Source organism: Brenneria izadpanahii, assembly GCF_017569925.1.
GTDB lineage: Bacteria > Pseudomonadota > Gammaproteobacteria > Enterobacterales > Enterobacteriaceae > Brenneria > Brenneria izadpanahii.
Genome location: NZ_CP050854.1, coordinates 3,743,212 through 3,800,882 on the forward strand (window position 1 = coordinate 3,743,212; position 57,671 = coordinate 3,800,882).

The following is a 57,671-nucleotide window of genomic DNA, read 5'->3' on the forward strand; positions in this document are numbered from 1 at the left end:
TGGCGCCGCAAGGTGTGCGAGTTCAAGTCTCGCCTCCCGCACCATACCTTCACGGCTTGAAATAGCTTTTTAAAGCTTGATAATGGTTTTATTTATTGGGGTATCGCCAAGCGGTAAGGCACCGGTTTTTGATACCGGCATTCCCTGGTTCGAATCCAGGTACCCCAGCCATATTTAAGCGGCGATACTGGAAAACATTCGTTGTAAAAGTATTGTTGCCCAGTTGGGGTATCGCCAAGCGGTAAGGCACTGGTTTTTGATACCAGCATTCCCTGGTTCGAATCCAGGTACCCCAGCCATCTATTTGATGATTAAAGATTTTTGTTGTAAGATCGCAAAATTAGCAGTAACATTCGGCTACGTAGCTCAGCTGGTTAGAGCACAGCACTCATAATGCTGGGGTCACAGGTTCGATTCCCGTCGTAGCCACCACATTTTTGGGGTATCGCCAAGCGGTAAGGCACCGGATTCTGATTCCGGCATTCCCAGGTTCGAATCCTGGTACCCCAGCCAAATAAAGCTGGTAAAACAGCAAGATATGGGGCGACAGTCGAAAGACGCCGCCCCGTTTCGTTATGCCTGTACATCGATAAACTTGCCATGGCATAAAAAGAAGAGACGACGCCCTCAGGCGACGTCTCTTCTTTATTTACCGCGCTGCGTGATAACGCCCCGCGCCGCCATCCTCTTGCGGCGTTTTTCTAATGTTTCGTCGTCAACCACAAGTAGGACGAACCTGACGGGAAGGCCAATACGCCATCAAACGCCGATGGCGTATTTCAGCGCCCGTCGTTTAAGCGCGCCGGCTCGCTGCGCGGCCATCAGCGCCAGATTGCGGGCGACGTTCAGCGGCGGCAACGAATTGCTGAATGCGCTATAGAACAGATCCATCCCGCCTTGCATCAGCAGATTGTCCGGCATACGGCGGCACTGGTAGCGACGTAATACCGCTTCCGAGCACCAATTCTCTCCGGCATCGCGGGCGCCAATCAGGATATCCAGCAAGGCGTCGACGTCCCGGTAGCCGAGGTTGACGCCCTGCCCCGCCAGCGGATTGATGGTATGCGCCGCATCCCCCAGCAGCGCCACCCCCGGTTGCACATACTGCTGAGCATGACGGCGCGCCAGCGGGAACGAGGCGGCAGCCAGCGACTTAACGTGTCCTAAGCGCTCAGGAAAGGCGGCGGCAATTTCGTTATCCAGTTGCGTTAACGGCATGGCCTGAAGCTGGCGGATCCGCCGAGGGCTGTCATACCACACCAGCGATCCCCAGCGGTCGAACAGCGGCAGGAAAGCGCGCGGGCCGTCAGGCGTAAACCACTGCCAGGTGACGTCTTGCTGCGGCGACGGCATCTCAACGCTTATCAACATGCAGGAGTGGCGGTACTGCCAACCGCTGATGCCGATGCCCGCCCACTGCCGTACCTGGGAGTTCGCGCCATCGGCGCCAACCACCAGCTTCGCCGTTAGGCTATGTCCATCATCCAGATGAAGAAGCCAGCCCTCTTCAATTCGCTGCATGCTTTTCATCCTGGCGGGGCAGTAGCAATGGCAGCGCTCAATCTCCCCCAGAGACTTCCATAACGCCAGTTGCAGCACCCGGTTTTCCACCATAAAGCCTAATTCCGGCAAATGGATATCCGCCGCATCGAATACCACGCGGGCATTATCCCATTCCCAGGTTTCCAGGCGACGATAGGGAGCGCTGCGCATCTGTTCAACCCACTGCCAGGCTCCCAGCTGTTTTAACAGCGCGACAGATGCATAGCCGATGGCCGAGATGCGCAGATCCGGCGGGTTGCCGGCGTCAAAAGGCGCCGGCTGTTCGTGTTCGACAACGGCGACCTGAAAACCGCTCCGGGCCAATCCCAATGCCGCGGCCGCCCCCACCATTCCGCCGCCGACGATGATCGCATCATAATGCATACTGGTTTCCCCCTACCCGTCTATGCTTAGCAACAGCAAAGAAATATTTAAAAGCAGTGTACTGGATTTCAAACGTTTTTTTCATAACAGCAGAAGTCTTATAGAAATGCGCCGTTGTTTTTTATCAAGGCGAGACTTTTCGGACTCTGGTCACAACGGCAGCAAAAGATTACAATACGCGCCCCAAATGAAGGGAAAGCTTTCTTACCCGCACTGAGTAATGGCAAGTCGATGACAAAAAAACTGCATATTAAAACCTGGGGCTGTCAGATGAACGAATACGATTCATCCAAGATAGCCGACTTACTAGGAAGTACGCACGGTTATGAACTAACCGAAGTCGCGGAAGAGGCCGATGTTCTGCTGCTGAACACCTGTTCCATCCGTGAAAAAGCGCAGGAAAAGGTCTTCCATCAACTTGGCCGCTGGAAAGCGCTGAAAGAGATCAACCCAAATCTGATTATTGGCGTTGGCGGCTGTGTGGCGTCGCAGGAAGGCGCGCACATCCGTGAACGCGCGCACTATGTTGATGTGATTTTCGGCCCCCAGACATTACACCGCCTGCCGGAAATGATTAATCACGTCCAGGGAACGCGCAGCCCGATAGTGGATATCAGTTTCCCTGAGATTGAAAAATTCGACCGTCTGCCGGAGCCGAAGGCGGAAGGCCCGACGGCATTCGTCTCCATCATGGAAGGCTGCAATAAATATTGCACTTACTGCGTCGTACCCTATACCCGCGGCGAAGAAGTCAGCCGTCCGTGTGACGACGTGCTGTTTGAAATCGCGCAACTGGCGGCGCAAGGCGTACGTGAAGTGAATCTGCTGGGGCAGAACGTTAACGCTTACCGCGGCGCGACCTATGATGGCGGGATCTGCTCTTTCGCGGAACTGCTGCGTCTGGTTGCGGCGATCGACGGTATCGACCGTATACGGTTCACCACCAGCCACCCCATTGAATTCACCGACGATATCATCAGCGTCTACGAAGATACGCCGGAACTGGTGAGTTTCCTTCATTTACCGGTGCAAAGCGGCTCCGACCGCGTGCTGACCATGATGAAGCGCAGTCACACGACGCTGGAGTATAAATCCATCATCCGTAAGCTGCGCAACGCGCGCCCGGGCATTCAGATCAGCTCCGACTTTATCGTCGGCTTCCCCGGCGAAACTCAGGCTGACTTTGAACAAACGATGAAGCTGATTGCCGATGTGAATTTCGACATGAGCTATAGCTTTATTTACTCCGCCAGACCGGGAACGCCGGCGGCCGACATGGTGGACGACGTTACCGAGGAAGAGAAAAAGCAGCGTCTCTACATTTTGCAGGATCGCATCAGCCAGCAGGCCATGCAATATAGCCGCCGGATGCAGGGAACCATCCAGCGTATTCTGGTGGAAGGCACATCGCGCAAGAGCGTAATGGAGCTGTCCGGACGCACGGAAAACAACCGCGTCGTCAACTTTGAAGGCACGCCGGATATGATCGGTAAATTCGTCGATGTGGAAATCGTGGATGTTTACCCCAACTCGCTACGCGGTATCGTGGTACGCACGGAAGATCAGATGGATCTGCGCGTGCATGAATCGCCGTCCGCGGTGATTGCCCGCACCCGTAAGGAAAATGAAATCGGCGTAGGCATCTATCAGCCCTGATCGCGGCCGCCGTCTGCGATATTTCCGCTATGGGTGGCATTGCCGCCCATTTTTTTTCGAAGAACTATCCCAATATAAATATTGCTACTTGCGCCATCCGACATTCGCGATAAATAATTCACGAATAGGCGCAGCGAAAACTGCGCAGTCCGACAACAGGTCTTCGACTTGTCCGATAAAGCCAAAGAGGAATAATTTGAACGTAACGACAAAAGAGATTGCCCTTGAACCCGCAGATAACCAACGCCTGCTTAGTCTCTGCGGACCGTTTGATGACAACGTTAAGCAGTTGGAACGCCGTTTAGGTATTGAGATTAATCGGCGGGACAACAAATTCAAGCTGGTAGGCAAAGCGATCTGCGTTGACGCTGCGGCTGATATCCTGAAGCATCTGTATGTCGATACCGCTCCGGTACGCGGCGTTGTCGGCGACATTGAACCTGAACAAATCCACCTCGCCATCAAAGAATCCCGAGCGCTGGAACAGTCGGCCGAAAGCGTTCCCGATTACGGTAAAGCGATTAACATCCAAACCAAACGCGGCGTAATCAAACCGCGCACGCCCAATCAGGCTCAGTATATTGCGCACGTACTCGACCACGACATCACCTTCGGCGTCGGTCCGGCGGGTACGGGGAAAACCTATCTGGCGGTCGCGGCCGCCGTTGATGCCCTGGAACGTCAAGAGATCCGCCGTATTCTGCTGACGCGCCCCGCGGTTGAAGCCGGTGAAAAACTGGGCTTCCTGCCCGGCGATTTGAGCCAAAAAGTCGATCCTTATCTGCGCCCGCTGTATGACGCGCTGTTTGAAATGCTGGGATTTGAAAAAGTCGAAAAGCTGATTGAACGCAATGTGATCGAAGTAGCGCCGCTGGCCTACATGCGCGGCCGTACATTGAACGATGCGTTCATCATTCTGGATGAAAGCCAGAACACCACCATTGAGCAGATGAAAATGTTCCTCACCCGTATTGGCTTTAACTCCAAGGCGGTGATCACCGGCGACGTCACGCAGATTGACTTACCGCGTAACCAGAAATCCGGCCTGCGTCATGCCATTGAAGTGCTGGCCGACGTTGAAGAAATCAGTTTTAACTTCTTTAGCAGCGAAGACGTAGTGCGTCATCCTGTCGTCGCCCGGATCGTTAATGCTTATGAAGCCTGGGAAACGGCTGAGCAAAAACGTAAAGACGCCCTGGCGGAACAACGTAAACGAGAGGCGCAGTCGGCTTCGGAACAGGAACGCAAATGAGCCGGGTTATCCTTGATTTGCAAATCGCCAGCGAACAGGTTCAGGGTCTACCTGACGAAAAGGATTTTCAGCGCTGGCTGGAAGGCGTGCTGCCTCAGTTTCAGGACGTTTCCGAAGTCACTATCCGTATCGTGGATGAAGCGGAAAGCCGGCACCTGAATCATACCTACCGGGATAAGGATAAGCCGACCAACGTACTTTCATTTCCGTTTGAAGCGCCGCCGGAAGTGGAGCTTCCTTTGCTGGGCGATCTGGTTATCTGCCGCCAGGTGGTTGAACGGGAAGCCGCCGAGCAGGAAAAGACGCCGGAGGAGCACTGGGCACATATGGTTGTCCATGGTAGTCTGCATCTGCTAGGGTATGACCATATTGAGGACGGCGAGGCCGAAGAGATGGAAGCGCTGGAAACGGAAATTATGCAAAAAATGGGGTATTCCGATCCCTATCTTGCAGAAAAAGACGGCTTTACTGAATAATATCCGCCCAGGCGATTTCAGAATTCGGGAAGCCGCGCGCCTGCGGCTTGCAAGACGGCGCACGCCGCAGGTTGCCGGATTCGTTTAATATCAAGGGAAACGCAGGGATAAAGCGCCGGCCAGAATATCTCTCGGCACCCCTTGATATTTCAATAGAACAACCGTTATTTTAGCCCCAACCGCAGTATTGAAATAATTCTGTTTTACAAAATTGAATTACATGATTTCCACGTCAGTCAGGCAGCATCACTTTTCTTCCCAACCTGCTGATAATTATCCATCAACATGAGAGATATTAATTAAAACGCCATGAGCGACGACCATTCTCAAAACAGCGATAGCCCCAGTCCCAAAAAGGGTTTCTTTTCTCTTATTCTCAATCAGCTTTTTCACGGTGAACCCAAAGATCGTAACGATCTGCTGACGCTGATCCGTGATTCCGAGCAGAATGATCTTATTGACCCGGAAACCCGCGATATGCTCGAAGGCGTAATGGATATCGCCGAACAACGCGTACGCGACATCATGATCCCCCGTTCGCAGATGATCACCCTGAAGCACAACCAAACGTTGGAAGAGTGCCTGGACGTTATCATTGAATCCGCCCACTCCCGCTTTCCGGTCATCAGCGAAGATAAAGATCATATCGAAGGTATTCTGATGGCCAAAGATTTGTTGCCTTTTATGCGCAGCAACTCCGAGCCTTTCAGCATGGATAAGGTATTGCGCTCCGCGGTAGTGGTGCCGGAAAGCAAACGCGTCGACCGGATGCTGAACGAATTCCGCTCCATGCGTTACCATATGGCTATCGTAATTGACGAATTTGGCGGTGTTTCCGGTCTGGTCACCATTGAAGACATCCTTGAGCTGATCGTCGGTGAGATTGAAGACGAGTACGACGACGAAGAAGACCGGGATATTCGTCAGCTCAATCGCCAGACTTACACGGTCCGCGCGCTCACCGACATTGAAGACTTCAATGAAGCGTTTGGTACGCAGTTCAGCGATGAAGAGGTCGATACCATCGGCGGTCTGATCATGCAGTCTTTCGGACACCTGCCAGCTCGTGGCGAAACCATTGAGATAGAAGGCTATCTGTTTAAAGTTGCGATGGCCGACAGCCGACGTATTATTCAGGTACACGTCAGAATTCCTGACAATGCGCCTCAACCTCAACTGGAAGACTAATTTAATAATGGCTCTAGCCTCTTTCCTTCAACGCCAGCAGGTTCGCGTCCTGCTGGCGCTTTTGTTCGGCGCCTGCGGCACATTGGCGTTTTCCCCCTTTGACTTCTGGCCTGCCGCGCTTATCGCCCTGATGGGATTACAGGCGCTGCTCCTGAATCGCACCGCACGCCAATCCGCCTGGATCGGCTTTTGCTGGGGCTTCGGACTGTTCGGCAGCGGCGTAAACTGGGTGTATGTCAGCATTTCCCAGTTTGGCGGCATGCCTGAACCGGTCAATATCGCGCTGGTGGTTTTATTGGCCGCCTATCTGGCGCTCTACCCCCTGCTCTTTTCCGCGTTACTGACACGCCTGTGGCCTAAAACCACCTGGTGGAGACTGGCTATCGCCGCGCCGGTGCTGTGGCAGTTGACGGAATTTCTGCGTGGCTGGGTGTTGACCGGCTTTCCGTGGCTACAGTTCGGCTACAGTCAGATTGACGGCCCGCTGAAAGGGATTGCGCCGCTACTGGGCGTTGATGCCATTACTTTCCTGCTGATGAGCATCAGCGGTTTGCTGATTTTCGCGCTGTGCCGGCGCCGCATCGGGCCGGCGCTTATCGCCATCGCGCTGCTGGCGCTGCCGTGGCCGTTGCGCAACATTCAGTGGTTCAACCTGCTGCCCGAACGCGCGGTAAACGTGGCGCTGGTGCAGGGGGATATTCCTCAAGAGCTGAAGTGGAATCCAGACCAGCTGTTGGATACGTTGCGAATTTATCTGGATAGCAGCCTGCCCTATATGGATAAAGCGCCGATTATCATCTGGCCGGAATCCGCCATTCCCGATATCGAAAGCCGCCAGAACGCTTACCTTACCGAGCTTGATGATATCCTGCGCGGGCACGATAGCAGTCTGATTACCGGCATCGTCGATTCGCGTCATAATGGGCCGCAATACGACGTTTACAACAGCATCATCGTGCTGGGCGATAAAACGCCCTACCACTACCCGACCAGCAACCGTTACAACAAGAACCACCTGGTTCCATTCGGCGAGTTCGTTCCTCTGGAAACCCTGTTGCGTCCGCTGGCGCCGTTATTCGATTTACCGATGTCCTCTTTCAGTCGCGGCAATTATCTTCAACCGCAGTTAAGCGTTAACGGCTATAAGCTGACCGCGGCTATCTGTTATGAGATCATTCTTGGGCATCAGATACGGGACAACTTCCGCGAAGACACCGATATGCTGTTGACCGTCTCGAACGATGCCTGGTTCGGCCACTCTATCGGGCCTTGGCAACACTTTCAGATGGCCCGGATGCGCGCGTTGGAGTTGGGGCGTCCGTTGGTTCGCGGCACCAACAACGGCGTGACCGCCGTCATTGCCCCCGACGGCGAAATCAGCGCCAGCCTGCCGCAGTTCACGCGAGCAGTGCTGGATACCCAGGTCGTTCCCGCTTCGGGACTCACGCCTTATGCCCGTTTCGGCTCCTGGCCGCTATGGATCATTACCCTGCTTTGCGGCTTCGCGGCCGTTATCTTTAGCCTGCGCCGCCGTTAATCCCCGCCCCTTCCGACTAAAGGCATGTTAACGCATGTCTTTAGTTATTTATGGCATGATCTTTGCCTGTTAAATATATTGTAAATGGTTATCTCAACGTTTTTTTATTGATTCACTCAAAGACGGCACAGATTCAGGGCAACAATTGCACTACTTTTGTGCATGATAATTTTATTGCTACCGAACGGTGCAGGGTGTCTCGCAAAAAATAAACATTTCTACATCAAACCATTTACAATAAGCTATTTTTAACAGTATACGTCGTTACTTCGCTCTTTGGCGGTGCATGATTTTCGTACCGAGGGAAGTACAGAACGTCATCATTATTTAGCGGCATAACTTTAGCGTCACAAACAACTACAGCGCCATAACTACAGCAAAGGAGTTCAAACATGCAGATGCGTAAACTGGCACTATCACTGCTTCTACTTAGTACCACAGCCAGCCTGGCCCAGGCGGAAGATCTGACTGGCACGCTGAAAAAAGTAAAAGATAATGGCGTTATCGTTATCGGCCATCGGGAATCATCCGTTCCTTTCTCTTATTACGATAACCAGCAAAAAGTCGTCGGTTACTCTCAGGCTTATGCAGATAAAATCGTAGAAGCCGTGAAGGAAAAACTGGGTGCGCCTAATCTGCAGGTCAAACTGCTGCCGATTACCGCTCAAAACCGAATTCCTCTGCTGCAAAACGGCACATACGACCTGGAATGCGGTTCGACGACCAACAATCTGGAACGTCAGAAACAGGTCGCTTTCTCTAACACCATCTTTGTTATCGGCACGCGCCTGTTAACGAAGAAAGGCTCCGGCATTCACGACTTCCCCGATCTGGCAGGAAAAACGGTGGTCGTGACCTCCGGCACCACATCCGAAATTCTTCTGAACAAGATGAATGAAGAAAAACAGATGAAATTACGCATCATCAGCGCTAAAGACCACGGCGATTCTTTCCGTACGCTGGAAAGCGGCCGTGCGGTAGCCTTTATGATGGATGACGCCCTGCTGGCCGGCGAACGCGCTAAAGCAAGAAATGCCGATCAGTGGGATATTGTCGGTACGCCGCAGTCAAGAGAGGCTTACGGCTGTATGCTGCGTAAAGACGATCCGCAGTTCAAGACGCTGGTTGATGACACTATCGCGCAAGTAGAAACCTCCGGCGAAGCGGAAAAATGGTTTGATCGCTGGTTCAAACAGCCGATCCCGCCAAGAGATCTCAATTTGAACTTTGAGCTTTCCGACGAAATGAAAGCCCTGTTCAAAGCGCCGAATGATACGGCTTTAGACTGATTAATAATGACAATAAAGGCAGTGTATCTGCCTTATGATTGCTGATTCGTGGCAGGACAGACGGGCATATGATGGTCGTTCCCCATCATGTGCCGGTACCCAATAGATTTCGGGATGCAGGAAGGCGGCAGCTTGAAAGATGGCGGGTACATCGCCACTCATCAATCTTCGGGGTAGCTTCGCTACCCTTTTTTACCGGAGTTTGTTATGTCAATAGATTGGAACTGGGGCATATTCCTGCAAAACGCCCCATTTGGTAACACCACCTATCTGGGGTGGTTGTTGTCCGGCCTGCAAGTCACAGTCACATTGTCCATCTGTGCCTGGATTATCGCGTTTTTACTTGGTTCTCTACTTGGGATTTTACGTACCGTCCCCAACCGTTTTATCGCGGGCATTGGTACTTGTTATGTTGAATTATTCCGCAACGTGCCGTTGATTGTGCAGTTTTTCACCTGGTATCTGGTGGTGCCGGAATTATTGCCGACCAATATCGGTATGTGGTTTAAAGCCGAACTCGATCCCAATATCCAGTTCTTCCTGTCTTCCACGATCTGTTTGGGCTTATTCACCGCGGCCCGCGTATGCGAGCAGGTTCGAGCCGGCATCCAGTCGCTGCCGCGCGGCCAGCTGGCGGCAGGGCTGGCTATGGGGTTGACGTTGCCTCAAACCTATCGCTACGTATTATTGCCCAATGCCTATCGCGTTATCGTTCCGCCGTTAACATCCGAGATGCTTAACCTGGTCAAAAACTCCTCCATCGCCTCAACCATCGGGCTGGTGGAGATGGCGGCGCAAGCTGGGAAACTGCTGGACTACTCTGCTCACGCGTATGAATCTTTCACCGCCATTACGCTGCTTTATATCGCTATTAACGCGGTTATTATGCTGGTCATGCAGGTAATCGAGCAGAAAACCCGTTTGCCGGGCAATATGGGGAGCAAATAAATCATGTACGAATTTGACTGGACCTCGATCGGACCGAGCCTGCCGTACCTGTTGCAGGGAATGATGATTACGCTGAAAATCACATTTACTGCGGTAATCGTCGGCATTATCTGGGGAACGATTCTGGCGGTTATGCGGCTTTCGTCGATAAAACCCATCAGTTGGTTCGCCAAGCTATACGTTAACCTGTTCCGCTCCGTGCCGTTGGTTATGGTGCTGCTGTGGTTCTATCTGGTCGTGCCTAGCTTATTGCAAAATGTGCTCGGCCTGTCGCCGAAAACCGATATTCGGTTAATTTCAGCGATGGTTGCCTTCTCATTATTCGAGGCGGCATATTATTCTGAAATTATCCGCGCGGGCATACTCAGCGTTTCTCGCGGGCAATCATCAGCGGCATTGGCCCTTGGCATGACGCACTGGCAGTCCATGAAGCTGGTGATCCTGCCGCAGGCATTCCGCGCCATGGTTCCTCTGCTTCTGACGCAGGGCATCGTCCTGTTTCAGGATACGTCGCTGGTTTATGTGCTCAGCCTGGCTGATTTCTTCCGTACCGCCTCCACCATCGGAGAACGTGACGGAACGCAAGTTGAAATGATCCTGTTTGCCGGATTTGTCTATTTTATTATCAGCATTAGCGCATCAATGCTGGTCAGTTACCTGAAAAAAAGGACGGTTTGATGATTTTCCTGAAAAATATTTCTAAATGGTATGGCCAATTTCAGGTGCTAACCGACTGCTCCACGGAAGTGAAGAAAGGTGAAGTAGTCGTGGTTTGCGGCCCTTCCGGCTCTGGTAAATCCACCTTAATCAAAACCGTTAATGGCCTGGAACCTATCCAAAAAGGCGAGATTGAAGTCAACGGCATCATTGTTAATGATAAAAAAACCAATCTGGCTCAGTTACGCTCAAAAGTTGGCATGGTATTCCAACACTTTGAACTGTTTCCGCATCTGTCCATCATCGACAACCTCACGCTGGCGCAGGTAAAAGTGCTGAAACGGAACCGCGAAGAATCGCGGGTCAAAGCGCAAAAACTGCTGGAGCGAGTCGGTCTGGCGGTGCAGGCGAATAAATATCCGGGTCAACTGTCCGGCGGTCAGCAGCAACGCGTCGCCATTGCCCGCGCGTTGTGCATGGATCCCATCGCAATGCTGTTCGACGAACCGACTTCCGCGCTTGATCCGGAAATGATCAACGAAGTGCTGGATGTTATGGTCGAACTGGCTCAGGAAGGGATGACCATGATGGTCGTGACGCACGAAATGGGCTTTGCCCGCAAGGTGGCGCACCGCGTTATTTTTATGGATGAAGGGAAAATTATTGAAGATACGCCGAAAGACGATTTCTTCAATAATCCACAGTCCGATCGCGCTAAAGACTTCCTGGCGAAGATCCTGCACTAATCCATTATCTTCCTAAGAATAAAGGCTGCCCGCGAGCAGCCTTTATTTATTATTTGAATAATATAGACTGGCTCGCGCATTTAAACTGTAGCTAAGCCATTCAGGAGAAATGTTTAAATTATATATTTTCATAAAGTAAATTTAATAAAAAATATAATGTTCATCGCTACGATAATTATTTATCTCTGAGAAAAGTAATGACCACCTTCATCATAAAATGACTTATCCTAATGATTATCATGCGATTACCTATGTAAAAGAAGTCCCGCCCCGATAAGAGAAAGCGGAAAGAACAGCGAAAATATATCATTTTTTCTGTGGCGGAATCGTTATCGTTCCGATTCTACTTTTAACGTCACTTTATCCGTTTATTTCACTAAAAATAGAAAAATTATCGCCAGGATGACGCTGAAACTTACGATTATTCTCATCAATATTACATGACCCCGAATTATCACAAGGCAAAGGTTTTATCGCGCCCTCACGGCTGAAACGGCTGCCGATGAAACATGTCATGCGAGCATTTCGGGCAAAGCGGCAGAATTTCCGGCGTATAAAACGCAATATGGTGATGACACTTCTCGCAAACCAGATTGCCTAGTCCCACGACTTCACCGCTGTGATAAACGCCGTGGCGGCTGACATCCTGAAAAACCTCGCGCCATTCCAACTGCGTTTTATCGGTAATATCCGCCAGTTCCTGCCAAAGACTTTCTTTAATCACCCTCATAAAGACGCCGTCGGTAAATTCACTCTGGCTTTCATCATAGCTGCGCGCGAACTCTTCCAGATCCCGCTGCACGGCCTGAATCACCTGCTCGCTCTCTTTTTGCGTCAGCTCCGAGCCTTGTTGCAACGTTTCCCAGGCGCGTTGCACCATCTCATTGATATCGCGTTCCCCCTTGTCCAGGCGGGCGGTCACCAAAGCCATCAACTCGCGGTAGTAGCGGGCTACTTTACTCATGCTTCCTCCTGGATATGCCGGTTGAAATAAGCTACGCAATCCCTTTCTGACGTTCGCCGTCCCTCGAAGCAATAAATATTCAATCTATCCTCTTCTATTTTAGACTATTTCATCTCTGCAATGGGGACGAAAGCCGGATTTGCACGATCTTTACCCGTTTTCATATTACAGATCAGAAATATCCCCCAGTCGGGTACAGAGTATTGTTGCCTCAGCCGCTTATCAGCTATGCTATGCGGATCATTTGTTATGAATCAGAACACGCTACTGGTGTAGCTATTCTTTACTAATAGGACCCCTGGCAGCCATGCAAGAGCAATACCGCCCAGAAGAGATAGAAGCGCACGTTCAACTTCACTGGCAAGAGAAACAGACATTCAAAGTGACCGAAGAGCCTGGCAAGGAAAAGTATTACTGCCTTTCCATGCTGCCTTACCCTTCTGGCCGTCTACATATGGGACACGTTCGTAACTACACTATCGGCGACGTGATCTCCCGCTATCAACGCATGCTGGGAAAAAATGTCCTGCAACCTATCGGTTGGGACGCATTCGGCCTGCCGGCTGAAGGGGCCGCCGTTAAAAACAACACCGCTCCGGCGCCCTGGACGTACGCCAATATCGAATACATGAAAAACCAGCTCAAGCTGCTGGGTTTTGGCTACGACTGGGACCGTGAGGTCGCCACCTGTAAACCTGATTACTATCGCTGGGAGCAGTGGTTCTTCACCAAGCTGTATGAAAAAGGTTTGGTCTACAAGAAAACCTCCGCGGTCAACTGGTGCCCGAACGACCAGACCGTGCTGGCTAACGAACAGGTGATTGACGGCTGCTGCTGGCGCTGCGATACCAAAGTCGAGCGTAAAGAAATCCCGCAGTGGTTTATCAAAATCACCGATTATGCCGATCAGTTGCTCAACGACCTGGACAAGCTGGAAAGCTGGCCGGAACAGGTTAAAACCATGCAGCGCAACTGGATTGGCCGTTCTGAAGGCGTTGAAATCACCTTTGGCGTCGATGGCAGCCAGGAAAAGCTGAGCGTTTATACCACCCGCCCGGATACCTTTATGGGCGTGACCTACGTCGCCGTCGCCGCGGGCCATCCTTTGTCGATTCAGGCCGCCGCCAATAACCCGGCGCTGGCTGACTTTATTGATGAATGCCGCAACACCAAAGTCGCCGAAGCCGACATGGCGACCATGGAGAAGAAAGGCATGGCCACCGGCCTGTACGCCATCCACCCGCTTAACGGTGAAAAAGTCGCTATCTGGGTCGCCAACTTTGTGCTGATGGATTACGGTACAGGCGCGGTGATGGCGGTACCGGGGCACGATCAGCGCGACTGGGAATTCGCCACCAAATATGGATTGACCATCAAGCCGGTTATCCTGAACAGCGACGGCAGCGAGCCCGACTTATCTACCCAGGCGATGACGGAAAAAGGCCGACTGTTCAACTCCGGAGAATTTGACGGCCTGGATTTTGAATCCGCCTTTAACGCCATCGCCGACAAACTGGTTGCGCTGGGTATCGGCGAGCGTAAAGTCAACTACCGCCTGCGCGATTGGGGGGTTTCCCGCCAGCGTTACTGGGGAGCGCCAATCCCGATGGTGACGCTGGAAGACGGCACCGTCATCCCGACGCCGGAAGATCAATTGCCGGTGATTCTGCCGGAAGATGTGGTGATGGACGGCATCACCAGCCCGCTGAAAGCCAATCCCGAATGGGCAAAAACCACCGTAAACGGTCGGCCGGCGTTGCGTGAAACGGATACCTTCGACACCTTTATGGAGTCTTCCTGGTATTACGCGCGCTACACCTGCCCACAGTACGACAAGGGAATGCTGGATCCGGCCGCGGCCAACTACTGGCTGCCGGTCGATCAATACGTCGGCGGCATTGAACACGCCATCATGCACCTGATGTATTTCCGCTTCTTCCACAAGCTGATGCGCGACGCCGGTTTAGTGACATCCGATGAGCCCGCCAAACGCCTGCTGTGTCAGGGTATGGTGCTGGCGGATGCATTCTATTATGTCGGCAATAACGGCGAACGCGTCTGGGTTTCCCCGGTAGACGTGACCGTTGAGCGCGATGACAAGGGCCGTATCGTCAAAGCCGTCGTTAAAGATGGCCGCGAAGTCATCTATGCGGGCATGAGCAAAATGTCGAAGTCCAAAAACAACGGCATCGACCCGCAGGTCATGGTGGAAAAATATGGCGCCGATACCGTTCGCCTGTTCATGATGTTCGCTTCGCCGGCAGAAATGACGCTGGAATGGCAGGAGTCCGGCGTTGAAGGCGCTAACCGTTTCCTGAAACGCGTTTGGAAGCAGGTGTTCGATCATACGGAGAAAGGCCCGGTTCAAGCGCTGGACGTAGCTGCGTTAAGCGAAGAGCAGAAGTCGCTGCGCCGCGATCTGCATAAGACCATCGCCAAGGTAACCGACGATATCGGCCGCCGGCAGACCTTTAACACCGCCATCGCCGCCATTATGGAGCTGATGAACAAACTGGCTAAAGCGCCGCAGGAAAGCGATCAGGATCGCGCGCTGACTCAGGAAACCCTGCTGGCGGTTGTTCGTATGCTTTATCCGTTCACGCCGCACATTTGCTTCGCTATGTGGCAGGCATTGCAGGGCGAAGGGGATATTGACACGGCGCCATGGCCGGTTGCGGATGAAAACGCCATGGTTGAAGATACCAAGCTGGTGGTCATTCAGGTTAACGGCAAAGTTCGCGGTAAAATCACCGTCGCCGCCGACGCCAGCCAGGATCAAGTGCGTGAGCGCGCCGCCCAGGAACCTCTGGTGGCGAAGTATCTGGACGGCGTCACTGTACGTAAAGTGATTTATGTCCCTGGCAAACTGCTTAACCTGGTTGTGGGTTAAGGCAAGGAGGATCTGTGCGACATCGTCTATTCACGTTGTTGCTGGGGCTGTCGGTGTTAATCACCGCTGGCTGCGGTTTTCATCTGCGAGGCACGACACAGGTGCCTGCGCAGCTACAAATGCTGGTGCTGGATAGCAGCGATCCGTATGGCCCGCTAACCCGCGCCGTCCGTGAACAACTGCGCCTCAACGACGTAAAAATCGTTGCGGATGCCGCTCGGCAGGATATTCCCTCTTTGCGCCTTTTGAATGCGACGGAGACAAAAGATACCGTTTCTATTTTCCAGGATGGGAAAACGGCCGAATACCAAATGGTGCTGACGGTTAGAGCGCAGGTGCTGATGCCGGGCGAGAATATTTATCCGCTCAGCGTCACGATATTCCGCACGTTCTTCGACAACCCGTTGGCCGCCCTGGCGAAAGATGCCGAGCAGGATATTATCCGAAAAGAAATGCGTGAACAGGCGGCTATACAGCTGGTGCGCAAGTTGCTGACCGTTAAAGGCAGCGAAGAAGTAAAAAACCGGCAGCAAAGCCCGGAGACTGCCGCTACTCTGTCGTCTAATCGTCCATGATCCGCCTTTACCCGGAACAGCTCGGCGCGCAACTCCATGAGGGGCTGCGCGCCTGTTATCTGATCTGCGGCAACGATCCCCTTTTGCTACAGGAAAGCCTGGACAGTATTCGCCGGGCCGCCCAGCAACAGGAGTTCAGCGAACATTTTAGTTTCGCGCTGGATGCCCACACCGATTGGGACGCCATCTTCAGCACCTGTCAGTCTCTCAGCCTGTTCGCCAGCCGTCAGACGCTACTGCTGATACTGCCTGAAAACGGCCCGAACGCGGCGATGGCTGAAAACCTGGTTAAGCTATCCGGCTTATTACATCAGGATATTTTACTGATGTTGCGCGGCAACAAGCTGAGCAAAGCGCAGGAAAACAGCGCCTGGTTCAAGGCGCTGTCGAAGAATGGCGTTTATGTAAACTGCCTGACCCCGGAGCAAACGCAGCTGCCGCGTTGGGTATCTCAACGCGCCAAATCCATGAAGCTGGATCTGGACGAGGCGGCCGGGCAGCTTATCTGTTACTGCTATGAAGGAAATCTTCTGGCGCTGGCGCAGGCGCTGGAGCGCCTGTCTCTGCTTTATCCCGACGGCAAACTCACCCTGCCCCGCGTTGAGCAAGCGGTCAGCGATTCCGCGCATTTCACGCCGTATCACTGGCTTGACGCACTGCTGACCGGCAAAGGCAAACGCGCCTGGCATATTCTGCATCAGCTCAGACAGGAAGACTGCGAACCCGTAATTCTGCTGCGGACGCTACAGCGTGAATTGCTTCTGCTGCTAACCCTGAAGCGGCAGATGGCGAAAACGCCGCTACGTTCGCTCTTTGATCAGCATAAAGTCTGGCAAAATCGCAGGGATCTATTAACGCAGGCGCTACAGCGTTTGAATATGGCGCAGTTGCAACAGGCGATCGGCCTGTTGTCTAAACTGGAGATCACGCTGAAACAGAACTATGGTCAGTCGGTCTGGCCTGAACTGGAAACCCTTTCCATGATATTGTGCGGTAAAGACCTACCAGAGAGCCTGTTAGATGTTAACTAGTTCGACCCAACACGATGATTTAACAAAACAAACCGGGCATAACTCCCTGACGGCGTTTTTCGGGGGAACCTTTGACCCTATCCATTACGGGCACCTTAAACCGGTCATCGCGCTGGCAAAAATCGTTGGATTAAATCAGGTGGTTTTACTGCCGAACAATGTGCCGCCCCATCGCCCGCAACCCGAAGCCAGCCCGCAGCAACGGCGGCGAATGGTCGAACTGGCGGTTGAAGGCAACCCGCTGTTTAGCGTGGACGATCGGGAATTACGGCGCCAGCAACCGTCGTATTCGATTGATACGCTGGAAACGCTGCGCGCGGAGCTGGGCAACGCCAAACCGCTGGCGTTTATTATCGGGCAGGATTCGTTACTGACGCTGCATCAGTGGCAGCGTTGGCAGGATATTCTCAACGCCTGTCATCTGCTGGTTTGCGCCCGCCCCGGCTATCGCTCGGAAATGGATACGCCGGCGTTGCAGCAATGGCTGGAAGCCCATCTCACAAAAGATCCTCATGAGCTGCACCGGAAAACGCACGGTTTGATCTTTTTAGCTCACACGCCGCTGGTTACTATTTCAGCAACGGAAATACGCCAACGGCGGCAACAAAATCTCGGCTGCGACGATTTATTGCCCCCGGCCGTGCTGCGCTATATCGACGAGCATAATCTATACCGATAGCATCAATCGGGCCTTATACCACTCGCCAGCGGCGCATGATATACTCCGCCGCTGGTTTCAATTACAGGAAAAACCGATAATATCGGCGATTAGGCCGCGAAAACGGTCTTTCCAACTATTTAATTATTAGCGCAATAAGCGTTCATCCGTCGCCGATGAGTAACTACCGAGGGGGAACATTTGCAAGGCCAAGCACTCCAAGACTTCGTTATTGACAAGATAGACGATTTAAAAGGTCAGGATATCGTTGCACTGAATGTGCAGGATAAATCCAGCATCACCGACTACATGATCATCTGTACCGGCACATCCACCCGCCATGTTGCGTCTATTGCCGACCATGTGGTACAAGCGTCACGTGCCGCCGGGCTGATCCCGTTTGGCGTGGAAGGCGAGAACGTCGCCGACTGGGTCGTCGTCGATCTGGGCGATGTGATGGTTCACGTCATGCAGGAAGAAAGCCGCCAACTATACGAACTGGAAAAACTTTGGGGCTGAGACATGAGACTGCAACTGGTCGCCGTCGGCACCAAAATGCCTGACTGGGTACAGACGGGTTTCGCCGATTACCTGCGCCGCTTTCCAAAAGATATGCCATTCGAACTGACGGAAATTCCGGCTGGCAAGCGGGGTAAAAACGCTGATATCAAACGCATTCTTGAACGAGAAGGCGAACAGATGCTGGCGGCGGTGGGTAAAGGCAACCGTATTGTTACGTTGGATATTCCCGGTTCGCCGTGGGAAACCCCGCAGTTGGCGCAGCAGTTGGAACGCTGGAAACAGGACGGCCGGGACGTCAGCCTGTTAATCGGCGGCCCTGAGGGATTATCGCCTGAATGCAAGGCCGCGGCGGAGCAGAGTTGGTCGCTCTCTCCCTTAACGTTGCCTCACCCTCTGGTGCGCGTATTGGTGGCGGAAAGTCTGTACCGGGCCTGGAGCATTACGACTAATCATCCTTACCATCGGGAGTAAGGCGATATGATGACACACGTGAAATAATTCGCTGGATGAAAATAGAACGCAAACCCTTTCGTGATTATACGGCTGAGTCCGCCCTATTCGTGCGTCGCGCTTTAGTGGCGTTTCTGGGTGTTTTGCTGCTTTCCGGCGTCCTGGTCGCTAATCTCTATCATCTGCAAATTTTACGCGTCGACGACTATCGCACCCGCTCCAACGAAAACCGCATCAAGCTGGTGCCCATCGCCCCCAGCCGCGGTATTATCTACGACCGCAACGGTATTCCGCTGGCGCTGAACCGAACAATTTATCAGTTGGAGCTGGTGCCGGAAAAAGTAGATAACCTACAGGACACGCTGAACGCATTAAAACCGATCGTCAATCTGACCAATGACGATCTGGATAATTTTGAAAAAGAACGTAAGCGCTCGCGCCGTTTTACCTCCATTCCCGTTAAAACCAACCTGGACGAAGTTCAGGTAGCCACTTTCGCCGTTAACCAATACCGTTTTCCCGGCGTTGAAATAAAAGGCTATCAGCGCCGCTATTATCCCTACGGCTCCGCGCTGACCCACGTCATCGGCTATGTGTCGAAAATCAACGATAAAGACGTTGAGCGGCTGAATAAAGAAGAGAAACTCGCCGATTACGCCGCCACCCGCGATATCGGCAAACTGGGCATTGAACGCCATTACGAAGATTTGCTGCACGGCAAACCCGGTTATGAAGAAGTTGAAGTCAACAACCGCGGACGCGTGATCCGCCAGCTCCATGAACAACCGCCGCAGGCGGGGAAAGACGTCTACCTGACTCTCGACCTAAGCCTGCAAATGTACATAGAAAAACTGCTGGAAGGCAGCCGCGCGGCGGTTGTCGTCACCGATCCCCGCGACGGCGGAATTCTGGCGCTGGTATCGACACCCAGCTATGACCCCAATCTGTTTGTCGACGGCATATCCAGCAAAGACTATAACCAGTTGCGCAACAATCCTGACCGACCGTTGATCAATCGGGCAACGCAGGGGGTTTATCCTCCGGCTTCCACGGTAAAGCCCTACATTGCGGTGTCGGCTTTAAGCTCCGGCGTCATTACCACCAACACCAGCCTGTTCGATCCCGGATGGTGGCAGTTGCCGGGCTCGGAAAAGCGCTTTCGTGACTGGAAAAAATGGGGACACGGCCGGCTGAATCTGACCAAGGCATTGGAGGAGTCCGCGGATACCTTTTTCTATCAGGTTGCCTATGATATGGGAATCGACCGTCTAGCCGAGTGGATGAATAAATTTGGCTACGGCGAAAAAACCGGTATCGATATCTCGGAAGAAAGCGCCGGCAACATGCCGACGCGTGAGTGGAAACTCAGGCGTTTTAAGAAGCCCTGGTATCAGGGCGACACCATCCCGGTCGGCATCGGACAGGGCTATTGGACGTCGACCCCGATACAGATGAATAAAGCGCTGATGACCCTGATTAACGACGGACAGGTAAAAACGCCGCATCTGCTCTACAGCACCAGAGAAAACGGGGAGGTTGTGCCCTACAGCCAACCGGAGCACCGGCAAATTGGCGATATCCATTCCGGTTTCTGGGAAGTTGCCAAAGACGGGATGTACGGCGTGGCTAACCGCCCTAACGGCACGGCTCACAAGAGCTTTGAGGACGCGCCTTATAAGATTGCGGCGAAATCCGGCACCGCGCAGGTATTCGGTCTGAAAGAAAATGAAACCTACAACGCGCATAAGATCGCCGAACATCTGCGCGATCATAAGCTGATGATGGCATTCGCCCCCTATAATAAACCTGAAGTTGCGATGTCGATCATTCTGGAAAACGGCGGTGCCGGTCCAACCGTCGGCACCATCACCCGGCAGATCCTTGATCATATTCTGCTGGGCGATAACAATACAGACTTACCGACAGCGCCGCCGGCGCCGCCGGGCAGCGAAAGCGAGTAACCGACACCCATGACCGATAGCCAACAAAAAGGCTCGATCTGGACGAAAATCCATATCGACTTTCCTTTCCTTCTCTGCATCCTGGCATTGCTGGGCTATAGCCTATTCGTCATGTGGAGCGCCAGCGGACAGGATGCCGGCATGATGGAACGGAAAGTTGTTCAGATCGTGCTGGGATTGATCGTCATGGTGATCATGGCGCAGATCCCCCCCGAGTTTATGAAGGGTGGGCGCCTTACCTGTATGTTATCTGCTTTATTCTGCTGATGATGGTCGATATTTTCGGTCAGATCAGTAAAGGCGCTCAGCGCTGGCTGGATCTGGGAATTGTGCGCTTCCAGCCTTCGGAGATCGCCAAAATCGCGGTGCCGTTAATGGTTGCCCGTTTTATCAACCGCGATATGTGCCCGCCCTCGCTTAAAAATACCGGCATCGCGCTGGTGATTATCTTCGCGCCGACCTTGCTGGTCGCGGCCCAGCCGGATCTAGGCACCTCAATACTGATCGCCGCATCCGGGCTATTCGTCTTGTTTCTCTCCGGGATGAGCTGGCGCTTGATCGGCATTGCGGTGCTACTGCTCGCCGCTTTTATTCCCATTCTGTGGTTCTTCCTGATGCATGACTATCAGCAAGCGCGGGTGATGATGTTGCTTGATCCGGAAAGCGATCCGCTGGGCGCCGGTTATCACATTATTCAGTCGAAGATCGCAATCGGTTCTGGCGGGCTCTCCGGCAAAGGATGGCTGCACGGCACGCAATCACAGTTAGAGTTTCTGCCCGAACGTCATACCGACTTCATCTTCGCGGTGCTGGCTGAAGAATTAGGGCTAATCGGCGTACTGATTCTGCTGGCGATGTACCTGTTTTTAATTATGCGCGGGCTGGTGATCGCCGCCAACGCGCAGACATCATTCGGCCGCGTGATGGTCGGCGGACTGATGTTGATCCTATTCGTCTATGTTTTCGTTAATATCGGGATGGTCAGTGGTATCCTACCGGTTGTTGGCGTGCCTTTACCGCTGGTCAGCTACGGCGGTTCGGCGCTGATCGTCCTAATGGCGGGATTTGGTATCATTATGTCGATACATACTCACCGCAAAATGTTATCCAAAAACTTATAACCCGAGGTGAGCAATGCGTAAGGATTGGCTTTGGATTGGTGTCTTGAGTCTGGCGCTTTCGGCCTGTACCGTAACGGAACAGCCGACGGCTCCCCCCGCCAGTAATGTTTACAATGGCCCGGTTGAGGAAATCGGCGGCGTCGAGCCGCGCTACGAACCCTATAACCAGGGAACGTTGCAGGACTATACCCTTAAAGGCCGGACTTATAATATTGTAAAAAACCCGCAAAACTTCAGCGAAACCGGCCTGGCGACCTGGTATGGCGAAGAGGCTAGCGGTAATCGCACATCGATTGGCGAAGTGTTTGATCCAAACGCTTTAACCGCGGCTCACCCGACGCTGCCGCTGCCCAGCTATGTTCGCGTCACCAATCTCAGCAACGGCCGCCAGCTGGTAGTCAGAGTGAACGACCGCGGCCCTTATACGCCGGGCAGAATCATCGACCTGTCTAAAGCGGCCGGCGATCGGTTAAACATTTCCAACAATACCAAGGTTAAGGTCGATTTCATCAACGTAGCCCCGGACGGTACGCTTTCCGGCCCCGGCACCATTGGCACCAGCGTGGCGAAACAAAGTTTCTCCCTGCCCGATCGCCCTAACCTCGGCGCAAGCGGACTTGGCACGCCCGTCATGGAAAACGCCAATACGCCGTCTGACGCCGCCCGCCCCATCAGCAACAGCGCATTGAACACCGCAACTGATGACGCCATGCCGCAAAGCAGTACGCCGCCCCGCAGCGGCGGTTTCCTGGGCGCGCCTTCCGCACTTCCTTCCGGCGTGCTTGAAACGTCGCCGTCGCCCAGCGCGGCATCAGCTAGCGCCGTGTCTCCGGCTCCCGCGGCGGCAACCGCTACGCCGACGCCGGGCGGGCGCTATGTGGTTCAGGTCGGCGCGCTGAGCAACCAGCAGAGGGCGCAGGACTGGTTGCACAACCTCAGCGAACGGTTTCATGTGACAGGCAATGTCGCCTCCAGCGACGGGTTATATCGCATCCAACTGGGGCCGTTCCAAAATCGTCAACAAGCGGTTGAACTTCAACAACGTTTGTCAGTCGAAGCTCAGCAGCAGTCCTTTATTACTGCCGCGCCCGGTTCGCTGTAATAAGGGATGACGCCTTGTCTGGGAGCAGTATCGCTTAAGGGATGATGTGATATTGAACACAGCGTCCTTTTAGCAAAATCGCGTAACGTAATGTCTGGTGCCCGCCTATTTCTCATCTGCTATAGTGTGGCTCGTTTTTTAACTTATACCCACGGATGTTGTTGTTCCAATCATGAATACTGTAAACACGTCTCGTTTTATTAAACGTACTGCGCTCGGCGCTCTGCTCGCCATTAGCGCATCCTCCTTTGCTTATGCCGACGACATCAATATCACCACGATGATCCCCGGCGTTCCGCAGATTGATGCAGAATCATACATCCTGATTGATTACAACTCCGGGAAGGTATTGGCCGAAATGAACGCCGATGCGCGTCGCGATCCGGCCAGCCTGACCAAAATGATGACCAGCTATGTCATCGGTCAGGCGATAAAGTCAGGGAAAATTACCCCAAACGACATTGTTACCATCAATAAAGACGCCTGGGCCACCGGTAATCCCGTATTCCAGGGCTCTTCGCTGATGTTCCTGAAACCGGGCGATCGCGTTTCCGTCGCCCAGCTCAACCGCGGCATTATCCTGCAATCCGGCAATGACGCCTGCGTCGCCATGGCCGACTATGTCGCCGGCAGTCAGGACGCCTTCGTCAATCTGATGAATGGCTACGTGAAGGCTCTCGGCCTGCAAAATACCAACTTTGAAACCGTCCACGGCCTGGATGCCGCCGGTCAGTTCAGTTCCGCACGGGATATGGCGTTGATCGGCCAGGCGCTGATCCGCGACGTGCCGGACGAATACGCGACCTATAAAGAAAAAGAATTCACCTTTAATAATATTCGGCAAACCAACCGTAACGGGCTGCTGTGGGATACCAGCCTGAATGTGGACGGCATTAAAACCGGACACACCTCCGCGGCCGGTTATAACCTGGTAGCCTCCGCAACCGAAGGTCAGATGCGGCTCATTTCAGCGGTCATGGGGGGACGTACCTTCAAAGGCCGTGAAACCGAGAGCAAAAAACTGCTGACCTGGGGATTCCGTTTCTTTGAAACCGTGGCCCCGCTGAAAGCAGATAAAGAGTTCGCTTCGGAACCCGTCTGGTTTGGCGACAACGATCGCGTTGCCCTGGGCGTGGAAAAGGACGTTTATCTGACTATTCCTCGCGGCCGGATGAAAGATCTGAAAGCCAGTTATGTGCTGACCAATACCGAGCTGCACGCGCCGCTGGGCAAGAATCAGGTCGTTGGTTCCATCAACTTCCAGTTGGACGGCAAAACCATCGACCAGCGCCCATTGGTGGTGATGAATGAAGTCAAAGAGGGCGGTATTTTCAGCCGCATGATCGACTACGTCAAACTGATGTTCCACCACTGGTTCGGCTGAACCCTATTGTAAAAAGACGATTTGTCCCCATATTCAGATTAAGTCTTTAACTCCCGTCCTTTCGGCGGGAGTTATAATTTATACACTTCCCATTTCACACTGGAGCGCAGATGAAAACCAAATTAAATGAACTGCTCGAATTCCCCTGCCCTTTTACTTATAAGGTGATGGGATTAGCAAAACCAGAATTGGTCGATCAGGTTGTCGAGGTCGTCCAGCGCCATGCGCCCGGCGACTACACGCCGCAGGTCAAGCCCAGCAGCAAGGGGAATTACCATTCCGTCTCTATTACCATTAACGCGACGCATGTCGAGCAGGTGGAAACCTTGTATGAAGAGCTGGGTAATATTGAAATCGTACGGATGGTTCTGTAACCCAATCCCGACGGCATCGGGCAGATCGGCGACCTTCGCAGGATAGCAAGGCGGGGAAACGTGCTTAACACTGTTCGCCGGCGCCTCCCGCCGTTATAATCGCTGCTATCCTTCCTTAACCTGAAGGTGACACGTTTGCTACAGGATAAGATCATCGTACGTCAATTGGGCGTACAACCTTACGAACCCGTTTCGCTGGCGATGCATGAATTCACCGATCTGCGCGACGATAAGACGCTGGATGAAATCTGGCTGGTTCAACATCCCCCGGTATTTACTCAAGGCCAGGCCGGCAAGGCCGAGCATGTTTTGATGCCCGGCGATATACCCGTTATACAGAGCGACCGCGGCGGCCAGGTTACCTATCACGGCCCCGGTCAGCAGGTTATGTACGTGCTGGTTGATTTAAAGCGGCGTAAATTGGGCGTTCGGTTATTAGTTTCGGCCATTGAAAACACGGTGGTGAATACGCTGGCTCATTTTCATATTGAGGCCCATGCGCGGGCTGACGCGCCGGGTGTTTATGTCGGAGAACGTAAAATCTGTTCCCTGGGACTACGCATTCGCAAAGGCTGCTCCTTTCATGGATTGGCGCTGAATATCGCAATGGATCTATCGCCCTTCCAGCGCATCAATCCCTGCGGCTATGCCGGAATGCAGATGGCGCAGGTAAGCGACTATGTCCCTGGCGTTACGCTGGAAGATACCGCGCCCATTCTGCTTCAGTCATTCCGGCAGCTATTGGGCTATCAGCAATATGAATTGGTAGACTGGGATTTCGCCGAACATGGCGCGCCGGCGCCAAGACAGGTTGACCGATAATCACATTTTATTTACATAATTTCTTCATTTTGGCTAAGCAATAGCTGAATATCGCCAGGCAATGATGATATAATTTTAAGAGTTTTTAAAAATTTTTTTAATAAAACATATAATCCTTTGAATTTTATTAATAAATTCAAGAAAGCGATTAAGGACTGGAACTTACGCAAACATGAGTAAACCTATTCAGATCGAACGCGGCGTAAAATACCGCGATGCCGATAAAATGGCGCTAATTCCGGTGCGGACCGTGGTCACTGAACGGCAGGAAATGCTACGCAAGCCTGAATGGATGAGAATCAAACTTCCAGCTGACTCCAGCCGTATCCAGGGCATCAAAGCCGCGATGCGAAAAAATGGACTGCACTCGGTTTGCGAAGAGGCCTCCTGCCCCAATCTGGCGGAATGTTTCAACCATGGCACCGCCACCTTTATGATCCTGGGCGCGATCTGCACCCGCCGCTGCCCGTTCTGTGATGTCGCCCATGGCCGCCCGCTTGCGCCAGACGCCAACGAGCCGGAAAAACTGGCGCAGACGATCCATGACATGGGGTTGCGCTATGTGGTTATCACTTCTGTCGACCGTGATGACCTGCGTGACGGCGGCGCCCAGCATTTTGCCGACTGTATCAGCGCCATTCGCCGTAAAAACCCGCAAATCCGTATCGAAACGCTGGTTCCCGACTTCCGCGGCCGTATGGATCGGGCATTAGATATTCTGACGGTAACGCCGCCGGACGTTTTCAACCATAACCTCGAAAACATCCCGCGTCTTTATCGCCAGGTTCGCCCCGGCGCCAACTATGAATGGTCGTTGAAACTGCTGGAAAACTTCAAAAACGCGCACCCGGATATTCCGACGAAATCCGGGCTGATGGTAGGCCTGGGTGAATCCAATGCCGAGATCGTGGAGGTTATGCGCGATTTGCGCCGCCACGGCGTTACTATGCTAACGCTGGGACAATACCTGCAACCAAGCCGCCATCACCTGCCGGTACAGCGTTATGTCAGCCCTGAAGAGTTTGATGAGATGAAAGCAGAGGCGATGGCGATGGGCTTTACCCATGCGGCCTGCGGCCCGTTTGTGCGCTCGTCCTATCATGCCGATTTGCAGGCGAAAGGCATTGAAGTGAAATAAATGAAAAAAGTAAGCCGCGGATGAGCGGTTTGCCCCCGATAAATCTCAGGATATGCGCTTATATTTAGTTACATTTCAGGCGCGGAACAAGCAAACGGACGGTAAATACCGTCCGTTTGTCCGTACTATCAAACTATGACTTCTTATTCTGGGTGTCGCTGATAGCGGCAGACTCGTCTGACGTGACGTTATTAGCGGGCTGATCGTCATTCATCGCTTTTTTGAAGCCTTTGATTGCCGCGCCGAGATCGCCGCCCAGGCTGCGTAACTTATTGGTTCCGAAAAGCAAAACAATCAATGCGCCGATGACCAATAGCTTGGCGATACTGATACCTTCCATACTTACCTACCTGATTACGGATGCTGGATAAGCCAGCGAACGGATAACATTCTTTCTATGTAAAACCTTACCGCCAACAAAACAATCCCCTTCTGTAACAAAGTAAGACGCCAAGCGGGATTCCACCGTGCTTACCTCAACCCGTTTCAAATCGATTTACAACTTTTACTGATGAAGATCTATAAAATTACGGCAAGAAAGCGTAGGCTTTTCTGTGTAAAACGGAGATGACATTCCTCCATAACCGCCATTCGGCTGATGATGTCTATGCACTTCTCGAAGAGAAGGCGTAGCGTCGTGCCTGCTCTCCTTCGAGATACCCTTGATACTCAATGCTAAATAAAAAGGTGTCTATGTTTATTAGTATGTTGCTTGTCGTATTTGTTGGTGGTGGGATCGGAAGCGTTGCGCGCTGGATGCTAGGACTGAAGTTCAACGGTAACAACTATTCGCTCCCGTTGGGAACGCTGCTCGCCAATCTGATCGGGGCATTTATTATCGGTGCGGCATTGGCCTACTTTCTGCGCCACCCTCAAATCGATCAGCATTGGAAAATACTTATTACGACTGGGTTGTGTGGCGGATTAACCACATTCTCGACATTTTCACTAGAGACAATCATGTTCCTGCAAAGCGGAAATCTGGCGGCGGCCGGTTTGAATGTGCTATTGAATCTAGTGGGATCGCTGTTGCTGACGGCCATGGCTTTCACGTTGGTCACCTGGTTCATAACCCACTAAGTCCCGAAAAGCAGGGAAAACGGCAGCGGCGTTCTAACGCCGTTTCCAACACGGGATCGTCAGCAATAAAAAAACCCGCCAAAAGGCGGGTTTTCAAGAAATCGGTATAATTAAATAGCGATAACGTTAGCAGCAGATGGACCTTTCGCACCGCTAGTGATTTCAAACTCTACGCGCTGACCTTCAGCCAGAGTTTTGAAGCCATTGCTCTGGATGGCAGAGAAATGTACGAATACGTCTTTGCTACCATCTTCTGGAGTAATGAAACCGAATCCTTTGGACTCATTAAACCACTTAACGCTACCTTTAATCTTAGACATCAAACTTACCTTTAACATGAATGAAAGACACAAAATCTGTGTCGAGTACAGTACAGCAATAGATGGCTCATTTGTCCAGTTTAAGATGGATAAAAAGTGATAAAAATCGCTAAAAAAAACGCTTGGCCGGATTCAAGGGCAAATTTTAACAAGATTAATATGTTAGTCTGGTACGATCGTCATTACTCATCACTTTTTATGGTATCAAACACATAAGGGAAACACGATGAAAACGCTAGGCCTTATTGGAGGAATGAGCTGGGAATCGACCATCCCCTACTACCGCACGATAAATGAATACGTCAAAAACCAACTCGGCGGACTGCACTCAGCCAAAATCATATTGCATAGCGTCGACTTCCACGACATAGAACAATTGCAGTCACATGGGGATTGGCAGCAGGCCGCACAGGCGTTATCCGACATCGCCATCGGGCTAGGAAAAGCGGGAGCGGAGGCCGTGGTTATCTGTACCAATACCATGCATAAAGTAGCGGACGCCGTCGAAAACGCCAGCGGGCTTCCTCTTTTACACATCGCCGACGCCACCGGCGAAAGCGTATCGCAACAGGGAATGAAAAAAGTTGGCCTATTAGGAACCCGCTATACCATGGAACAGGATTTTTACCGGCGGCGCATTCACGATCGCTATGACATAGAAGTCATCATCCCGGATCCGGCGGCAAGGGAGACGGTGAACCGCGTTATTTATGAAGAGCTGTGCCAAGGGAAAATTGATGCGGGATCTCGTCAGGCGTACCGGGAAATCATCCAACAGCTTATGCGGCAAGGCGCCGAAGGCATTATTCTCGGCTGTACCGAAATACCGCTGCTGTTAAGCGCAGACGATGCCGATGTTCCTCTTTTTGACACCACCGCCTTACATGCCATCGCTGCAGCCAAATATGCATTATCTTGAATAACAATAAATTACGTTAAAAAGCAACTACTTTCACCCAAGAATAAATAATAGCCTCTTTTATTTACTCAGGTTTCCCCATTTAGGATAAAAATAAAGCAGCATTGGAAATTAATGCTGCTTTGTTTATTCGATCTTATTCCTGGTAAACAATGACAGGTGTGGCTGTAATTATTATTTGCGTAACATTGCTTCAATAAAATCTTTCCAATTACTTACTTCTACTTCGATCATGCTAACCTCTTGGTAATTAACTGCGCATATTATACGCACACTTTTTAATCAGGTGAAATAGTTCTGAAAGTATAAAAAGTGTACTGCGCCACATTTTTACATCTCAGCCCGCGGTGGATCTCACTCTTTTTTTTCGGCATGCTGGTCGATTACGATGTCAGGCTCATATTTCCACACGCAGCCATTCGACAATCATCATGTAACCGCTGGATCTGGAAGGATATTAACCACTATGACGCTCACCATGTACGGTATCAAGAATTGCGATACCATAAAAAAAAGCCCGTCGCTGGTTGGAAGAACAACAGGTTGATTACCATTTTCATGACTATCGCGCCGACGGTCTGGACGAGCCGCTCCTGCGGCGCTTTATCGCTCTGCTGGGCTGGCAGCCATTAATCAACACACGCGGCACGACCTGGCGTAAACTAAGCGAAGAGCGACGCGGCATAATTAACGGCAATACCGCCGACAGCGAAACGGCGGCCATTGCGTTAATGCTTGAACAGCCGGCGGTGATCAAGCGGCCGCTGTTGGTTACAAACGATGGAAAAGCGCTGCTCGGCTTCAGCGCAGACAGCTATCAGGAATTTATTGCGGAGAACAAATAACGTGTCTTGTCCGGTTATCGAACTAGCCCAACAGTTAATTAAGCGCCCTTCCCTCAGCCCAAATGATGAAGGCTGTCAGCAATTAATGACTGAGCGTCTGAAAGCCATCGGCTTCACCATTGAACCGATGGACTTTGGCGATACCAAAAATTTCTGGGCATGGCGCGGCGCCGGTACAACACTGGCGTTTGCCGGACATACCGATGTGGTGCCAAGCGGTGATGAAAGCCTCTGGCAGCACCCGCCTTTTGAACCCACGATTCGCGACGGCATGTTATATGGCCGGGGCGCGGCCGATATGAAGGGGTCGCTGGCGGCGATGGTGGTTGCCGCAGAGCGTTTCGTCGCGGCGCATCCCGACCATCAGGGCAGACTGGCTTTTTTGATTACCTCGGATGAAGAGGCAAGCTGCGTAAATGGTACGGTCAAGGTCGTTGACGCGCTGATGGCGCGTAATGAACGGCTCGATTATTGCCTGGTGGGCGAACCATCAAGCACGAATGTGGTGGGAGACGTCGCGAAAAACGGCCGCCGCGGTTCCATCACCGCCAATCTCCGGGTTCATGGCGTCCAGGGGCATGTCGCCTACCCGCATCTTGCGGATAACCCGGTACACCGGGCCATGCCCGCCCTTAACGAGCTGGTTGCCACTGAATGGGATCGGGGTAATGAGTTTTTCCCGCCGACCAGCATGCAAATCGCCAATATTCAGGCGGGTACAGGCAGCAATAACGTCATTCCCGGAGAACTGTTCGTACAGTTTAATTTCCGTTTCAGCACCGAATTGACGGATGAAGCGATTAAACAACGGGTGGCGGAACTGCTCGACCGCCATCAGCTCAACTACAGCATTGACTGGAATCTCTCCGGCCAACCCTTTCTGACCGCTCAGGGCGAACTAGTCGATGCCGTAGTGAATGCGGTGCGGCATTACAATGAAATCACGCCGCAGTTACTCACCAACGGCGGCACATCCGACGGACGTTTCATCGCCCGCATGGGAGCCCAGGTTGTCGAACTTGGCCCCGTCAACGCAACCATTCATAAAGTGGATGAATGCGTTAACGCCGCGGACTTACAACTGCTGAGCCGGATGTATCAGCGTATTATGGAGCAATTGATCGCATGATTACCCATGCCATGCTAACCGGAAAGGATGATAGCCACCTGGTCACGCTCAGCGGCCATCATCGTCTTCAGCTTGAAGCGGTCATCGCGTTTGAGGCATTGCAGCGCGCGGCGAAAAAAGACGAATTTAATCTGCAGCCCGCCAGTACATTTCGTGACTTTGATCGCCAGCGTTTGATCTGGAATGGCAAATTCAAGGGAGAACGCCCGGTGATGGACAGAGACGGCCGGCCGCTGGATGTGTCGACGCTCAATGAGGGCGATCGCTGTAAAGCGATTCTACGCTGGTCCGCGATGCCGGGCGCCAGCCGCCATCATTGGGGCAGCGATCTGGACATTTATGATCCCGACCTTCTGCCTGAAGGACAGCGGCTAATGCTGGAGCCCTGGGAGTATGAATCCGGGGGCTACTTCGCGCCGCTTAACGACTGGCTAAGTCGGCATATGCATGAATTCGGCTTTTATCGTCCTTATGAGCACGATCTCGGCGGAGTCGCCGCAGAGCCCTGGCATATCAGCTATTACCCATTGGCGCAGCACGCTGAAAAACAGCTAACGTCCGGTATTATCCTGTCGGCCTGGCAAGGAGAGGATATCGCAGGTTATGACTGGCTATGCGAACACTTACCGCTGCTGTTTACCCGTTTCATAAACAACGTTGACGGAGCTTAATCATGGCATGGCTGGCTGACTACTGGTGGATAATCCTGATTATCCTGCTCGGAATGCTAATAAACGGCATCAAGGAGCTGCGCAATGTCGATCACAAAAGCTTTCTGACGAACAAGCCCAAACTACCTCCGCACCGCGATAACAATGATAAGTGGGATGACGAAGAGGACGACTGGCCGCAGAAAAAGCCGTGAAAAAATGGCTGGCCGGCGCTGAAAAAACGATGTTTATCGCCGTGATGCCAAATTCTCGTCATGCCGCAGATGCGCCAGCGCATGATTAAGCATCCGCTCATCAATCCCATGACCTACGTCGGGCGCCACATCCAATGAGAACGCTGTTCCTAACGCCTGAAAACGCTGTGCGGCAGCCTGGGCATGACTGACGGCGATAACGCCGTCTGCGTCGCCATGAATCAAATGCACCACAACATCGCCGAACGGTTTTTCCGGTAATACGGCGAAACGGCCGCTAAACGCAATAACCTGCCCGGCCAATTGCGATTCTGTTTTCAGCGCCTCCAGCGACATGATGGAGCCTTGAGAAAACCCCACCAGCGTCGTTTGCTGAAAACCCACGCCGCTTTTCTGCTGCCAATCGCGCACGACGGCGACAAAGCGTGGAACAATCGCCTCAATACGGGATAAACGGTTCTCTTCCGTCACGCCCTGTACGGAGAACCACTGACGGCCCTCGCCGTATCCGCTGCTGAACGGCCCGCCGATGCTCACGACCAGCGCCTGTGGAAAAGCGGCGGCAAAATAACGCCCTATCTGGGCCATACCCGCGGGAGTATCGCCTACCCCATGAAACAGTAAAAATAACTGCTGGGGAACATCTGGATTTTGTACGACAACATATTCCTGGCTCATTCTATTTCTCCTGAAAACAACCGACGCGGTATCTCCAACGGTCAGTTCATCAATAGCGGTTGAGGTTCACTATACGCCGCGCCGTTTCAGGTGAAATCGGGAATTCCTGAACAAGATGTTCCATTTTTTTGCGGCTCAAGGGGGTTACAACGGATCGGCACGATCCGATTGCGCCCCAGCAACCCAGGCACGCCAGTCGGCGCTGTTTTTCGCATCTTGCTGATGCAGCGCCTCGGCAGTTTCTTCGCGCCAGCGTTGCAGCAGCGCTTTTTTCCCCGGCAGGCCGAATATTTTCACGCCCCGCTCGCTATCAGCAGGGGCGTCAACCAGCATACGCAGTGCCGGCAGCGCCAGAGAAGAGCCAAGCGTCAATCGGGACAATGCGGCGAAACTGGATTCCATCGGTCGGCAGGCGAAAGCGAAGCCAGCCAGCGTGCGCCAATCCTCCCGATCCAGATCCGTCGAATCATCCAGCGGCAACGGCAAATCCAGCGGAATAAGACGGCGCAGCCAGAACCAATCCCTGTCCAACTGTCGGACGCTCCGCGCCGTCAACGATTGGCCTGCGCCACTCAAGGGCAATAAGGCCATCGCGCTATAGCAGCCGCTGCTGGCTTCAAGCCGGCTGCCAACCCGTACCAGTTGAAAACCGCATGAACGCCAAAACGCCCACAAATCCGGCTGATAGCCAAAACTAACCGACAGATAATCCATTCCCTGCGTTTGCGCCGTCCGCCGCTGAAATTCGACCAGAGCGCGCCCTATGCCCTGCCGCCGGTGGGCCGCCGCTACCGCAATGCGGCTGATGCGCCGTGAACGCAGCATCGGCGCGGTCCATTGTCCGGCGTGCGCCGCCAGCGATTGCGCAACCAGATTGCCGCGCGGACGGCGACGCCCGGCCCAGACCTCGTGCGCCAGCTCAACGGATAAGCCGCCTTCATCCACCATCCACAATACGCCGCTGAGCGAACCGGATACGCTGGCGCTGCATACGCGCATACCCGGTGCGTCCAGCAGGCGGCGTAAATCAAGGGGGGAGGTACGATAGTGAGCGCTGCATAATAAGGCGTAGCATCGCTGTAAACGCCGCAGGCTCGGAAGCCAGTCATCCGCGTTTTCCTCACAAAACGCTGGTACAGCGCGTGATGGCGCAAGAGATCTTTCATCCCCGGCTTCGCATGATTCGGCAAACAGCAACGCGTCGTCCAGCAACCGCTCCAGCGGATCGTCTTCTGCCCAGCGTAGCGGCTCATTCAGGGTGAACGCCCGCCACTGCGGCAACGCGGCGCAAAACTTCAGTAAAAAGCCGCGGCCGGTGCCTTCATACCCCTGCACGGTGGTTGTCATCAAAATACGCGGGAAATACGGCAGCAACGCCGTCAGCACCGATGAGGGGATCGCCGCCGCTTCATCCACCAGCAGCCAGTCAACCGCAGGAGGCGGGTTCAATCGGCAATGTTCCAGCAGCGCGTCCGGCGCCCAGAATCGGGTGTCTTCCCCGGCGTAATATCGCAGAACATCCGTGGCGGAGCGTGACGGCGCGGTCGCCCAGCACGTGCCCGTACAGCGTTGGGTCAGCATACCGGCCAGAGCCGATTTTCCCCGCCCGCGCGGCGCGGTGATCACATAAACGCCCGGCTGCGCCGCCAGCAACCCTTGTAGAATAAGCTGTTGTTGCGTCGTCGGTTCGCCACCGGCAGGTTGCCAATTGGGCCGGGGATGAAGCGGTCTGACGGACAGAGCTTCTCCCTGACGCCAAATCGTCACTTCATCATCCGCCAGCAAATGCCGCTGAAGATGGCGAACAAAATGGGGAGTGGGTATTGGCTGAGGCTGCTCGCTCCAGCGCAGGCTGTCTTCATCGGCGCGATTCGGCCACGACGTCCATTCAGGAACCAGCAGTATCAGCCAGCTTCCCGCTCGCAGCGTGCCCGCCAGCATCGCCCATGCTTCCACATCAAGCCCCTGCCGGGCATCGAATATCGCATGGGTAAACTCTCGTCCAAGCAGGGTACGCACCTTACCGGCAGGTAAAGATGTCATATCTTCAGGCTGTCGCGGGCCGATCCACAGCCAATCGCCGTCCAGTTGACGACGAAGAGCCAGCCCTTGATCTTCACACCAGCCGGACTCTCCGCTGATCACCAGCAGACGCCGCACGCCGCTACGCTGCTGTTGACGCTGGCTGTTGATAAAATCAGAAAAGAGGCGGTTCATCGGCGGCGAAGACGATCAGGTTTTACCGATCAGCAAGGAGAGCAATCCCGCGGCGATCAACGGCCCGACGGGAACACCGCGAAACAGCGCCACGCCCAGAACCGTACCGACCAGCAGCCCCGCCACCACCGAGGGCTGATGGCTCATCAGGGAAACACCCCGTCCCCCCAGCCAGGACACGGCGACGCCAATGACTATCGCCAGTATGGATTTCCAGCTCATAAAGGAGTGAATAACGTCAGCCGCGGTAATTTTTCCACTGGCTATGGGCGCCATCACACCAATGGTGAGGATCACAATCCCGATGGTCAAACCATACTTCTCTACCCACGGGAAATAGTTATTTAGCGGGGTAACGCGCACAACCAGCAACAGCAGAATGGCCAGCGTAACGGTCATGTTGTGGCTGATAATTCCCAGTCCGGCCAGAACCAGTAGAATCAACAGCGTTGGATCAAAAAAAGTCATAGAAAAACACTATTCCTGAAAAGGCCGTAAACCCAGACGGCGTAAATTGGCGTGCAATTATAACACCAAAAAGAGAATGTCACGCCTTATCATCCGGGGTGGTTTGAAATGCCCGTTTTCATGGGCATGACGAATATTTCGGGAGGGGAGCGAATAATCCGGAATGAAGTGCCTTACGATTATCATTACTCAATAAAAAAACCAAAAGCATCATAAACAATGATGTTTTGATGAAAACAAAAATACGTAACGCGTTGAAGTTAAAACAATAAATAAAAAATACGACTATTGTTTGAATAAACATAAAACAATATTATTTATGTTTTTCAATGGATGAATCTATTTATGAGCAGCAGACGAGATATTATAGACGGCGCCCAATTTGATACCCTCCAAAACGGACTAGTTTATACCGAAGTATTGGGTTGGATCGATATGGGTCATGCCAGAGGCGATGATGTAAAAGCGCTCCACCATCAATTCAAAATTGGCGAAATCAGCAACAATCCGCATTACACCATCGTATATGACCAAAACATGTATATAGGGCGCTTTAATCGTTGTATCGGGGTAGGAAAGTATACTAAATGGGTTATCCAAAAAGGCAGGACTACCGACGAAATAAATCGCATAATGCTTGCCATGATGATGATAACCGCCTCTAATTTCGAAGGGTTGCAGTCTCTACGACATTTTTCCTGGTACACCGATAGTGGCTTTAGTGGAGAAGACTTAGTCTCTGACCTATTCGGCTTTTACAAGACATTAATACCAAGTCGGTATAGTCATCACGTCAAACCGGTCAGCTATGAATCCGCACTCAGGCGTTGGGATTATTATGGTCCAGTCGGAATTAACAAAAACAAAGGATTTACCCCGATTCTCTACCCAGATCCGCAAAATCCATGTGTACGGCATAGCCCATATCGAAAACATCTCCCCCATTTTATGACATGGATAAAACCCTGGGATGATTTCACATCCGGTAAGGTAGAAGTTTTCACTAACAACGGCACTAAGCTTTCATTCAGCAAACAAGTTTATCCGGGGCAATGCTAATGCAAAAATCTTTAAAGTGGATTCTACTAGCGCTAATTCTTTACGCCCTTGGCGATTTTGTTTTGGAAAGCTGGCTTGATAAGAGAATCGCAGAGAATCCGGCATACACGAAAAGCGATGTGCTGATCTATAAACATTTTACAGACAAAGATATTGCCGATACGCCAAAAATTTCGAACAATTATCATTTCGAATATCATACTGGCGATGGCTATGCGCCTACCAACGAAATTGTCTTTCATCATGCCAGCGATCTTGTTCCACTGCGCGATTATCTAAAGCGGCTTGGCTATGAAAAGGAACCCAAACCTTATGGAGACGCTGAAGTCTGGAGAAGACCGACAAAGAAAAGCGATACTTTTTATCTGTGGCAGATCAAAGAGAGCAACGAAATAAAATTATCCAAAATATTTGCCCCGATTCAATAGGTCGGACGGCCGCATATTATTCACCGATAAAACTATACGCAGAACACTGGGTTCTGCGTATAGAACGGAAACGATTGCGCTATTAGTCTAATTTTACGCCAAGACGGCGAGCGACTTCTTCATAGGCTTCGATCAGGCCGCCGAGGCTTTGACGAAAACGGTCTTTGTCCATTTTATTCAGCGTGGCTTTGTCCCACAGACGGCTGCCGTCCGGCGAGAATTCATCCCCCAGAACCACTTCGCCTTTAAACAAACCGAATTCCAGTTTGAAATCCACCAGAATCAATCCCGCATCGTCAAACAGTTTGCTCAGGACTTCATTTGCCTTGTAGCTGAGTTCCTTCATGCGCGCGAGGTTCTTTTCACTCACCCAGCCAAAGGTTTTGCAGTAAGACTCATTGACCATTGGATCGTGCATGGCGTCATTTTTCAGGAACAGGTCAAACAACGGAGGATTCAGGACAATCCCTTCCTCTACGCCCAGGCGTTTTACCAGCGAACCTGCGGCGCGGTTACGCACCACGCACTCTACCGGCACCATCTCCAGTTTTTTCACCAGCACTTCGTTATCAGAAAGCAGGCTCACCATTTGAGTAGGGATCCCGGCTTCTTCCAGTTTGCTCATGATGAAATGGTTAAATTTGTTATTCACCATTCCTTTACGATCAAACTGCTCAATACGAGCGCCATCTCCTGCTGACGTATCATTACGAAACTCCAGCACCAGCAGGTCGGGATCTTCGGTGGTGTAGACAGTTTTTGCCTTCCCACGATACAACTCAGCTAGCTTTTGCATCTTTATCACTCCACACAATGAGGGCCGCCGCACACGGCCCGAGAATTTAACGCCCATCCCCTGCTTACCTGACATTGCCGCGCCGTCAGCGCACGCCCTCGTCCGAATCACGCTTCGGACTCGCGCTGCTTCGCTGCAACCCCAGCCATTTTGGGTATCGATTAATTAATGAAGAAGGGCCGGATAATCCGACCCTATACCCTTCATCTTTCAAATTGCAGATGCGTTGGCTGCCTAATTGCCCGGCTATTCCCTGAACCTCGCCCCGGTGGGGCCGCCGCAAGCGGCGTTCAAATCCGCTCCCGGCGGATTTGTCACCCCAGTGACTTATCGGTTGCCGCGTTACGATGCTCATTAATGAGCCTCGCCCATAAAGGGCCAACGCTTTACGTTGTTCAAAACGATAACGTTTTGTCCTGCGCCTTGAAATCTATTGGGTATATAAATTACTTAGTTGAAAGCCGCCTGGAATACCGGCACCAGCGCGTCATTCTGAGACTGGCTTAGCGTATGTCCCTTGGAGTCAATAAATTGCAGACTGCTACGGTTATCAAGATCGCCGACCTGCAATTTGTACTTACCATTAGGAAGCTCGGGATCTTTCGTTCCCAGGGTATCCCACGTACCGCCGCCAGGCGCTTTATAAGTAATGGAAACAGAACCCTGAGGACGGCTGCGATCGTCAATTTCCATACCGATCTTGCTTAACGCAGCCGGCAAGCGATCCCATACCAGGGTATAAGGCCCACGAACCACCAGCAGCGGCAGACCGGTATCATCAGCCCCGCTCTGCACATCCAGCGAACCGTTGGTGCGGTGCGCCAGCGCATTTTCACGCTCGGTCGCCTGGCTATCCAATGACTCGGTGATGGTATTCAACATCAACCCGGCGTAGCGTTGAACCTGGACAGGATCGGTAACGGGATTATTCTGCTGTTCCAGCGCCAACAGAGTGACGACGACGGCCGTCTGATACCCCTGTTGCTGAACGGCTACCTGGTAACGGCCCCGGTATTGAAGATCTTCATCCTGACGCACCCATGTGATCCAGTCCGTCGTTAATGTTTGGTTGGCGTCCTGACGGTTGGCAATGGCGAAGTTCTTCTCTTGTAAAGCTCGAACAACCTGAGGCCAAAGCTGGCTGTTCTGTGCGCTGCTTTCCAATAACAGCGCCGCCGTGTTACCCGAACTCTGGGTACGAGAACCATTCAACAAAGCCAATGGCTGCAACGGAGGACGAATATCCAGCTCTTTGCCTACAGCGCCGTTCAGGGTCACCGGCGGTATATCATAATCCCCATTCTGCACCGGCAAAATAATACCGGACGGCGTGTTCAGCGCTTTCTGCGTCGGCGTATGCAGATAAGATTCATCGCCGCTCACCTGCCGCTTATAGCGCTGATCGCTGGAACACGCAGCTAACAACATCACCAGCGATACGCCAACAACTTTTGCCACCATCGACTTTTGTAATGAACCAGTCATTAAATCTCCCTAACGGTTACAGCAAACCAGCTTGCTTCAATGCTCGCGCCAGCACCGTCTGACCGGATTCAGTCAGTGGCGTCATGGGCAGGCGAAGCGTATCGGTCGCCATGAGTCCCAATTCCTTACAGGCCCACTTCACCGGAATAGGATTGGGTTCAACAAATAATTTCTGATGCAACGGCATCAGGCGCTGATTTAAACGGCGGGCTTCAACAAAATTGCCCTGCGCCGCCAGCCTGCAAATTTCAGCCATTTCACGCGCGGCGATGTTCGCCGTAACGGAAATCACCCCTTTGCCGCCTAGTTGCATAAAGTCTAAACCGCTGGCGTCATCGCCACTCAGCAGAATAAAATCTTCATTAACCAGCTCTTGGATCTGACTTACCCGACTTAAGTTCCCCGTCGCTTCTTTAATAGCTACAATATTTTTGATTTCGGACAGGCGCGCGACCGTTTCCGGCAACATGTCGCAGCCCGTGCGAGAAGGGACGTTATAGAGAATTTGCGGCAGATCGGTATGCTCGGCGATCGCTTTGAAGTGTTGATACAGCCCTTCCTGGGTAGGTCTGTTGTAATACGGCGTTACCGTCAGGCAACCCAAGACCCCGGTATCATGAAACCGCTTGGTCAGCGAGATACCTTCCGCGGTGGCGTTGGCGCCGGTTCCGGCAATAACCGGGATGCGGCCATCGCACAATTCCAGCGTCATCATAACGACATCGCCATGCTCTTCATGGCTCAGCGTGGCGGACTCCCCCGTCGTTCCGACGGAGACAATCGCCGATGTGCCGCTAGCAACATGATAATCAATAAGTTTTTTAAGGCTCGGCCGGTCGACGGCGCCCTTGGCGTCCATCGGCGTAACCAGCGCAACAATACTTCCCGTAAACATTGGCCATTCCCTCCACAAACAAGTTCTTCATGGTACTTTTGACCTCTATGCAAAAGCAAGCGCGCAACGGCGTTGTAAGCGTTTGACGCACGGTTTTTTATAACGCTGCGAGCGGCATTAAAAATTCTTCTGGTTTTTTTATCACCGCCCGCCGCAAGCGGCGCTAAAGTTTCTCCCGGCTTTTTGATGGCGGGCCATCCCTGCCCGTCGCCCTCCGGGCCGCCGCAAGCGGCGTTAAAAATTGCCGGGAGCAATTTTTTATGTTTACCATGTAATCCTCTAAGGGGAAGCACAGGACATACGATTTTGTCGAGCTTACAAGAACACTATCTGGTTATCACCGCCGTAGGAGCCGACCGCCCAGGAATTGTTAACGCGATTACCCGTCACGTCAGCAGTTGCGGCTGTAACATCGAAGATAGCCGTCTTGCCATGCTGGGCGAAGAATTCACGTTTATCATGCTGCTTTCCGGGAGTTGGAACGCCATCACGCAGATCGAATCCACCCTACCGTTGAAAGGGGCGGAAATGGATTTATTGATCGTGATGAAACGAACAGAGTCGCAGGCTCGGCCACCGATGCCGTCAACCGTTTGGGTTAAAGTGGATGTGGCGGACTCGCCCCACATCATTGAGCGTTTTACGGATTTATTTGACTCTCACCAAATGAACATTGCCGAATTAGTGTCCAAAACCCAACCAGCTGAGGGAGATCAGCCGCCAAAATTGCATATTCAAATCACCGCGCACAGTCCTGCCACGTTGGACGGTTCAATTATTGAGCCGGCCTTTTATCAGCTATGTACAGAACTGCACGCACAAGGCAGTATTAGTGTCGTGAACTATCCACAGCATGAAGAGAAAGACGGAGAGTAGTGATGAATACACTGAAAGCCGGTGATATCGCACCGAAATTTAGCTTGCCCGACCAGGACGGCGAACAAGTAGATTTAACCGACTTCCAGGGGCAGAAAGTATTGGTTTATTTCTACCCTAAAGCCATGACCCCCGGATGTACCGTTCAGGCTTGCGGTCTGCGCGACAACATGGACGAACTAAAAAAATATGGCGTGGAAGTCATTGGCATCAGCACGGACAAACCAGAGAAACTGTCCCTCTTCGCCGAAAAAGAGTTATTAAACTTCACCCTGTTATCTGATGAAGATCATCAGGTTTCGGAACAATTCGGCGTATGGGGTGAAAAAACGTTCATGGGGAAAACCTATGACGGTATTCATCGCATCAGTTTCCTGATTGATGAAAACGGCAAGGTCATGAAGGTGTTTGATGATTTTAAAACCAACAACCACCATGATATCGTCCTGGAATACCTGAAAACGGCCTGAGTCGCTCGTTTCCAGCAATATCGCCGGCATCTTGCATAAGGTGTCGGTTTATACCATCGCCGGTCTGCGCGCCAGGCAAACTATATTCCCTGCCGACCCCACGATTTTCCCGTATAAATATTTCTTTGTGCGCCCGCGCTGGCTAAGATGGTTAACAGGTTCCTTTATGTCTGTTGATAAGGTTATCTTCCGTTATGTCTAGCCGGTTAAGAAAAACGGTCATTGCCGTCCTGTCGGGGGCGTTGCTGACCGCCAATATGCTTCCTGTCCAGGCCGAGATCCAGGATCAGCTGCCGGAGATCGGCACTACGGCCGGCAACACGCTTAGCATCAATCAGGAACTGGCCATGGGCGATTTTTATGTCCGTCAGTTGCGGTCCGGCGCGCCGTTGATCAACGATCCCCTGCTATCCAATTACATCAATCAATTAGGCAACCGACTGGTCAAACAGGCTAATTCCGTACGCACCCCCTTTCACTTTTTCCTGATTCGCAATGACGATATCAACGCCTTTGCCTTCTTTGGCGGCAATGTCGTCTTGCACTCGGCATTATTCCGCTATGCGGACAACGAGAGCGAACTGGCCTCAGTGCTGGCGCATGAAATTTCGCATGTTACGCAGCGTCATTTGGCGCGCACCATGGAATCGCAACAGCGGAACGCGCCGCTGACCTGGGTCGGCGCGCTGGGCTCCATTCTACTGGCGATGGCTAATCCGCAGTTGGGGATGGCGGCGCTGAGCGGCACCATCGCGGGAAGCCAGCAAGGGCTGATTACCTTTACCCAGGCCAATGAACAGGAAGCGGATCGCATTGGTCTTCAAGTGCTGCAGCGCGCCGGCTTCGATCCGCAGGCCATGCCGAATTTCCTGCAAAAACTGGCCGATCAGTCACGATATTCATCCAAACCGCCGGAAATTTTGCTTACGCACCCCCTGCCGGAAAGCCGGCTGTCCGATGCGCGCAACCGGGCAAATCAGATGCGTTCCACGCCGGTGCAATCCTCTCAGGACTTCCTGTTCGCCAAAGTGCGCGTCTTCGGCATGTACGGTTCAACGGAACGTCCGCTGAGCGATGATTTACTGAATGCCTGGGCGAAGGGAAATGTCCGCGAGCAGTTGGCCGCCAAATACGGCGAGGCCATCCGCTTTTATCAGGCCAAAAAATACGATGAAGCGCGCAATCTATTGCAACCTTTACTGAATAACGCCCCTGACAATCCGTGGTTTCTGGATTTAATGACCGATATCGATTTAGGGCAAAATCGCGCGTCGCAGGCTATCGCAAGGTTGGAGAAAGCATCGGGCATACAAACCAATCCCGTGCTCCAGCTCAATCTGGCGAACGCCTACGTTGAGGGGAAACAGCCCGCGGCCGCGAGCAAAATTCTCTATCGCTACACCTACGCCCACGCTGACGATCCCAACGGCTGGGATTTGCTGGCGCAGTCTTCCGCCGCTCAAGGCGCCCGCGCGGAAGAGTTAGCCGCCCGCGCGGAAAGTCTGGCGCTGACCGGGAACCTCGATCAGTCGATCCGTTTACTGAGCAACGCCAGTTCGCTGGTGAAGCTTGGCAGTCTGGAACAGGCGCGCTACGACGCCCGCATCGATCAGCTACGCCAACTTCAACAACGTTTTCGTCAGTACCAAAAATCCTGATGGAATGAAGGAAAACTTTCTGATGACCAAGAACGTCACGATTTACCACAACCCGCGCTGCTCCAAAAGCCGCGAAACGCTATCGCTGCTGAAACAGCGCGGCATTACGCCCCAGGTGGTGCTATATCTGGAAACGCCGCCCGATGCCGATACCCTGGATCGCTTGATTCATCAACTCGGTCTGAACAGCGCGCGCGATCTGATGCGCCGTAAAGAAGACCTTTATCGTCAGCTAAATCTTGCCGATGACAGTCTGACCGAAGCCCAACTTATTCAGGCGATGATTGAACATCCAAAGTTGATCGAACGCCCCATTGTGGTTGCGGGCCAGCAGGCGCGCATCGGCCGTCCGCCGGAACAGGTATTGGAAATTTTGTAAGCGGGCAAGCGCCCAGGTTACAACCCGAGGATCTCTTTCACGAAGGGAATAGTCAATTTGCGCTGGGCGGTGATGGAGGCATGATCGAGCTGATCCAGCGTCATAAATAGGGTGCGCATTTCACGATCCAGCCGTTTAAGCAGAAAACGGCTGACATCTTCCGGTAGTTCGAAACCGCGCAGTTTCGCCCTCAGTTGCAATGCCTCGCCTTTTTCCTCATCGGACAGCGGCTGAAGTTTATAAATCTGTCCCCAATCCAGCCGGGAAGAGAGATCGGGCAAATGCAGATTGAGCTGACGAGGGGGACGATCGCCGGTGATCAACAACCGGGTGCGCCCGGTTTCCTGAATACGATTATAGAGGTTAAACATCGCCATTTCCCAGGCTTCGTCACCCGCGATGGATTCGATATTATCGATACACACCAGCGCCAGTTGCTCCATGCCGTCCAGAACTTCGGGTACGAAATAGGCGCGCTTATCGAGCGGCACATAACCGACCGCCTGGCCGTGATGGGATAAATCAGCGCATGCCGCGTGCAGCAGATGACTACGACCGCCCCCTTCCCGCGACCAGAAATAAATATAGCTTCCGTGTTCCTGACGCAGAGCGGCGTTGATGGCGGCGAGAAGAGACGCGTTTTCTCCCGGATAGAAACTGGAGAACGTTTCGTCATCGGGTAAATACAGAGGCAATGAAAGCTGTGCCGGCGTGTTCAGAATAACCTCAAGCAAGACAGGCAGGGGAAACGAAATCAGTCTATCACAGAAACTTGACCCTGTTGAGTCAGTTGCGTCGAGTTAGGCCAGTAAACCGGCGGCCCCAAAGGGCCGCCGGCGCTTCACATCAGGGGAAATCCGCGTCAGACGTTAATCCTTACGGCAATTAGCGCCGAGAACGCGTTCGCCATCTCTCCGCGGCCGTCAAACATCGGCAAACATATGCTCAACGCGGGGCCGACTCTTCCGTGTCCGGCGCATCAAGAATCACTTCTTCAGCGCGGAACAGGCTAATCACCTTAAACAGCAGGCTCATGCCGATCCCCACCACCGTCGCCAGCGCCATCCCTTTCAGTTCGGCCGCGCCCAGATGCACCTTCGCGCCGCTGACGCCAATAATCAGGATAACGGAGGTCAAAATCAGGTTTTGCGCCTTGTTGTAATCCACTTTGGATTCAATCAGAACACGGATGCCGGACGCGCCAATCACCCCATACAGCAACAGCGATACGCCGCCCATAACCGGAACCGGAACGGCCTGAATAGCGGCCGCCAGCTTACCGACGCAGGACAACAGAATGGCGAGGACCGCCGCGCCGCCGATCACCCAGGTGCTGTATACCTTGGTAATCGCCAGTACGCCGATATTTTCACCGTAGGTGGTGTTCGGTGTGGAGCCGAAGAAACCCGACAGCATGGTGGAAACACCGTTGGCGAACAGGGAACGATGCAGCCCCGGATCACGCATCAAATCTTTCTTTACGATATTGGCGGTAACGACCAGATGCCCGACATGTTCGGCGATCACCACCAGCACCGCCGGCAGAATGGTCAGAATGGCGAACCATTCAAAACGCGGGGTATAAAATGTCGGCAACGCGAACCAGTGCGCCTGCGCGATAGGCGTCAGATCCACGGCGCCCATGGCGAATGACAGCGCATAACCGGCCAAAACCCCGATAAGAATCGGGATAATCGCCAGAAAGCCACGAAATAGCACCGAGCCCAAAATCGTTACCGCCAGCGTCACCAGTGAAATCGTCACCGCCGACGTATCGACAGAGGCGCCGTCGGCAGGCAGCAAACCGGCCATCCCCGCCGCCACGCCGGCCAGTTCCAGGCCGATAACGGCAACAATCGCCCCCATCGCCGCGGGCGGGAATATCACGTCCAGCCATCCCGTTCCCGCTTTCTTGACGATCAGCGCCACCAGACAGAACAGGAAGCCGCAGACAATAAATCCGCCCAGCGCCACCTCGTACCCCAGAGGCAACAGCAGCAACACCGGCGAAATAAACGCAAAACTGGATCCCAGATAGGCAGGGATCTTGCCTTTACAGATAAATAAATAGAGCAAAGTGCCAATGCCGTTGAATAACAACACGGTAGCCGGGTTAATTTTGAACAGAATAGGGACCAGCACGGTGGCGCCGAACATCGCAAACAGATGTTGGAAACTCAGCGGAATGGTTTGCAACAAGGGGGGACGTTCACTTACCCCGATGGCGCGACGAGTCATCTTTGTATCCTCGGTAAAATGGCTATTTATCGTGTGCGGCATGATGTCCGCACCTGTTATTACAGCCGCACCCAACTCGCCCAAAGCGCATATTTCAGGCAGGAAGATGCTGTTATGGCTGTGGACCGCCGCCGACAACGCCGCAAGCGGCGGCCCCAAGGGTGGCGGGCAGGAATGGCCGCCATAAAAAAGCCGACTGATTAAGCCGGCTTACCTGTTATTTAGTACCAAATATTTTATCGCCCGCGTCGCCCAGGCCCGGCATGATATAGCCATGCTCATTAAGACCTTTATCAATCGCCGCGGTGTAGAGCTCGATATCCGGATGCGCTTTCTCCAGCGCGGCAATCCCTTCCGGCGCAGCCACCAGCACCAGCACCTTGATGCTCTGACAACCCGCCTTTTTCAGCAGATCGATGGTGGCGATCATTGAGCCGCCGGTCGCCAGCATCGGATCCACCACCAGCGCCATACGTTCATCTATATTGGAAACGAGCTTTTGGAAATACGGCACCGGCTCCAGCGTTTCTTCATTACGATAGATCCCCACCACGCTGATGCGGGCGCTGGGAACATTCTCCAGCACGCCTTCCATCATCCCTAAGCCGGCGCGCAGAATAGGCACCACGGTAATTTTTTTGCCTTTGATTTGATCGACTTCAACCGGACCGCACCAGCCTTCAATGGTGACTTTCTCCGTCTCTAAACCGGCGGTTGCCTCATAGGTCAATAAACTTCCCACTTCGGAAGCCAGCTCACGAAAACGCTTGGTACTAATATCGTTCTCACGCATCAGACCAAGTTTATGTTTGACGAGCGGGTGTTTCACCTCGACGATCTTCATCAGTATTCTCCCTAGACAGTGGACGGTCAAAAAAACGCTTGGCGCGTTTTTAAACTCCGCTTGCGGAGGCCCGCAGGGCAGCCGGCGGGGTAGCCACACCACGAGCGTTTTTAACGTCACAACGTGACGGCCCGCAGGGCGGCGGCTGGACGCTAGCCATAAAAAAATCGCCGGATTATACCGCTTTTTTGAACGAGTAACATACGGTTAAGCCTGATCCAGATCAACCGATAAGGGAAATTGCGCGGGATAAGGAAAAATGGAAACCCGGTGACTCATCGCTCGCAAACGTTTGCTCGCGCTGTTAGAATTAGCGCGCTCCATTTTTTAACCGACACTGTTTTTAACCACAAATTGTAACCTCCGTGGGGACTCCGTAGTGACCGACAAAACCTCTCTCAGCTATAAAGACGCAGGCGTGGATATTGATGCGGGTAATGCATTGGTAGACCGTATCAAAGGTGTAGTGAAACAAACCCGCCGCCCTGAAGTTATGGGTGGTCTGGGTGGTTTCGGCGCCTTATGCGCCTTACCGCAAAAATACCGTGAACCCATTCTGGTTTCCGGCACTGACGGAGTCGGCACCAAGCTGCGTCTGGCTATGGATCTCAAGCGTCATGACACCATTGGCATCGATCTGGTCGCCATGTGCGTCAACGATCTGGTCGTGCAAGGGGCCGAACCCTTATTCTTCCTGGATTACTACGCCACCGGAAAACTGGACGTTGATACGGCCGCCAGCGTAATCGCAGGCATCGCCGAAGGCTGTAAACAATCAGGCTGCGCGCTGGTTGGCGGCGAAACGGCGGAAATGCCGGGCATGTATCACGGCGAAGATTATGACGTTGCCGGCTTCTGCGTCGGCGTGGTTGAAAAATCTGAAATCATCGACGGCAGTAAGGTACAGGCGGGCGACGTGCTGGTTGCCCTGGCCGCCAGCGGCCCGCACTCAAACGGCTATTCGCTGGTGCGCAAAATTCTGGAAGTCAGCAAAACCGATCCGGCTCAGGTCGCACTGGAAGGCAAGCCGTTGGCCGACCATCTGCTGGCGCCGACAAAAATCTACGTTAAATCGATTCTGTCGCTGATTGAAAAAATTGACGTGCACGCTATTTGCCATCTGACGGGCGGCGGCTTCTGGGAAAACATTCCGCGCGTACTGCCGGAAGGCATGCAGGCAACGATTGACGAATCAAGCTGGCAGTGGCCGGCGGTATTCAACTGGCTGCAACAGGCGGGCAACGTCAGCCGGCGCGAAATGTATCGCACATTCAACTGCGGCGTTGGTATGATTGTCGCACTGCCAGCCGAACAGGCAGACGAAGCCATCGCATTGTTAAACAGCAGTGGCGAAACCGCATGGAAAATCGGCGTGATTAACCAAACTGACGCCGGAGACGCAGTGGTCATTAGCTAATGAAAAACTTTGTTATCCTGATATCGGGTCAAGGAAGCAACTTGCAGGCGTTGATAGACGCCTGCAAGCGCGGCCGTATTAACGGTGAGATAGCAGCGGTCTTTAGCAACAATCCTGAAGCCTACGGTTTACAGCGCGCGCAAGAGGCGGGGATACCGGCCCATGTCATTAACCCGGCGGATTTCGCCGACCGCGCCGCTTATGATGCGGCGCTGGCGCAGGAAATCGAACAGTATGAACCGGCGCTCATTGTTCTGGCGGGGTATATGCGAATTCTCAGCCCTGAGTTTGTGGCGCAGTTCTCCGGTAAGATGCTCAATATCCACCCGTCCCTGTTGCCCAAATACCCTGGATTGCACACCCATAGCCAGGCATTGAAAAACGGCGACGGCGTGCATGGCACATCGGTGCATTTTGTGACGGACGAACTGGATGGCGGCCCGTTGATCCTGCAGGCCAAAGTACCGGTATTCACCAATGACACCGAAGAAAGCCTGAAACAACGCGTTCATGTACAAGAGCACACCATTTATCCCCTGGTGGTCAGTTGGTTCCTTTCCGGCCGCTTAAAAATGCGGGAAAATGAAGCCTGGCTGGATGGCGTGCGTATTCCTCCGCAAGGATATGCCGCAGAATAACCTTCATTCGTATTCACGATAACCATCCCGGATTGTGATGACGGCATCCGGGATATGCATAACATCGCTGACAACCTTGAGCAATATCACCCGCTATCAACAACCCCTCTGAATCCGTTCCGATAACCCTGCCGCTTCAACTAATAACAGCGTTGCCGTACCGACTTCGATTTTAGCGAGATACGCCACTTCCCGTCGGTTTTTACTTTAATTATTTATTTAATTACCAGTAAATTTAAGATCTATAACGGTATCCGGCGCCAGGGTAAATAATCCTCACTCATCTTCGGTTGAAAACAAGAATAACAATGATTATCTTTTGCTATCGTTTTTCTTGCAGAATTAGTCATGCGTATTCTCATATCCGTTGTTTTATTACTTCTTAGCCCGTTCTCTTTGGCCAAAAGCGTTACTGATATTCTCGGCCGACAGGTAGAAATCCCAGACCATCCACAACGAATTGTCCTTGGCGAAAGCCGTATGCTTTATACGCTGGCGCTGCTTGAACCGGGAAATCCGACAAGACATATCGTCGGCTGGCCGGGAGATATGGCGCGCTACGATGCGCAGAGCTGGCAACGCTATACGGAAAAATTTCCGGCTATCAGTCAAATCCCGCAGTTGGGCAACGGCAATCTGCATAGCGTAAATGCGGAAATGCTGCTGCCGTTAAAACCCGATTTGGTGATTCTGCCGCGCCTGGCGAAAAGCTCCGCCGATGACGCCCAACTGCAACAAACGCTGGCTAACGCCGGCGTACCGGTGATCTACGTCGATTTACGCGTCGATTTGCTCAACAACACCTTACCCAGCATCCGGCTGCTGGGAGAAGTGCTGAATCAGCCGCAGCGGGCCGCGGCGTTCAGCGAGTTTTATCAGCAGCATATGGAAGTGATCCGTCAGCGCATCGCGCAATATCACGGTAAAAAAACCACGGTGATGCTGCACCTGCACCTTGGCCGCCGCGATACCTGCTGTACCACCGCCGTCGGCGGCAATCTGGGCGATCTGCTGACCTTTGCCGGCGGTGAAAATATCGCCGCCGGAACCATCAGCAGCGTATACGGCGAACTCAGCCCCGAACGGGCGCTGGCGGCCAACCCCGATGTTTATATCGCTACCGGCATGGCCGGGCCGGAGGGAAAACGCTTCTCCAGCCTGATGCTGGGCCCGTTGGTCAATCCGCAGCAGGCGCAGGACAGCTTCGGCAAACTGATACGCCAGGATCCTATTCTGTCTCATCTTCAGGCGGTTAAAACCGGTCGAGCCTGGAGTATGTGGCACAACTTTTATCTCAGCCCTTACCACGTAGTTATGGTGGAGATGTTTGCCAAAGCGCTCTACCCCGATCTCTTCAGCGATATCGATCCGCAACTCACACTACAAAAAATTTACCAGAACTTTTTACCTATCGATTTTTCAGGGACATATTGGAGTCAACTTGCACATGAATAACCAACTATTTCGGAATGGCTGGCCGTTGCTGGCCCTGCTGCCTTTCAGCATTCAGGCGGCGACCAACGACCGGGGGGATACGGTGGAGGTCACGGCGACGGCGGGAACGGCGCCAGCCGAGGAAAGCGGCTATCAGCCGCATAAAACCGTTACCGGCACCCGTACCGAAAGCCGCCTGCTGGATGTGCCGCAGGCGGTGAATGTAGTGCCTAACCAGGTGATTGAAGATCGGGCGGTACGCAACATTGACGAAGCCTTGTATAACGTCAGCGGCATTACGCAAGCCAACACGCTTGGCGGCACCCAGGATGCGCTGATCAAGCGCGGTTTCGGCGATAACCGTGATGGTTCGCTCTTTCGTGACGGCGTCCGCTCGATTCAGGCGCGTAACTTCACGCCGACCAGCGAACGCGTCGAGGTGCTGAAAGGCCCGGCTTCTATGCTATACGGCATGGGCGAACCCGGCGGCGTCATCAATATCATCAGCAAAAAACCGGAATTAGAGCAAAAGACGCACATCGAAGGCTGGGGCAGCAGCTTTAAGGGCGGCGGCGGCCAATTGGACGTCACCGGACCGCTGGGAACGTCCGGGCTAGCTTACCGGATGATAGTCGACCATGATGAAACCGATTACTGGCGTAATTTTGGCCGCAACCGTCAAACCACCATTGCGCCATCTCTGATGTGGTACGGCGAAGATACCACGGTGCGCATCGCCTATGAGCATATGGAGTATCTGACGCCTTTCGATCGCGGCACCGTGCTGGACACCAACACCGGCAAGCCGGTAAATACGCCCCGTAAACGACGTTTCGACGAGGGTTACAACGCCACCCGCGGCGATCAGGACAGCATCACCATGCAGATCGATCGCAACCTGACCGATCGCTGGAAAAGCAGTCTGACCTACTCCTATAACCGCAACCGCTACAGCGACAATCAAGCGCGGGCGATGAGTTATGATGCCGATACCGGCAACCTGTCTCGCCGGGCCGACTCCACCGGCTATGCCCACGCACAGACCCAGGTTGTGCAGTTAACCCTGAACGGCGACGTGGATTGGGGAGCAATCAATCACCAGTTGCTGTTTGGCTTTGATTACGAAGCCGACCGCACTTACCGCGGCGATATGCTGCAAGGCTCCGCCACCGATGTTTTCAATGTATACAACCCGGTCTACGGCAATTTAGCTGAATCCAGTTCGGTTATCGCCTCACAGAGCGATCAGCGGGAAAATATCGACAGCACCGGTTTCTTTATGCAGGATGCGATTCGCCTTAACGAACGTTGGCAACTGCTGGGCGGTCTGCGCTACGACAGCTTTGACGTTATGTCAGGCAAGGGCCGGCCATTCAAGACCAATACGGACAGTTCATATAACCGCGTCGTGCCGCGCGCGGGCATTATTTACAGCCTGACGCCGTATTCATCGCTTTATGCCAGCTACAGCGAGTCGTTTAAACCCAACTCCTCGATTGCCACGCAAATCGGCGCGCTGCCGCCAGAAATCGGTAAATCCTACGAAATCGGCGCCAAGCTGGATCTGCCCAACCGGATCACCGCCAACGTGGCGTTGTTTGATATTCAAAAGCGTAACGTGATGGTGAGTGAACTTGACGGTAACGGCGACACCGTGACGCGCACCGCCGGCAAAGTCCGTTCGCAGGGTATCGAACTGGATATGGCAGGGAAATTGACCGACTCGCTGAGTCTGATCGGCTCCTATGCCTATACCGATGCGCGCGTAACGGCGGACCCGGAAAACAACGGCAATGAACTGACCAATGCGGCGCGTCATACCGCTTCACTGTTCCTGACGCAGGATTTCGGCGCCTTGGGACTGCATTCGGGTGATAATCTGCGCGCCGGCGCGGGCGCTCGTTACGTCGGTCGCCGTCCCGGTGATGCGGCAAACAGCTTCTATCTGGATGATTACACAGTGGCCGATGCCTTTGTGGCTTACAGCACGCCAATCAACGGCTACAAGGTGAAGTGGCAGTTAAATATCAAGAACCTGTTTGATAAAACCTATTATCCGTCCAGCGGCAACAACCTGCGTATCGCCGTGGGCGAACCGCGCCAGTTCGTACTGCGCGCCAGCGTGGATTTCTGATCGACAAGGGATAATAGAACTAAGAAGGGCACTGCCTGACATAGATATCGTCAGGCAGTATCATCATATCGCGCTTATTTAACGCTAACGATAGTACCTTTGTAACCACGAACAACAACATGAATTTGTTTGAATACGCCGTAGTTTTTCGTCGTTACTTCATAGCGAGGAGCAACGATTAAGTCAGCGCCGGCGGCTTTAACCGCGTTGTAGGTTGCGGCAGACTTAACTGAACCAGAAGCATCGGCAAAAGACAGCGCGCCGCCGGTACCGTAGTTTACGCCATCAACGTAGTTGTCGCCTTCGCCCCATTTGATGAAGCCCATCAGTACGTTAGCGGTAGCTTCACCCTGGATTTTTTCACCAACCTGAATATCCGCTTTTACAGTAGATTCGACGTTGCCAACCAGCGCGCTAGTAGGCTGGCTTGTGTTATAAGAAGAACAGCCTGCCAACAGAGAAACAGCAAATGCTGCGGCGGCTAATTTTAATTTATTATTCATAACGTACATATCCTTACGATTAATAATAGTGACAATAAGCCCGTGAATAAATTTGGGCCGCGCAATACTATTTTATTTCCAAATGAAAAACCAGCCTATTTTAATAGAATCACTAATGGTAAAAATAAAAATCATTATCACTTTATATTTCCCCGCCGCAAAAACCCCACGCGCCAAACCATTCACCCCCTGCCGTTCACGGCGCCAGGAAAAATAAAAAAACTAATTAAAATCAACAATATAAATATTACTTAAACATTTCTGCAAAGAAGAAAAACAAAATAAAAACATTCCATTAAAAACAAAAATAATAAAAAAGCGAACACAAATAAAAATGGTACAAATAAATAATAACCAGACTAATTATAAATTACCGTTCAGTTTTATCCTTTATCGAACCGTAAAAAAATAAAAGCAAACAACATATAACCCCGCAAATATTACTTTTAAAAAAAACATCAACTGAATGCCATCAAATTAATTGATTATTATTTGATTAAATAAAATCCAAATAAAATGCTCATCATTGCGCCGTATTGTCATACAATCGATGAGAGCTAACTGCATGAAATGAGGATTAACTTATGCCAGATACGAGTAACGTCGTTCGGCTACGACCGCTGGAGCGGGACGATCTAACCTTTGTTCATCAATTGGATAATAACGCCAGCGTTATGCGCTACTGGTTTGAAGAACCTTACGAAGCCTTTGTCGAACTCAGCGATCTGTACGATAAACACATTCACGACCAAAGCGAACGGCGCTTTATTATCGAACACGATCGCACCAAAGTCGGCCTGGTCGAACTGGTGGAGATCACCCACATCCACCGCCGGGCGGAGTTCCAGATCATCATCGATCCCGTTCATCAAGGGAAAGGCTATGCCAGCGCGGCGGCGAAGCTGGCCATGGATTACGGCTTTTCGGTGCTGAATCTGTACAAGCTGTATCTGATTGTGGATAAGGAAAACAAGAAGGCGATACATCTCTACGCCAAGCTGGGCTTTGAAGTGGAAGGCGAATTGATTCACGAGTTTTTCATCAACGGCCAATACTGCAATGCCATCCGTATGTGTATTTTCCAGCACCAATATCTGGCAAAACACAAAACGGTGACCGGCACCGGCGGCTCCGCGCCGGGCGCCGATATCACCTTGTGATCGGCTCCGGCGCTTCGATGCCGTTTGAGATTCCCGCCGGAGCGGGAATGACTAAGGCGAGCGTCTTGACTACGATTGCCTACACATATCTGCGTAAGCAGGCGGGAACCCCGCCTGCGACGCCCCTACCCGGCGAACTGGCGGAACAACGCCTTGCCGCGCAGCAGGCGGAGTCCCAGCCAACCGCCGCACAGGGATAGCAACAGCGCGGCGGACAGCGGTAATACGCCCCACATCGCCAGGTTTGGTTCCCATGGGAAATTAAACACCTGACTCTGCAGCATCCACAATGCGGCTTCAGCCCCGATCGCGGCGGCAATCCCCGCCACCAGCCCCAGCACAGCAAACTCGCACCACAGCGTGGCGCGCAACAGCCGCAGCCCGGCGCCTAAAGTGCGGTACACCATCAGCTCCTGCCGTCGCTGGCGCATACCGACCTGGATTTGCGCCAGCAGCAGCAAGACGCCGCAGAACAACACCAGAACCACCATGATTTCCAACGCCCGGCTCACCTGCTGCAATACCTGTCCGATCTGGCGCAGCATACTGCCCACATCCAACAGGCTCAGCGTCGGGAACTGACGATTCAACTGGGTAATCACCTTCTCATCCCCATGGTAACGGAAGCTGGTCAGCCAGGACTGCGGCTGGTTATCCAACGCGCCGGCGGGGAAAATAAAAAAGAAGTTCGGACGCAGACTCTCCCAATCCACCTGCCGGAAGCTGGTTACTTTGGCGCTGAACGGCTGCGTATCGCCGGTAAACGTCAACGTATCGCCAATTTTGATGCCCATCTCTTTGGCTTCTTTCACTTCCATCGAAACTTCCCCCACCTTTGGCGGCTGCCCCTCAACCAGTACATTATGATCGGGGATGCCGTCCATCCAGGTCAGATTCAGTTCGCGGTTTACCGTGTTCCCTCCGGGATCGTCCTCGTGAATGACTTCCGTCGCCGTCTGCTGATTAATTTCCGTCAGACGCGCCCGAACGATGGGATAAAATTGTTCCGGCTTAATCTGATGCTGCTCAAGAAACGTTTCCACCTGCGGAACCTGATCCGCCGTCATGTTCAACAGAAAGTAGTTCGGACTTTCCGGCGGTAGCTGCTGCTGCCAGCGATCCAGCAAATCGCCGCGCATCACCAGCAACAGCGCCAACAGCATAAACGACAGCGAAAACGCCGCCAGTTGACTGATAGTCGACCACGGCTGACGCAGCAGGCGGTTGATAGCCAAACGCAGGGCCAGTTGTTTAACCGTCAAACGGCGCAGCAGTAACAGACCGCCCCAACCGATAACGCCCAATAATAATGACAATACCGCCATGCCGCCCAGCAACGACCACAGCAGAGAACTGCCGCCGGATAATACCGCAAGCAGCCCCACCACGATCGCCAGCACTACTGGCAGGTAATAACGCAGCGGCCAGACATTCGCCACCACATCCTGCCGCAATACGCGCAGCGGCTGCGTCGCCAGCAACAGGCGATAAGGACGCAGCCCGACCAGCAACGAAATCAGCACTAACGACCCCAACGCCCATACCCACGGCCATAACCCCGGGGCCGGCAGCGTTGAGGGTAAAACCGGGGCCAGCATTTTCATCAGTATCGCTTCAAAGCCCAGCCCGACAAGCCCGCCGCACAGGGCGGCCAGCGCCAGCACCGACAGCCATTGGCCGACAATCAGCCGTTGCAAGGCCCGACGCCCGGCTCCCAGCGTTTTCAATACCGCGACCAAATCATAGCGGCTGCGGCAATAGTGCCCCATGGAAACGGCGACCGCGGCAATGGATAACAACAGCGTCAGCAACGCCGACAGCAGCAGAAACTGCTGCGAGCGCTTCAATGATTGGCTCAGCGCGCCTTCTGAATCTTCCATGCCATACCAGCGCTGATCGGGTTTCAGTCTCGACTTGATAAAATCGCTGAACTGGCTGATTTGTTGCTCATTGCCGGCGAACATATAGCGCCAGGTAATGCGTCCGCCGGGCTGTATCGCGCCGGTTTTTTCCACATCCGCCAGATTCATCAAAATACGCGGCGCGGTATCAAACGGGTTAAAGCCGGAGTCCGGCTCTTGAATCAGTTCGCCGCTAATACGCAGAGAAGTATCGCCGACATCCAGCATATCGCCGACCTTCAGTCCCAGCAGCGCCAGCAGACGCGGGGCGACCAGCACTCTGCCCTCCTCGGCCCGCAGCCCGGCCGGGTTGGTCTGTAGCTCGCCATACAGCGGATAGCGTTGGTCGGTCGCTTTTACCCTCGCCAGCTGCGGCGTGTCGCCGGCGAAGGTCATTGTCATGAATGAAATCTGCCGGCTAAGCGTCAATCCTTGCTGTTGCGCGGTTTGCAGCCAGGACTCATCCACCGGGCGCGAGGCGCGCAACACCCGATCGCCCGCCAGAAAATCGCGGCTTTGCTGACTCAGTCCTTTTTCCATCCGGTCGCTGATATTTCCCAACGCCAGCACACAGGCCACGGCCAGCGTTAATGCCAACCAGACAATCAATAATGAGGGAGAACGCCATTCGCGCCAGAACCACCGCCAAATCATGCTTCTTCCCTCAACTTGCCGTCCACCAGACGCAGACGCCGCGCGCAGCGCGCCGCCAGTTGTTCATCGTGCGTAACCAGAATCAGCGTCGTGGCGTAATCACGGTTAAGGGAAAACAGCAGATCCACAATGCGTTCACCGGTTTTACGATCCAGATTGCCGGTCGGCTCATCGGCGAACAGCACTTTGGGACGCCCGCTGAAAGCGCGCGCCAACGCCACCCGCTGCTGCTCGCCGCCGGAAAGTTGGGCGGGAAGATGATGTAAACGCTCGCCCAGCCCAAGCTGCCGCAACAGCTGCTCCGCCTGCTTACGGCTGTGGCCGTCGCTTTCGCCCCGCAGCAGCGCCGGCAGTTGGACGTTCTCCAGCGCATTCAGAGTCGGCACCAGCATAAACGCCTGAAACACGAAGCCCACGTCTCTGGCCCGCAGCGCGGCCCTGCCTTCTTCATCCAATCTGTTTAACGATTCCCCCATCAGACTGACGTCGCCCTCGCTGCCGTCATCCAGACCGGCGAGAATACCCAGCAGCGTTGACTTGCCGGAACCGGACTCGCCAATAAGCGCAATTGTCTGCGCGGGTTTGACAATCAGCTCAACTCCGGTAAGGATGGAAAGCCGATGTTCCCCTTGACCAACGTGCTTACTAAGATGATGAACTTCAAGAACGTTTTCCGCAGGCCCGGCTTCGGCTGGCATAACACTCGCTGGACTGGTCTTTGCAAACATATTTTCATCCTTTTACTTCTGGGATTATTCAGTGTACGCGCTTTTGCGGCGGACACTTTACTGATACTGGGCGATAGCCTCAGCGCGGGCTATCGGATGCCGGCGGCCAACGCCTGGCCCGCCTTGCTGAATCAGAAATGGCAGGCGCAGCCGACAAACATAAACGTCGTTAACGCCAGCATCAGCGGCGATACCGCCGCCCAAGGACTGGCGCGTCTTCCGGCGTTACTGAAGCAGCATCAGCCGCGCTGGGTATTGATCGAACTCGGCGGCAATGATGGGTTACGCGGCTTTCCGCCGCAAAACATCGAACAGGATCTGACCCAAATCATTACGCAAGTTAAACAGGCCGAAGCGCAACCGCTGCTGATGCAAATTCGTTTGCCGACCAATTATGGCCGCCGCTACACCGAGTTATTCAGCAACATCTATCCACGGCTGGCGCAGCAGTTTGCCATTCCTTTGGTGCCCTTCTTTATGGAGCAGGTGTATCTTAAGCCTGAGTGGATACTGGAGGACGGCATTCACCCCACCCGTGACGCCCAACCCTTTATCGCCGACTGGATGGCTGAACATCTGGAACCCTTAGTTAAGCATGAGTCTTGACAAATAGGCTTTTGAATTAGGTAAAGTTATGCAAAAAACGGTGCTTATTACCGGTTGTTCCAGCGGGATTGGTCTGATAGCCGCGCAGGATCTGCACAAGCGCGGCTATCGCGTACTGGCGGCCTGTCGCCGTCCCGACGATGTCAGTCGCATGGCGTCGTTGGGCTTGGAAGCTATTGA

At 53.0% G+C, this 57,671-nt stretch carries 56 protein-coding genes, 5 tRNA genes, 2 pseudogenes and 1 riboswitch (2 of these 64 only partly in view); of the genes and pseudogenes, 46 read left to right on the forward strand and 17 right to left on the reverse strand.

Annotated elements, in window-relative coordinates; genetic code table 11:
* The 5 genes from HC231_RS16700 to HC231_RS16720 all read left to right on the forward strand — a co-directional run.
* Positions 1-44, forward strand: a tRNA-Leu gene (locus tag HC231_RS16700) (it extends 41 nt beyond the left edge of the window).
* Positions 45-96: 52 nt separating this feature from the next.
* Positions 97-171 (forward strand) — tRNA-Gln (locus tag HC231_RS16705).
* A 53-nt stretch (positions 172-224) separates the two neighbouring features.
* Positions 225-299, forward strand: a tRNA-Gln gene (locus HC231_RS16710).
* A gap of 56 nt (positions 300-355) precedes the next feature.
* Positions 356-432 (forward strand) — tRNA-Met (locus HC231_RS16715).
* A 6-nt stretch (positions 433-438) separates the two neighbouring features.
* A tRNA-Gln gene (locus HC231_RS16720) sits at positions 439-513 on the forward strand.
* A gap of 246 nt (positions 514-759) precedes the next feature.
* Here HC231_RS16720 and ubiF read toward each other — a convergent pair.
* A complete protein-coding gene (ubiF, locus tag HC231_RS16725) occupies positions 760-1,926 on the reverse strand; it encodes a 3-demethoxyubiquinol 3-hydroxylase (protein WP_208227871.1) in 1,167 nt (388 codons plus the stop codon).
* Positions 1,927-2,157: 231 nt separating this feature from the next.
* On the opposite strand from ubiF, the gene miaB reads away from it, so the two are divergent.
* From miaB to HC231_RS16770, 9 genes are all read left to right on the forward strand, one after another.
* Positions 2,158-3,582 (forward strand): tRNA (N6-isopentenyl adenosine(37)-C2)-methylthiotransferase MiaB, encoded by a 1,425-nt coding sequence (gene miaB, locus HC231_RS16730; protein WP_208227872.1) that lies wholly within the window; start codon positions 2,158-2,160, stop codon positions 3,580-3,582.
* Positions 3,583-3,778: 196 nt separating this feature from the next.
* Positions 3,779-4,834 (forward strand): PhoH family protein, encoded by a 1,056-nt coding sequence (locus tag HC231_RS16735; RefSeq protein WP_208227873.1) that lies wholly within the window; start codon positions 3,779-3,781, stop codon positions 4,832-4,834.
* Complete coding sequence (ybeY, locus tag HC231_RS16740; protein ID WP_208227874.1) at positions 4,831-5,310, forward strand: rRNA maturation RNase YbeY; 480 nt, start codon at positions 4,831-4,833, stop codon at positions 5,308-5,310. The genes HC231_RS16735 and ybeY overlap by 4 nt, the downstream gene beginning before the upstream one ends.
* 309 nt (positions 5,311-5,619) lie before the next feature.
* The gene (corC, locus tag HC231_RS16745) at positions 5,620-6,498 is read left to right on the forward strand and encodes a CNNM family magnesium/cobalt transport protein CorC (protein ID WP_095834560.1); all 879 of its coding nucleotides are present in this window, start codon (positions 5,620-5,622) and stop codon (positions 6,496-6,498) included.
* Positions 6,499-6,505: 7 nt separating this feature from the next.
* On the forward strand, positions 6,506-8,035 hold the full coding sequence (lnt, locus tag HC231_RS16750) for an apolipoprotein N-acyltransferase (RefSeq protein WP_208227875.1): 1,530 nt from the start codon (positions 6,506-6,508) through the stop codon (positions 8,033-8,035).
* 392 nt (positions 8,036-8,427) lie between these two features.
* Positions 8,428-9,324 (forward strand): glutamate/aspartate ABC transporter substrate-binding protein, encoded by an 897-nt coding sequence (locus HC231_RS16755; RefSeq protein ID WP_208227876.1) that lies wholly within the window; start codon positions 8,428-8,430, stop codon positions 9,322-9,324.
* Positions 9,325-9,531: 207 nt separating this feature from the next.
* Positions 9,532-10,272 carry an amino acid ABC transporter permease gene (locus tag HC231_RS16760; protein WP_208227877.1) on the forward strand — a complete coding sequence of 247 codons (741 nt, stop codon included), beginning with the start codon at positions 9,532-9,534 and terminating at the stop codon, positions 10,270-10,272.
* Between the two features lie 3 nt (positions 10,273-10,275).
* Complete coding sequence (gene gltK, locus HC231_RS16765; RefSeq protein ID WP_208227878.1) at positions 10,276-10,950, forward strand: glutamate/aspartate ABC transporter permease GltK; 675 nt, start codon at positions 10,276-10,278, stop codon at positions 10,948-10,950.
* Complete coding sequence (locus HC231_RS16770) at positions 10,950-11,675, forward strand: amino acid ABC transporter ATP-binding protein (protein ID WP_048635679.1); 726 nt, start codon at positions 10,950-10,952, stop codon at positions 11,673-11,675. Before gltK ends, HC231_RS16770 begins: the two co-directional genes overlap by 1 nt.
* A gap of 481 nt (positions 11,676-12,156) precedes the next feature.
* Here HC231_RS16770 and HC231_RS16775 read toward each other — a convergent pair whose 3' ends face one another.
* Positions 12,157-12,639: a zinc ribbon-containing protein gene (locus HC231_RS16775; RefSeq protein WP_208227879.1), complete on the reverse strand. Its 483-nt coding sequence runs from the start codon at positions 12,637-12,639 to the stop codon at positions 12,157-12,159.
* Between the two features lie 307 nt (positions 12,640-12,946).
* Here HC231_RS16775 and leuS point away from each other — a divergent pair, with 307 nt between their 5' ends.
* The 13 genes and pseudogenes from leuS (at position 12,947) to lipA (ending at position 26,667) form a co-directional block, all read left to right on the forward strand.
* Complete coding sequence (gene leuS / locus HC231_RS16780; RefSeq protein WP_208227880.1) at positions 12,947-15,529, forward strand: leucine--tRNA ligase; 2,583 nt, start codon at positions 12,947-12,949, stop codon at positions 15,527-15,529.
* A 14-nt stretch (positions 15,530-15,543) separates the two neighbouring features.
* Positions 15,544-16,104: an LPS assembly lipoprotein LptE gene (gene lptE / locus HC231_RS16785; protein ID WP_208227881.1), complete on the forward strand. Its 561-nt coding sequence runs from the start codon at positions 15,544-15,546 to the stop codon at positions 16,102-16,104.
* The gene (gene holA, locus HC231_RS16790) at positions 16,101-17,135 is read left to right on the forward strand and encodes a DNA polymerase III subunit delta (protein ID WP_208227882.1); all 1,035 of its coding nucleotides are present in this window, start codon (positions 16,101-16,103) and stop codon (positions 17,133-17,135) included. The genes lptE and holA overlap by 4 nt, the downstream gene beginning before the upstream one ends.
* Positions 17,125-17,814 (forward strand): nicotinate-nucleotide adenylyltransferase, encoded by a 690-nt coding sequence (gene nadD, locus HC231_RS16795; RefSeq protein WP_208227883.1) that lies wholly within the window; start codon positions 17,125-17,127, stop codon positions 17,812-17,814. The genes holA and nadD overlap by 11 nt, the downstream gene beginning before the upstream one ends.
* Positions 17,815-17,994: 180 nt before the next feature.
* The gene (gene rsfS / locus HC231_RS16800) at positions 17,995-18,312 is read left to right on the forward strand and encodes a ribosome silencing factor (RefSeq protein WP_208227884.1); all 318 of its coding nucleotides are present in this window, start codon (positions 17,995-17,997) and stop codon (positions 18,310-18,312) included.
* Positions 18,313-18,315: 3 nt separating this feature from the next.
* Positions 18,316-18,786, forward strand: a complete 471-nt coding sequence (gene rlmH / locus HC231_RS16805; RefSeq protein WP_208227885.1) for a 23S rRNA (pseudouridine(1915)-N(3))-methyltransferase RlmH — start codon at positions 18,316-18,318, stop codon at positions 18,784-18,786.
* A gap of 35 nt (positions 18,787-18,821) precedes the next feature.
* Positions 18,822-20,726, forward strand: a complete 1,905-nt coding sequence (gene mrdA / locus HC231_RS16810) for a peptidoglycan DD-transpeptidase MrdA (protein WP_208227886.1) — start codon at positions 18,822-18,824, stop codon at positions 20,724-20,726.
* A 9-nt stretch (positions 20,727-20,735) separates the two neighbouring features.
* Positions 20,736-21,847: pseudogene (mrdB, locus tag HC231_RS16815) on the forward strand (peptidoglycan glycosyltransferase MrdB).
* A gap of 13 nt (positions 21,848-21,860) precedes the next feature.
* Entirely contained in the window at positions 21,861-22,949 is a 1,089-nt protein-coding gene (rlpA, locus tag HC231_RS16820) for an endolytic peptidoglycan transglycosylase RlpA (RefSeq protein ID WP_208227887.1), read from the forward strand.
* A gap of 172 nt (positions 22,950-23,121) precedes the next feature.
* The gene (gene dacA / locus HC231_RS16825; RefSeq protein ID WP_208227888.1) at positions 23,122-24,333 is read left to right on the forward strand and encodes a D-alanyl-D-alanine carboxypeptidase DacA; all 1,212 of its coding nucleotides are present in this window, start codon (positions 23,122-23,124) and stop codon (positions 24,331-24,333) included.
* 110 nt (positions 24,334-24,443) lie between these two features.
* The gene (ybeD, locus tag HC231_RS16830; RefSeq protein WP_208227889.1) at positions 24,444-24,707 is read left to right on the forward strand and encodes a DUF493 family protein YbeD; all 264 of its coding nucleotides are present in this window, start codon (positions 24,444-24,446) and stop codon (positions 24,705-24,707) included.
* Positions 24,708-24,833: 126 nt separating this feature from the next.
* Positions 24,834-25,529, forward strand: coding sequence for a lipoyl(octanoyl) transferase LipB (gene lipB / locus HC231_RS16835; RefSeq protein ID WP_208227890.1), 696 nt, complete (start codon positions 24,834-24,836; stop codon positions 25,527-25,529).
* A gap of 172 nt (positions 25,530-25,701) precedes the next feature.
* Positions 25,702-26,667 carry a lipoyl synthase gene (gene lipA / locus HC231_RS16840; protein WP_208227891.1) on the forward strand — a complete coding sequence of 322 codons (966 nt, stop codon included), beginning with the start codon at positions 25,702-25,704 and terminating at the stop codon, positions 26,665-26,667.
* A gap of 133 nt (positions 26,668-26,800) precedes the next feature.
* Here the strand turns inward: lipA and tatA are convergent, their stop codons facing one another.
* Complete coding sequence (gene tatA / locus HC231_RS16845) at positions 26,801-27,007, reverse strand: Sec-independent protein translocase subunit TatA (protein WP_208227892.1); 207 nt, start codon at positions 27,005-27,007, stop codon at positions 26,801-26,803.
* A gap of 214 nt (positions 27,008-27,221) precedes the next feature.
* Positions 27,222-27,282, forward strand: a riboswitch (Fluoride riboswitch).
* Between the two features lie 78 nt (positions 27,283-27,360).
* Here tatA and crcB point away from each other — a divergent pair.
* Positions 27,361-27,747: a fluoride efflux transporter CrcB gene (gene crcB, locus HC231_RS16850; protein ID WP_208227893.1), complete on the forward strand. Its 387-nt coding sequence runs from the start codon at positions 27,361-27,363 to the stop codon at positions 27,745-27,747.
* Between the two features lie 110 nt (positions 27,748-27,857).
* Here the strand turns inward: crcB and cspE are convergent, their stop codons facing one another.
* Entirely contained in the window at positions 27,858-28,067 is a 210-nt protein-coding gene (cspE, locus tag HC231_RS16855; protein WP_009113827.1) for a transcription antiterminator/RNA stability regulator CspE, read from the reverse strand.
* 226 nt (positions 28,068-28,293) lie between these two features.
* Here cspE and HC231_RS16860 point away from each other — a divergent pair, with 226 nt between their 5' ends.
* Positions 28,294-28,986, forward strand: coding sequence for an aspartate/glutamate racemase family protein (locus HC231_RS16860; protein ID WP_208227894.1), 693 nt, complete (start codon positions 28,294-28,296; stop codon positions 28,984-28,986).
* A 174-nt stretch (positions 28,987-29,160) separates the two neighbouring features.
* Here the strand turns inward: HC231_RS16860 and ypfM are convergent, their stop codons facing one another.
* Positions 29,161-29,220 (reverse strand): protein YpfM, encoded by a 60-nt coding sequence (gene ypfM / locus HC231_RS24400; RefSeq protein WP_109053067.1) that lies wholly within the window; start codon positions 29,218-29,220, stop codon positions 29,161-29,163.
* Between the two features lie 232 nt (positions 29,221-29,452).
* Between ypfM and HC231_RS16870 the strand changes: the two are divergent.
* The 4 genes and pseudogenes from HC231_RS16870 to HC231_RS16885 all read left to right on the forward strand — a co-directional run bounded on the left by HC231_RS16870 (position 29,453) and on the right by HC231_RS16885 (position 31,825).
* A pseudogene (locus tag HC231_RS16870) lies at positions 29,453-29,831 on the forward strand (ArsC family reductase).
* Between the two features lies 1 nt (position 29,832).
* Positions 29,833-30,960: a succinyl-diaminopimelate desuccinylase gene (dapE, locus tag HC231_RS16875; protein WP_208227896.1), complete on the forward strand. Its 1,128-nt coding sequence runs from the start codon at positions 29,833-29,835 to the stop codon at positions 30,958-30,960.
* On the forward strand, positions 30,957-31,631 hold the full coding sequence (locus HC231_RS16880; protein WP_208227897.1) for a M15 family metallopeptidase: 675 nt from the start codon (positions 30,957-30,959) through the stop codon (positions 31,629-31,631). The genes dapE and HC231_RS16880 overlap by 4 nt, the downstream gene beginning before the upstream one ends.
* A gap of 2 nt (positions 31,632-31,633) precedes the next feature.
* The gene (locus HC231_RS16885; protein WP_208227898.1) at positions 31,634-31,825 is read left to right on the forward strand and encodes a YpfN family protein; all 192 of its coding nucleotides are present in this window, start codon (positions 31,634-31,636) and stop codon (positions 31,823-31,825) included.
* A gap of 33 nt (positions 31,826-31,858) precedes the next feature.
* Here the strand turns inward: HC231_RS16885 and ypfH are convergent, their stop codons facing one another.
* The 3 genes from ypfH to HC231_RS16900 form a co-directional block, all read right to left on the reverse strand.
* The gene (gene ypfH / locus HC231_RS16890) at positions 31,859-32,503 is read right to left on the reverse strand and encodes an esterase (RefSeq protein ID WP_208227899.1); all 645 of its coding nucleotides are present in this window, start codon (positions 32,501-32,503) and stop codon (positions 31,859-31,861) included.
* A 144-nt stretch (positions 32,504-32,647) separates the two neighbouring features.
* Positions 32,648-34,720, reverse strand: coding sequence for a tRNA(Met) cytidine acetyltransferase TmcA (locus HC231_RS16895; protein ID WP_208227900.1), 2,073 nt, complete (start codon positions 34,718-34,720; stop codon positions 32,648-32,650).
* A 15-nt stretch (positions 34,721-34,735) separates the two neighbouring features.
* Positions 34,736-35,188, reverse strand: a complete 453-nt coding sequence (locus tag HC231_RS16900; RefSeq protein ID WP_208227901.1) for a DUF441 domain-containing protein — start codon at positions 35,186-35,188, stop codon at positions 34,736-34,738.
* Between the two features lie 345 nt (positions 35,189-35,533).
* Here HC231_RS16900 and HC231_RS16905 point away from each other — a divergent pair, with 345 nt between their 5' ends.
* Both HC231_RS16905 and HC231_RS16910 read left to right on the forward strand, forming a co-directional pair.
* Positions 35,534-36,247, forward strand: coding sequence for a hypothetical protein (locus tag HC231_RS16905; protein ID WP_208227902.1), 714 nt, complete (start codon positions 35,534-35,536; stop codon positions 36,245-36,247).
* Entirely contained in the window at positions 36,247-36,675 is a 429-nt protein-coding gene (locus HC231_RS16910; protein WP_208227903.1) for a hypothetical protein, read from the forward strand. Before HC231_RS16905 ends, HC231_RS16910 begins: the two co-directional genes overlap by 1 nt.
* A gap of 82 nt (positions 36,676-36,757) precedes the next feature.
* On the opposite strand, the gene purC is transcribed toward HC231_RS16910, so the two are convergent.
* The 3 genes from purC to dapA all read right to left on the reverse strand — a co-directional run bounded on the left by purC (position 36,758) and on the right by dapA (position 39,851).
* Positions 36,758-37,471 carry a phosphoribosylaminoimidazolesuccinocarboxamide synthase gene (purC, locus tag HC231_RS16915; RefSeq protein ID WP_208227904.1) on the reverse strand — a complete coding sequence of 238 codons (714 nt, stop codon included), beginning with the start codon at positions 37,469-37,471 and terminating at the stop codon, positions 36,758-36,760.
* 450 nt (positions 37,472-37,921) lie between these two features.
* Complete coding sequence (bamC, locus tag HC231_RS16920; RefSeq protein ID WP_208227905.1) at positions 37,922-38,956, reverse strand: outer membrane protein assembly factor BamC; 1,035 nt, start codon at positions 38,954-38,956, stop codon at positions 37,922-37,924.
* Positions 38,957-38,972: 16 nt separating this feature from the next.
* Positions 38,973-39,851, reverse strand: coding sequence for a 4-hydroxy-tetrahydrodipicolinate synthase (gene dapA / locus HC231_RS16925; RefSeq protein ID WP_208227906.1), 879 nt, complete (start codon positions 39,849-39,851; stop codon positions 38,973-38,975).
* 303 nt (positions 39,852-40,154) lie between these two features.
* Between dapA and HC231_RS16930 the strand changes: the two genes are divergently transcribed.
* From HC231_RS16930 to arsC, 4 genes are all read left to right on the forward strand, one after another.
* A complete protein-coding gene (locus HC231_RS16930; protein ID WP_208231382.1) occupies positions 40,155-40,727 on the forward strand; it encodes a glycine cleavage system transcriptional repressor in 573 nt (190 codons plus the stop codon).
* A 2-nt stretch (positions 40,728-40,729) separates the two neighbouring features.
* Positions 40,730-41,197, forward strand: a complete 468-nt coding sequence (gene bcp / locus HC231_RS16935; protein ID WP_208227907.1) for a thioredoxin-dependent thiol peroxidase — start codon at positions 40,730-40,732, stop codon at positions 41,195-41,197.
* A gap of 194 nt (positions 41,198-41,391) precedes the next feature.
* The gene (gene bepA, locus HC231_RS16940) at positions 41,392-42,855 is read left to right on the forward strand and encodes a beta-barrel assembly-enhancing protease (RefSeq protein ID WP_208227908.1); all 1,464 of its coding nucleotides are present in this window, start codon (positions 41,392-41,394) and stop codon (positions 42,853-42,855) included.
* 22 nt (positions 42,856-42,877) lie between these two features.
* Positions 42,878-43,234 carry an arsenate reductase (glutaredoxin) gene (gene arsC, locus HC231_RS16945; RefSeq protein WP_208227909.1) on the forward strand — a complete coding sequence of 119 codons (357 nt, stop codon included), beginning with the start codon at positions 42,878-42,880 and terminating at the stop codon, positions 43,232-43,234.
* A 17-nt stretch (positions 43,235-43,251) separates the two neighbouring features.
* Here arsC and hda read toward each other — a convergent pair whose 3' ends face one another.
* The 3 genes from hda to upp all read right to left on the reverse strand — a co-directional run bounded on the left by hda (position 43,252) and on the right by upp (position 46,316).
* Positions 43,252-43,968 (reverse strand): DnaA inactivator Hda, encoded by a 717-nt coding sequence (gene hda / locus HC231_RS16950; protein ID WP_208227910.1) that lies wholly within the window; start codon positions 43,966-43,968, stop codon positions 43,252-43,254.
* Between the two features lie 211 nt (positions 43,969-44,179).
* Positions 44,180-45,472 (reverse strand): uracil permease, encoded by a 1,293-nt coding sequence (gene uraA / locus HC231_RS16955; protein WP_208231383.1) that lies wholly within the window; start codon positions 45,470-45,472, stop codon positions 44,180-44,182.
* 217 nt (positions 45,473-45,689) lie between these two features.
* The gene (gene upp, locus HC231_RS16960; protein ID WP_208227911.1) at positions 45,690-46,316 is read right to left on the reverse strand and encodes a uracil phosphoribosyltransferase; all 627 of its coding nucleotides are present in this window, start codon (positions 46,314-46,316) and stop codon (positions 45,690-45,692) included.
* A 379-nt stretch (positions 46,317-46,695) separates the two neighbouring features.
* On the opposite strand from upp, the gene purM reads away from it, so the two are divergent.
* From purM to HC231_RS16980, 4 genes are all read left to right on the forward strand, one after another.
* Positions 46,696-47,733 carry a phosphoribosylformylglycinamidine cyclo-ligase gene (purM, locus tag HC231_RS16965; RefSeq protein ID WP_048635723.1) on the forward strand — a complete coding sequence of 346 codons (1,038 nt, stop codon included), beginning with the start codon at positions 46,696-46,698 and terminating at the stop codon, positions 47,731-47,733.
* Positions 47,733-48,371 (forward strand): phosphoribosylglycinamide formyltransferase, encoded by a 639-nt coding sequence (gene purN / locus HC231_RS16970; protein WP_208227912.1) that lies wholly within the window; start codon positions 47,733-47,735, stop codon positions 48,369-48,371. The genes purM and purN overlap by 1 nt, the downstream gene beginning before the upstream one ends.
* A gap of 348 nt (positions 48,372-48,719) precedes the next feature.
* Positions 48,720-49,826, forward strand: coding sequence for an ABC transporter substrate-binding protein (locus HC231_RS16975; protein ID WP_208227913.1), 1,107 nt, complete (start codon positions 48,720-48,722; stop codon positions 49,824-49,826).
* Positions 49,819-51,939 carry a TonB-dependent siderophore receptor gene (locus HC231_RS16980; RefSeq protein ID WP_208227914.1) on the forward strand — a complete coding sequence of 707 codons (2,121 nt, stop codon included), beginning with the start codon at positions 49,819-49,821 and terminating at the stop codon, positions 51,937-51,939. The genes HC231_RS16975 and HC231_RS16980 overlap by 8 nt, the downstream gene beginning before the upstream one ends.
* A gap of 74 nt (positions 51,940-52,013) precedes the next feature.
* On the opposite strand, the gene HC231_RS16985 is transcribed toward HC231_RS16980, so the two are convergent.
* On the reverse strand, positions 52,014-52,442 hold the full coding sequence (locus HC231_RS16985; protein ID WP_208227915.1) for a hypothetical protein: 429 nt from the start codon (positions 52,440-52,442) through the stop codon (positions 52,014-52,016).
* Between the two features lie 584 nt (positions 52,443-53,026).
* Between HC231_RS16985 and speG the strand changes: the two genes are divergently transcribed.
* Positions 53,027-53,602: a spermidine N1-acetyltransferase gene (gene speG, locus HC231_RS16990; protein ID WP_208227916.1), complete on the forward strand. Its 576-nt coding sequence runs from the start codon at positions 53,027-53,029 to the stop codon at positions 53,600-53,602.
* 125 nt (positions 53,603-53,727) lie between these two features.
* On the opposite strand, the gene ybbP is transcribed toward speG, so the two are convergent.
* Both ybbP and ybbA read right to left on the reverse strand, forming a co-directional pair.
* On the reverse strand, positions 53,728-56,157 hold the full coding sequence (gene ybbP, locus HC231_RS16995; RefSeq protein ID WP_208227917.1) for a putative ABC transporter permease subunit YbbP: 2,430 nt from the start codon (positions 56,155-56,157) through the stop codon (positions 53,728-53,730).
* On the reverse strand, positions 56,154-56,885 hold the full coding sequence (ybbA, locus tag HC231_RS17000; RefSeq protein WP_208227918.1) for a putative ABC transporter ATP-binding protein YbbA: 732 nt from the start codon (positions 56,883-56,885) through the stop codon (positions 56,154-56,156). Before ybbA ends, ybbP begins: the two co-directional genes overlap by 4 nt.
* On the opposite strand from ybbA, the gene tesA reads away from it, so the two are divergent.
* Positions 56,811-57,491, forward strand: a complete 681-nt coding sequence (gene tesA, locus HC231_RS17005; protein ID WP_208231384.1) for a multifunctional acyl-CoA thioesterase I/protease I/lysophospholipase L1 — start codon at positions 56,811-56,813, stop codon at positions 57,489-57,491. The two genes, ybbA and tesA, sit on opposite strands and share 75 nt — an antisense overlap.
* A 28-nt stretch (positions 57,492-57,519) precedes the next feature.
* Positions 57,520-57,671, forward strand: partial view of an SDR family oxidoreductase gene (locus HC231_RS17010; RefSeq protein ID WP_208227919.1) — the 5' portion only. It continues 625 nt past the right edge of the window; only the first 152 of its 777 coding nucleotides appear in the window; its start codon is at positions 57,520-57,522; the stop codon falls past the right edge of the window.

Coding starts and splice junctions, on each gene's coding strand:
- holA (WP_208227882.1), top strand. CDS start 16,101: ATGATCCGCCTTTACCCGGAACAGCTCGGCGCGCAACTCCATGAGGGG.
- HC231_RS16975 (WP_208227913.1), top strand. CDS start 48,720: ATGCGTATTCTCATATCCGTTGTTTTATTACTTCTTAGCCCGTTCTCT.
- speG (WP_208227916.1), top strand. CDS start 53,027: ATGCCAGATACGAGTAACGTCGTTCGGCTACGACCGCTGGAGCGGGAC.
- HC231_RS16900 (WP_208227901.1), bottom strand. CDS start 35,188: ATGACTTTTTTTGATCCAACGCTGTTGATTCTACTGGTTCTGGCCGGA.
- bcp (WP_208227907.1), top strand. CDS start 40,730: ATGAATACACTGAAAGCCGGTGATATCGCACCGAAATTTAGCTTGCCC.
- HC231_RS16775 (WP_208227879.1), bottom strand. CDS start 12,639: ATGAGTAAAGTAGCCCGCTACTACCGCGAGTTGATGGCTTTGGTGACC.
- rlpA (WP_208227887.1), top strand. CDS start 21,861: ATGCGTAAGGATTGGCTTTGGATTGGTGTCTTGAGTCTGGCGCTTTCG.
- nadD (WP_208227883.1), top strand. CDS start 17,125: ATGTTAACTAGTTCGACCCAACACGATGATTTAACAAAACAAACCGGG.
- ybeD (WP_208227889.1), top strand. CDS start 24,444: ATGAAAACCAAATTAAATGAACTGCTCGAATTCCCCTGCCCTTTTACT.
- ybeY (WP_208227874.1), top strand. CDS start 4,831: ATGAGCCGGGTTATCCTTGATTTGCAAATCGCCAGCGAACAGGTTCAG.
- purN (WP_208227912.1), top strand. CDS start 47,733: ATGAAAAACTTTGTTATCCTGATATCGGGTCAAGGAAGCAACTTGCAG.
- ypfH (WP_208227899.1), bottom strand. CDS start 32,503: ATGAGCCAGGAATATGTTGTCGTACAAAATCCAGATGTTCCCCAGCAG.
- gltK (WP_208227878.1), top strand. CDS start 10,276: ATGTACGAATTTGACTGGACCTCGATCGGACCGAGCCTGCCGTACCTG.
- purC (WP_208227904.1), bottom strand. CDS start 37,471: ATGCAAAAGCTAGCTGAGTTGTATCGTGGGAAGGCAAAAACTGTCTAC.
- ybbA (WP_208227918.1), bottom strand. CDS start 56,885: ATGTTTGCAAAGACCAGTCCAGCGAGTGTTATGCCAGCCGAAGCCGGG.
- lipA (WP_208227891.1), top strand. CDS start 25,702: ATGAGTAAACCTATTCAGATCGAACGCGGCGTAAAATACCGCGATGCC.
- corC (WP_095834560.1), top strand. CDS start 5,620: ATGAGCGACGACCATTCTCAAAACAGCGATAGCCCCAGTCCCAAAAAG.
- rlmH (WP_208227885.1), top strand. CDS start 18,316: ATGAGACTGCAACTGGTCGCCGTCGGCACCAAAATGCCTGACTGGGTA.
- upp (WP_208227911.1), bottom strand. CDS start 46,316: ATGAAGATCGTCGAGGTGAAACACCCGCTCGTCAAACATAAACTTGGT.
- HC231_RS16760 (WP_208227877.1), top strand. CDS start 9,532: ATGTCAATAGATTGGAACTGGGGCATATTCCTGCAAAACGCCCCATTT.
- uraA (WP_208231383.1), bottom strand. CDS start 45,472: ATGACTCGTCGCGCCATCGGGGTAAGTGAACGTCCCCCCTTGTTGCAA.
- bepA (WP_208227908.1), top strand. CDS start 41,392: ATGTCTAGCCGGTTAAGAAAAACGGTCATTGCCGTCCTGTCGGGGGCG.
- HC231_RS16880 (WP_208227897.1), top strand. CDS start 30,957: ATGATTACCCATGCCATGCTAACCGGAAAGGATGATAGCCACCTGGTC.
- miaB (WP_208227872.1), top strand. CDS start 2,158: ATGACAAAAAAACTGCATATTAAAACCTGGGGCTGTCAGATGAACGAA.
- lnt (WP_208227875.1), top strand. CDS start 6,506: ATGGCTCTAGCCTCTTTCCTTCAACGCCAGCAGGTTCGCGTCCTGCTG.
- HC231_RS16885 (WP_208227898.1), top strand. CDS start 31,634: ATGGCATGGCTGGCTGACTACTGGTGGATAATCCTGATTATCCTGCTC.
- ybbP (WP_208227917.1), bottom strand. CDS start 56,157: ATGATTTGGCGGTGGTTCTGGCGCGAATGGCGTTCTCCCTCATTATTG.
- HC231_RS16910 (WP_208227903.1), top strand. CDS start 36,247: ATGCAAAAATCTTTAAAGTGGATTCTACTAGCGCTAATTCTTTACGCC.
- leuS (WP_208227880.1), top strand. CDS start 12,947: ATGCAAGAGCAATACCGCCCAGAAGAGATAGAAGCGCACGTTCAACTT.
- HC231_RS16980 (WP_208227914.1), top strand. CDS start 49,819: ATGAATAACCAACTATTTCGGAATGGCTGGCCGTTGCTGGCCCTGCTG.
- bamC (WP_208227905.1), bottom strand. CDS start 38,956: ATGACTGGTTCATTACAAAAGTCGATGGTGGCAAAAGTTGTTGGCGTA.
- crcB (WP_208227893.1), top strand. CDS start 27,361: ATGTTTATTAGTATGTTGCTTGTCGTATTTGTTGGTGGTGGGATCGGA.
- cspE (WP_009113827.1), bottom strand. CDS start 28,067: ATGTCTAAGATTAAAGGTAGCGTTAAGTGGTTTAATGAGTCCAAAGGA.
- HC231_RS16895 (WP_208227900.1), bottom strand. CDS start 34,720: ATGAACCGCCTCTTTTCTGATTTTATCAACAGCCAGCGTCAACAGCAG.
- HC231_RS16770 (WP_048635679.1), top strand. CDS start 10,950: ATGATTTTCCTGAAAAATATTTCTAAATGGTATGGCCAATTTCAGGTG.
- dapA (WP_208227906.1), bottom strand. CDS start 39,851: ATGTTTACGGGAAGTATTGTTGCGCTGGTTACGCCGATGGACGCCAAG.
- tatA (WP_208227892.1), bottom strand. CDS start 27,007: ATGGAAGGTATCAGTATCGCCAAGCTATTGGTCATCGGCGCATTGATT.
- tesA (WP_208231384.1), top strand. CDS start 56,811: ATGAACTTCAAGAACGTTTTCCGCAGGCCCGGCTTCGGCTGGCATAAC.
- dacA (WP_208227888.1), top strand. CDS start 23,122: ATGAATACTGTAAACACGTCTCGTTTTATTAAACGTACTGCGCTCGGC.
- HC231_RS16755 (WP_208227876.1), top strand. CDS start 8,428: ATGCAGATGCGTAAACTGGCACTATCACTGCTTCTACTTAGTACCACA.
- HC231_RS16985 (WP_208227915.1), bottom strand. CDS start 52,442: ATGAATAATAAATTAAAATTAGCCGCCGCAGCATTTGCTGTTTCTCTG.
- HC231_RS16860 (WP_208227894.1), top strand. CDS start 28,294: ATGAAAACGCTAGGCCTTATTGGAGGAATGAGCTGGGAATCGACCATC.
- HC231_RS16905 (WP_208227902.1), top strand. CDS start 35,534: ATGAGCAGCAGACGAGATATTATAGACGGCGCCCAATTTGATACCCTC.
- ubiF (WP_208227871.1), bottom strand. CDS start 1,926: ATGCATTATGATGCGATCATCGTCGGCGGCGGAATGGTGGGGGCGGCC.
- mrdA (WP_208227886.1), top strand. CDS start 18,822: ATGAAAATAGAACGCAAACCCTTTCGTGATTATACGGCTGAGTCCGCC.
- arsC (WP_208227909.1), top strand. CDS start 42,878: ATGACCAAGAACGTCACGATTTACCACAACCCGCGCTGCTCCAAAAGC.